Genomic DNA, 56,964 nt, shown 5'->3' with positions numbered 1-56,964 from the left:
GGGACCCGCGCGTGAGCGTACGGCCCGGCGGGACGACGTCGCCTACCTGCAGTACACCTCGGGCTCGACCGGTTCGCCGCGCGGCATCGAGATCACGCACGGCAACGTGCTCGACGAGGTCGACTACTTCGGTGCCGCGCTCGGCCTCGACTCCGAGTCGGTGCTGGTGACCTGGGTGCCGGTCTTCCACGACCTCGGCCTCGTGCTGGGCACCCTGGTCCCACTGCTGCGGGGTGCCCGCATCGTGACGCTGTCGCCGCAGGCCTTCGTGCGTGACCCGGAGCGCTGGCTGCGGGCGATCTCCGACTTCGGAGGCACCCACGCCGCCGCCCCCGACTTCGCCTACGACCTGTGCCTGCGCAGGATTCCCGAGGCCAGGCGGGCCGGGTTGCGGCTGGACACCTGGCGGGTGGCGATCAACGGCGCCGAGCCGGTGCGGGCCGAGACCGTCGACCGTTTCGCCGAGGCCTTCGCCCCGTACGGCTTCGACCCCGCCGCGATGCGCCCCTCGTACGGCCTGGCCGAGTGCACGCTCGCGGTGACGACTCCCCCGTTGCACGAGATGCCGGGCCGGGTCGTCGCCGACCGGGACGCGCTCGCCGAGAGCGTCGTCAAACTGTCGCCGACCGGGCGGACGCTCCTGTCCTGCGGACGCCCGATCCCCGGCATCAACGTCTCGATCGTCTCCCCGACGACCCGCGAGCAGCTGCCGGAGGACGCCGTCGGCGAGATCCGGGTGACCGGGTGGGGCGTGGCGCGGGGCTTCCACGGGGACCCGGCCAAGATGACCGAGCTTTACACCGGTGACCTGGGCTTCTTCCACGAGGGTGAGCTGTACGTCACCGGCAGGCTCAAGGACGTCATCATCGTCCGGGGCCAGAACTACCACCCGGTGGACCTGGAGCAGGTGGCCGAGCGGGCCGATCCGCAGATCCGTCCCGGCTGCCTGGCGGCCTTCCAGGACGGTGACTCGGTCGGCATGGTCTGCGAGGTTCGCGGCAACCAGTCCGAGGAGGCGCTCGCGGCGACGGCGACCACGATCCAGCGGGCGATCTCCGAGACGTTCCAGCTCAAGCTCGACGTGATCGCCCTGGTCCAGCCGGGCAGCGTGCCGAAGACGTCGAGTGGCAAGGTCCGCAGGAACGAGTGCGGTCGCAGGCTCGCCGCCGGTGAGCTGCGGGTTCGTCACCGCGCGGAGCGGACCGTGGTCTCGGCGCGGGTCAGCGCCGCCGCGGCCAAGCCGATGCTCAGGTTCCTGCTGGGCAGGGTGGTCGGCGTCCCGGTCACCCAGCTCGACGACCACGTTCCCTTCGCCGACTACGGTCTCGACTCCAAGGGTGCCCACGAGCTGGCCGGGGAGCTGGAGCGTCTGCTCGGCACGCCGGTCCCCTCGTCGATGGTCTTCGACTACCCGACCATCTCCGACCTGGCCAAAGCACTGGAATCAGAGTGAAGGAGATCGCCGTCGTCGCGATGGCCTGCCGCTTCCCCGGCGGTGTCACCTCGCCCGAGGAGCTGTGGCGGCTCCTGGTCGACGGGGTGGACGCCGTCGGGGAGGTGCCGCACAGCCGGTGGTCCGTCGAGAGGCTGTACTCGGCGGACCCGGCGGAGGCCGGGAAGATCAGCAGCCGGTGGGCGGGCTGCGTCGACGGGATCGAGGAGTTCGACGCCGCCTTCTTCGGTCTCTCCCCCGCCGAGGCCGAGCAGATGGACCCCCAGCAACGGTTGTTGCTTGAGGTCGCCTACGAGGCGATGGAACGTGCCGGGCTGCCGCCGACCCACGACCTGGTCCGTGACTGCGGGGTCTTCGTCGGCATCAGCGGCAGCGAGTACGGCCGTGCCCTGGGCGGTGACCTGTCGGCCATCGGGCCGTACTTCAGCACCGGTCAGGCCCTGTCCATCGCGGCCAACCGCATCTCCTACGCCTGGGACATGCACGGGCCGAGTGTCGCGGTCGACACCGCCTGTTCCTCGGGGCTGGTGGCGGTGGACATGGCGGTGCAGAGCCTGCGGCGCGGTTCCTGCCCGGTGGCGCTGGCCGGGGCGGTCAATCTCGTGCTGGCGCCGGAGAACTGGGTGTCGCTGTCCAGGTTCGGGATGATGGCCTCGGACGGACGGTGCCGTTCCTTCGGCGCTGACGGCGACGGTTTCGTGCGTTCCGACGGCTGTGCCCTGCTGCTGCTCAAGCCGCTCGACGCGGCCGTGCGCGACGGTGACGAGATCCTGGCCGTCATCCGGGGTTCCGCGGTCAACCAGGACGGCCGGAGCAACGGCCTGACCGCGCCCAACGGTCCCGCCCAGGAGGCGGTGATCCGGGCCGCGCTCGCCGACGCGGACCTGCCCGCCGAGGCGGTCTCCTACGTCGAGGCGCACGGTTCGGGCACCGCGCTGGGTGACCCGATCGAGATGGGCGCGCTGACCCGCACGTACGGCAGGCGGAAGGCGGGCCTGTGTCACGTCGGCTCGGTGAAGTCCAACATCGGGCACGCCGAGGCGGCGGCCGGGATCGCGGGGCTGGTCAAGCTGGTCCTGTGCCTGCGCAACGGCCACCTGCCCGCCTCGCTGCACTCGACCCCGCCCAACCCCAGGCTCAGGCTTGAGGGCACCAGGATGCGGGTGGTCACCGAACCGCTCGCCTGGACCGGCGAGGGACCGCTGGTCGGGGCGGTCAGCTCGTTCGGCTTCGGCGGCACCAACGCGCACGTCGTCGTCTCCGCCGCCCCCACCCGTACGGCCCGCGCCCCCGAACCACCGGACACCGCCCGCGGGACCGAACTCGAAGCCAGGGCCGAAACCGAAACCGAGGCCGGAATCGAGCCCGAAGCCGGAACCGAGGCCGGGGGCGGAACCGAGGCCGGGGGCGGGCCGCTGGTGCTGCCGCTCTCCGCGCGCAGTGCGAAGGCCCTGCGGGTCCTGGCCGGGCGTTACGCCGACTTCGTCGCGGCGCGCGAGGAGGTCTCCCTCACCGACCTGTGCCACAGCGCGGCCGTACGGCGGGCACACCACCGGCACCGGGCCGCCCTGGTCGTGGCGGACGGCGCCGAGGGCAGGGCGCGGCTCCTGGACGAGCTGCGGGACCTGCCGAGGACCTCCGACGACGGGCCGCCCTGGCGGGACCCGGTGCTGGTCTTCTCCGGTCAGGGCGCCCAGTACCCGGGCATGGCCCGTCACCTGATGGACCGGGCCCCCTTCGCCGAGGTCGTGGCGCGTTGCGAGCCGGTCTTCCGCGCCGAGCTGGACGTCTCCGTGCGGGAGCTGCTCACCGGGCAGGAGGCGCTGCCGCCGTACACCGACGTGGCGCAGGCGACGCTGTTCACCTTCCAGGCCGGGCTGTACGAGCTGTGGCGTTCCCTGGGGATCGTCCCGGCGGCCGTCGTCGGGCACAGCGCGGGAGAGACGGCCGCGGCCTACGCGGCGGGGCTGCTGGACCTGGAGTCGGCGGCCCGGCTGACGGCCGCGCGCGGGGCCGCGATGCGGCTGGCCCACGGGAGCGGTCACGTGGTCGCCGTGGGCGGTCCGGTGGCCGACGCGGCGCCGTACCTCGGGGACGAGGTCGTGGTCGCCGCCCACAACGGCCCCGGCGCCTTCGTGGTCTCCGGCCCCGGGCCCGCCCTGACCACCGCGACCGAGGCGCTGAGGAAGGCCGGGTTCACCTGCACGCCGCTGCCCGGCGAGTACGCCTTCCACAGCCCGCTGATGCGGCCCGCCGCCGAGGCGATGCGGCGGGCGCGGGTCGCGCCGACGGCTCCCGGTGGGACCGCGTTGTTCTGCTCGACCTCGCTGGGCGCGATCGTGAACGGCGTGCGGCTCGACGCCGACTACTGGGCGGAGGGCATCACCGGGCCCGTCCGCTTCCAGGAGGCGGTCGAGGCGCTGGTCGAGATGGGGTTCGGCGCCTTCCTTGAGATCGGCCCGAAGCCGACCCTCGCGTCGGGGATCGTCAGGACCGCGCGGCGCAACGGCGGCACCGCCCGTGTCGTGCAGGCGCACCGCGACGGCGGCACCGTCCCCACGCTCGTCGATCTCTATCTAGCGGGGGCCGAACTGGACTGGACGGCCGTCTCCCCCGGCGGCGCGTTCCTGCCCGGCCTCCCCACCTATCCCTGGCAGCGGACCCGTCACTGGGCGCTCACCGAGAACTCGAAGGAAAGCGGCATGAGGGACGACGTCGTCACCACGATCAGGACGCTGCTCGCCGGACACCTCAAGCTGAGTCCCGCCGAGCTCTCCGACCACGCCAGGTTCCTGGACCTGGGCGCAGACAGCCTGGTTCTGCTGAAGGTCGTCTCGCAGATCAACGAGCGGTACGGGACCGCCTTCCAGCCGACGATGCTGTTCGACGAGCACCCGACCGTGCGGGCGCTGGCCTCCGCCGTCGAGGCGCAGGCCGCGCCGGTGACCACGACAGTCGCGGTCACCACGGCGACGACCCAGACGGTGGTCCCGGTCTCGCACCTGCCCCAGAACACGATGCAGAACACGGCCCAGAACCTGGTGTACGGCCTGGCGCAGAACACGACGCCGGGGCCGGTCGACGCGACCGTCGCCCATGTCGTCGCCGAGCAGCTCGCCCTCATGCGGGAGCAGTTGCGGGCGCTCGCCCCCGGTGGGGCCCCCGCGCCTTCCGTTCTCCCCGCCCCCGCCCCCGTGGCCGACGGCGTCGCCCCGCAACTTCCGCAGGCCCCCGAGCCTCCCGTGGCGAGGCCCGCCGCCGCTCCGCCGGTCACGGCCCCCGCGTCCCGTCCCGCCGGCAGGCTCACCGACGACCAGCAGCGTTACGTGGACGAGCTGGCCTCGCGGATGGACGCGCGGGACGCGGCGTCGAAGAAGCTGGCGGGCGCCTACCGGCCTCGTCTGGCCGAGAGCCGCCCGTGGGCGAACTTCAGGCCCGAGGTGAAGGAGCTGCTCGTCCCCATCGTGGCCGACCGGGTCCAGGGCGCCAGGATCTGGGACGAGTCGGGCAACCCCTACACGGACTACTGCATGGGGTTCGGCGTCCAGCTCTTCGGCCACACCCCCGAGTTCGTCTCCGAGGCCGTACGACGTCAGCTCGACCGGGCCTTCTCCCTCGGCTACCAGCTACGGCAGAGCTACGAGCTGGCCGAGCAGTTCTGCCGGATCACCGGCCACGACCGGGTGACGTTCTGCAACACCGGCTCCGAGGCCGTGATGGGCGCGATCCGGCTGGCCAGGCTCGCCACCGGCCGTCACAAGATCGCCTACTTCGAGAAGTCCTACCACGGGCTGGTGGACGCGGTCCTGGCCCGGGGCGGCCTTGAGCCCGGCCAGTCCATGCCGATCGCCCCCGGCCTGTCCCCCGGCGCGATCGGCGAGGCGGTCGTGCTTCCGTACGGCGAGGCCGAATCGCTGGCCCACCTGCGGAGTGTGGCCGGTGAGCTGGCCGCGATCGTCGTCGAGCCCGTGCAGAACCGCAACCCGTCCGTGCAGCCCGCGGAGTTCCTGGCCGAGCTGCGGCGTTTCACCGCCGAGAACGGCATCGTGCTGATCTTCGACGAGATGATCACCGGGTTCCGGATCGGCATCCGGGGCGCGGCCGGATACTTCGGCATCACGCCCGACATGGCGACCTACGGCAAGATCCTCGGTGGCGGCCTGCCGATCGCGGCCATCGCGGGCCGCGCCGACCTGATGGACGGCATGGACGGCGGCAGCTGGGGCTACGGCGACGACAGCGCGCCGACGGCGGCGACGACCCTGTTCGGCGGGACCTTCCAGAAGCATCCGCTGGCGGTCAGCGCGGCCCGTGCCGTACTCGACCATCTGGAGAGCCGGGGACCGGCGCTCTACGAGGATCTGAACGGCCGGGCCAAGCGGATCACCGACGCGCTCTCCGAGATCATCCGGGCCGAGGAGCTGCCGTACACCATCGCCTCGTTCGGCTCGCTGTGGCGGTTCGAGTACCGGGGCGCGTCCAACTTCTACCAGCCGTTGCAGCTGGAGATGCTGTACCAGAGCCTGCTGTCCGACGGGCTCTACGTCTGGGAGGGCCGGACGTTCTTCCTGTCGACCGCCCACGACGACCGGGACGCCGACGAGCTGGTCGAGGCGGTCCAGCGGGGGGTGCACCGGCTGCGTTCCGCCGGTTTCCTGCCCGCGAGGAAGCCCCTCGAATGGCCCGCGACCCCGCAGCAGCGGCGGCTGGCACGCCTCCAGAACGAGCACGGCCCCGAGTGGAGCGCCTACCACGAGACCGTGCTGCTGCACCTGCGCGGCGACCTCGACAGGGACGCCCTGGTCGCGGCGGTCAGGGCGGTCTGGCGCCGTCACCCGGCGCTGCGGGCCGTACTCTCCGGGGACGGGACGCTGCTGCGGTGTGACCCTGAGGCCACGCTCGACGTGCCCCTCCTTGAGGGCACGGCGGTGGAGGTGATCCGGGAGCTGACCGACAGGCCGTTCCCGCTGGACCGGGGGCCGCTGTTCCGCGCCGCGCTGCTCGACCGCGGTCCCGGCCTGCACACGCTCGTGCTGTGCGCGCACCACGTCGTCATGGACGGGGTGTCCGCCGCGCTCCTGCTGTCCGACCTCACCGAGGCCTACGCCCAGGCGAAGAAGGGCCTTCCGCTGACCCCGGTCGTCACGTCCGTCCCCGCCCGCACGGGGGACGCGGGGCCGGTCGGGGCCGTGGCGCCGGTCGCCGAGGAGGACTTCGCCCCGGCGGCCCGGCACACCTCCCGCCTGCCCCAGGGGCTGTGGGCGGCGGTCGCCGAACGCGCCAGGAGCCTGGGGTGCACGCCGTTCACGCTCGCCTTCTGCGCGTTCGGCCACGCGCTGCACGAGGTGACCGGCAGGGCCGAGCTGTCCGTCGGCGTCCACGTGGACCGCAGGACGACCGAACGGGAGCACGCCTTCGCCGGGCACTTCCTCGACGTGGTGGCCGTCCCCAGCACCGCGGCCGGTTCCTTCGAGGACTACCGCGCCGGGCTCCAGGGACGGCTCGGCGCCCTGCTGGGCGCGCCCGGCGACCAGGGGACACCGGTCGAGGTCGTCTTCGACCTCAACCCGGCGGTGCCCGAGCTGTCGTGGCCCGGCCTCGACGTCGAGATCGAGGCGCCGAAGGCGGGACACGCCAAGTACGGGCTGTTCTTCGACGTCATCCCGGTCGCCGACGAGGGCCTGGTCGAGGTGACCTACCGGGCCCCGTTCGACCGCGACCTGGTCGAACGGCTGCACGCCCGCTGGACGGCCCTGCTGTCCGAGGCGTGACCCGTCAGGACCGTCCCGAGCGGCGGGCGGTGTTCCTCCGCCGCTCGGACGGGTCCCGTCCCGGCTCACCGAGTTCCCGCATGACGTCGTCGAGGAGCTCACGGGGGATCCCCTGTCCGAGCAGCGTCAGGAACACCTCCCTCATGAGGAGGGGGCGGACGTCCCACGCGCACGTGAGGGCCAGCGCGGCGAGCAACGGCGCCGGAGGAAGCCCGACGGAGAGCACCTCCCGCAGTGCCTCCTCTCCGGGTTCCTGGCCGTAGGCGGCGGTCAGCAGGTCGCGGTGCCGCCGGATCTGGCCTTCCTGGTCGCCCGGGTGGAGTCGCTGGACCACCTCGACGAGCTGCCCGCGTCGCCGCAGCGCGGCGCGGACGGCCGCCCGCCCGGTCTCGTCGGTGCCCCGCCGTACCAGCTCGTCGCAGGCGGTCCTGGCGGCCGGCGGATCGACGGGTTCCCTGGCCGCCGCGTCGGCCAGGTCGTCCGGCGACAGCGAGGCGAGGAGCGCGGCGCGTTCGGCCGCGCCGAGGTAGCGGGTGAGCCGTACCGTGACGGCCGGCTCGGCGGCCGTCATCCGGCGCAGGGCGGCCACCAGCGGCGGTGGGATCCGGCGTCCCGCGTCACGGACGATCCGGTCGAGGCCGTCGACGGTGAGCCGGGGCCCGTAGGCCAGGCTCAGCAGCGCGTCGTAGAGGCGTTCCTGGATCGTCTGGTCCAGCGTGGGGTCCGGCACCAGCAGTCTGCGGCTGCCGATGATCTGCCGGTGGCGTTCCTGTTCGCCTCCCTCACGCGCCCGCGCCGCCAGGATGTTGAGCTGGACCAGGTGTTGCGGGAGCATGTCGAGCCTCCCCTGCCCGAGGGCGTCGGCGCACGAGGTCAGCACCTCGTCTCCCCCGGTCGCCAACCACTCCTCAAAATCCGATATATCGGATATGTCAGGCAACTCGAAGAGGAGGCCGAGTTCACCGAGCACCGGCAGGACCGTGGCGAGGTTCTCCGCGCTCATGGACCTCGGCCGGGTGTCCCGGGCGAACCGCGCCGTCAGCTCCACGAGCCGGTCGCCGCCCAGGAGCGCGTTGTGGTAGACACGCGCGACGTCCTGATCCTTGGGGATCTCCGCCCCGCGCCCCCAGGAGACCGGATGCGCCCCCGCGGGGGCGTGCCTGGCGAACGACAGCCTGATCCGGTGCCGCGAGGCGCTGTCCGTCCAGGTCGAGGCGGTCATCTTCGCCCTGAAGCCGTACGGCAGCAGCGCCGTCACCGCGTCGAAGAACAGCAGGCGGTCGAGCAGCGGCACGTCCTCCCCGTTCACGACGCAGACCGGCTGCCCGGTCAGCAGCAGCGCCGCCGCGCCCACCACGGTCTCGTCGGCGGCCCGCGCGGTCACCTGCGGGTCCAGCGTCGGCACGTCCACCAGGAGCGGCCCCGTGACGGGCAGCGCGCGTTCGGCGAACGCCCGGTAGAGCCCCTCGAAGGACACCGGCCCCTCGGCGGCCCGCTCGTAGGGCACGCAGAAGTACCGGGTGATCGCGATGTCCCTGCCGAGCCCGTCCCGCTCGTCGGACCACTCCTGTACGGCCAGCCCCAGGTGCGCGCTGTCCCTGCCGCCGAACCAGCTCATCGTCACCTGGGGCAGCTCGGTGGAGGTGCCCGGCGCGTAGCGGGTGATGATCTTGCTGAAGTCGCCGCCGCCCACCTTCCCGTCGCTGCAGGCGAGCACCTTCTCCCCGTCCCGCGTCCTCGGTTCCTTGCCCCACAGCGCCCACTCGGCGGTCAGTCGTATGGTCAACGCTTCCTCACCGATACATGATCAAATAGGGGATGGCAGCCCCGATGAAGCCGAAGAGCAGGAGAAAGAGCACGAAGAGAACCGGCCGGGGAATGAGCGGCTCGGAGCTCCGGCGCTCCGGAGCCGGCCGGAACCGGGAGAGGAAGCCTTCTCGCGGACGCGAACGCTGGTGCTGGTGCGAGGGGGACGACGAGGCGGGGCTCAGTCCTTCCAGCGGCCTGACAGCCGGGAGGTGGGCGACCGGGGGCTTGACCGGCTGGGGGCTGACGGGCTGGGGATTCGGTTCGGGTGGCGGCAGCAGTTGGCCGACCACGCGGTTGAGGGTCTTGGTGGAGAGCCGGGCCCGCTCAAGGAACTCGCAGAAGGCGCTCATCACGACGTTCCGCGCGCCCGGCCCGTACAGGTCGACTGCGGCGGCGACGAGCCCCGCCGACTCCGGCGGGAGGGGAAACCTGAGCACCTCCTCAAGCTCGGCGCGCCCGAACGACCGGCCGTAGGCCGCGACCAGCAGGCTCTTGAACCAGGCGAACCGGATCTCCCCGTCGTCCGGATGGACGGCCCCGATCGCGGCGGCGAGATAGCCGTGCTCCCGCAGCGCCGGGGCGATCGCCGGGTCCTCGGCGGCGTCGCCGCCCCTCATGACGAGCTCCCGGTAGACCAGCTGCACGATCGGCGGGTCGAACGGTTCCGCGGCAGCGGCCCTGACCAGGTCCCCGGTCTGCAGTTTCCGCAGTACGTCCGCCTTGCGCTCGTTGTCGGAACACAGCGGCAGCAGTCTCACCACGGCGCCGGGCTCGGTGGGCATGCGCAGCATGGCGTTGACCAGCGTTTTGCTCAGCCCGCCCAGTTCCTCCTGGATCCTCCCCACGCCTTCGACGGTGAGCTCGGGGCCGTACCCGACGGCCAGGACGGTGTCGTAGAGGAAGGTCTCCAGGCGTTTGGGCAGCTTCGGGTACTCCCACAGCAGCCGCTTCACCCTGATGGTCTCCCGGTGGAGGCGCCGGTCCCCGTCGAGGAGACCGGCGGCGGCGTTGAGCCTTCCCAGGCGAGCCTCAAGCTCGTCGTACCGTTCCTGCTCAAGGAGGTCGGCGCAGGCCTTCAACGCCTCACCGACCTGCGCGGACGACCACCTGACGGGCATCAGCGCCGTCGCGTGGCTCGCCTCGTCGAGCAGGGTGAGGACCCGCTGCTGGGCGTCCTTGAACGACAGCGGCTCGGTCTGCCTCGCGAGCCTGGTCACGGCCTCCTCCGGGGAGAACTCGTCGAGCAGCTCCACGTACCGGCCCGCGATGTCACGGCGGGCGGCGACGGCGTCGTCGGCCCCCCAGGTGACGGAGTACGCCCCCTCCCTGGTGTGCTTGGCGAACGAGAGCTTGATCCGGTGCTCGGCGGAGCTGTCGGTCCACGTCGAGACCGTCAGCCGTGCCCGCAGGCCGTACGGCAGGAGCGCGGCGACCGTGTCGAGGAAGCGCAGCCGTTCGCGCATCGAGACGGCCTCGCCCCGCAGCACGCAGACCTGCTCGTCCGTCAGCAGCAGCGCCGCGGCGTTCATCGCCGTCCTGTCGACCCGGTCCGCGATCACCCTCGGGTCGAGGACGGGGACGTTCACGTTGAGGGGGCCGTCGACCGGCAGCGTGCGGCCGACGAGGGCGTCGTAGAGCCCCTCGTAGGAGACCGGGCCGTCGGCGACCTGACCGTAGGGCACGCAGAAGTAGCGGGTGTCGGCGATCGGCCTGCCCAGCCGGTCCCTGCGGTCCGACCACTCCTGGATGGCCAGGCCGATGTAGGGGGTGTCGATGCCCCCGACCCAGCTGACCGTCACCTGGGGCAGGTCCGTGGGGGTCCCCGGCGCGTAGCGGGTGACGATCTTGACGAAGTCGTCGTGACCCAGCCGCCCCCTGCTGCACGCCAGGACGTTGTAGTCGTCCCTGGTGTCGGAGAGCTTGCCCCACAGAGCCCATTCCGCCGCGAGCCGCACCTCCCCCCTGGTCATCGGACTCCCTTCGCGTCCCCGTTCGACGACAGCTGCTGCCCGAGCCAGAGCATCGGCTCGACCACGTTGATCGGGTGCGCCTGCCCGCGGATCTGGTAGCCGCTTCCCGGCGGGGTGTGCGGGTCCCGTACGCCGCCCGCGCCTCCGAGCGCCTCGGGGATCAGGTTCTGGAAGTCGTCGGGGTCGAAGGTCCCCCTCATCGGGTTCAGGTAGAAGCCGATCGACGAGGTCACGAAGAACTTGATCCGGTCGGGGTGGAAGAACTGTTTGAGGGTGGGCAGCACCATGTTCGCGTTTCCGCTGGCCGAGACGGTGGACAGGGCCTGGAACAGCTCCTCGGCGTCCTCCTCTCCGACCCGGGGGAAGCAGTGGGGGTCGGCGGGGTCGGGGCTCAGCAGGCTCAGGCTCTGCGCGGTCTTCAGAACCCGCAGTTCGTCGAACTTGGTGACGCAGACGGCGAGGTGGTGCGGCAGCATGCCGTCGGCGAACTCGTCCGTGGCGAGCATCCGCTGGGCGAGGTCGGCCAGCACGCCGTGCAGGTAGGCGAAGGCGTCCCCGTCCTCGAACTCCCGGATCGGGTCGAAGAGGAAGACGATGCCCCTGCTTGAGGCGAGGTTGTCGAGCAGGTCCTCCCGGTCGGTCCCGCGCCCGCGCTTGGAGTGGTACGAACGGCCCGGCGCGTCCAGCACGTCGATCCCGATCTTCCAGGCGCGCTCCTCCTTGCGCCTGCGCCCCCATCGTCTGGGCTGCGGCTCCGGCTTCTTGCTCAGGAACCAGCGGTAGTGGCCCAGTGCCCCGGTCGCCGGGGGGAAGCGCTGGTCGTGGGAGAGCGCCGTGGTCATCTCGATGAGGAAGTCGGTCGAGGGACCGTCTGCCCCGATGACCCGCCACGGCCCCTTCTTGAGGATGAGAGCGATGTCGAGGGCGGCGAGGAACGTGGTCTTCCCGCTGCCCGGCGCCCCCCATATGGCGATGTTGTGATCGGAACGTGCCGGTTGTCCCAGGTCAGGGTGCACGGTGAGCCTCATTCCATCTGTTCGCTGACATCTCACTCACGGCGTCTCGATCAGGGGGAAGGGGATCCGCTGGGTCCGCGACGCCATCAGGCCGAGCCCGGCGCCGAGTTCCCGGACGTCCACCGCGTCGTCGAGCCGGACCAGCCCGTCCCGGCCCAGGCGGGACCAGGCGGAGCCCTCCCGCCCCGGAGGCCGGTCGCAGATCGCCCCGAACACCAGGCCGGGGTACTGCTCAAGCCTGCGCACCTGCTGTTCCCAGTCGATCCTGCGCGGGCAGGGCAGGACCTCCGAGTGGTGCGCCCTGGGCGGGTGCGGCGGCCCGTCGCCGACCGTGAGCAGCGCCGTACGCCCCTGGAAGGCCGGGGGAAGACGGCTCGTCACCTCGGCCAGCATGTCCTCGACCATCGCCGCGCCGGTGTAACCCCGGTAGACGGCCTCGCGTTCCCTGACGCGTTCCTCCAGGAGCTCCAGGGACCGCCGGGCGCGTTCTGCGGGCACCTGCCAGTCCGCGACGTCGACCGGATCGTCGAGAACCTTCCGCTGGAAGGAGTGCGCGCCGTAGGCGACCAGCGACACCTGGAGTCGGTCGTCCAGTTCGCCGGATATCGTGGTGATCATCTGGCTGACGCGCCGCAGCCTCTCGTGCACCCGCTCGGCCGCCCCGCTGACCTCGACGGCGCAGATCAGATGCGCGGGCCCGACCGACGGTTCGAGCCGGTACGGCACCGCGGCCACCAGTTCGGTCCAGCTCCGGCCGCCTCTGGTGAGACCGGGCAGACCGGAGAAGCGGACCCGGCCGGGCCGTTCCAGCTCGGCGGTGATCTCGTAGCGTCCCGGCGGGACCTTCGCCGTGTGGACGGACAGCGGCGTGGGCCGCCGGTCCTGCCACGCCACGACCACGAACGCCGTGCCCTGCTCGTCGCTCGGCTCGCAGCGGACGGTGACGGCGGAGGAGCTGCCGCGCTGGGTGTCGATCGCGAACAGCGGCGCGCAGGTGAGTTCGAGCCGGTTGGTCGCCGGGTGGCGTCTCAGGACGACGAGCTCGTAGGACCGGCACAGGGGTTCGTCGGCGACGACCTCACGGAGCAGCGCCTCGACCCGCACCCCGGAGCGGGTGAAGGAGAAGGCCCGTGGATGGGCCGCCCTCAACCACTCCATCGCCTCCTCGGCCCGGGGGTCGCCCGGAGCCGAGCCGACCAGCACCACCGTGGTTTCGGCGGAGGCCCGCACGGCGTCGAGAACCGCCTGTCTGTCCCCGGGACCTCCTGGGGTGTCCTCCGAGTCGGTCCAGCGGACCACCTCTCTCCCCTGGCCACGGGGTGTTCCCGCCTCGTCACGGTGCAGGTCGAAGACGGTGACGCCCTGAGCCGCGACCTCCGCCACGCACAGGCGCCTGGTGCCGCCCAGCTCGGCGACCGCTTCGGTGAAGGTCTTGCGGAGCAAGCTCGATTCGGTCAACTAAGACTCCCGTTGCCACATCTCCCCAAAGCCGGTCTTGTTCCCCGAATAGTCACCTATGCCGTCAAACCGAAAAAACGACACAAGTCAGAAATTTTGCTATATTTCGCCGTCATTCACCGTGCTCATATTTGGCAATATGCATAGCCTATCCTGGCCCTGTACTGGTAGATCTGATACGAGGCAATCATGGTGCTCACGATCCGAGCAGGGGAGCCATTCCCGAGAGGAAACATGTGAGAAAGTTTCTGATCACCCTGTCCGGGGCCCAGCCCGACATCGTCAGGAGCTGCCCGACCGAGCACGGCAAGTTCGAGGGTATCGGCGGCGCGGTCCTCACCACCGGTGTGCTGGCCATTGTCTCGATGACGTTCGCCCTGTACAGCGCGCTCGGCGTCAGCATCTTCCTCGCCGTACCCGCCAGCGTCCTGTGGGGCCTGGCCATCATGAGCCTCGACCGGTGGCTGGTCGGTTCCATCCAGACGGACGGGCCACGCCGCTGGCGACTGGTCATACCGAGAATCCTCATGGCCGTGCTGCTCGGCGCGGTCATCTCGACCCCCCTCGTTCTGCAGATCTTCAAATCCGAGATCGACGCCCAGATCGTCCAGATCAGACAAGATCGCGCCAATAGCTTCACCCGCGAGCAGAAGAAAGGCGACATCGGCCAGGACGTCACCGCCCTGCGCCAGTCCGTCGCCGATCTGCGGAAGGTGATCGCCTCCCAGGGGGACGTGCCGCAGGACCCGGCGAAAGACCCGAAAATCAAGGCGCTGACCGCCGAACGCGACGCGCAGAAGAAACAGGCGGACGAGTACTACGACAAGTGGCAGTGCCAGCTGTACGGCGGGCCGACCTGCCCCCGCAAGGGCGACGGCGTGGTGGCCAAGGCGAGCAAGGCGGCCTACGACAAGGCGAACTCCCGGCTCGACACCCTCAACAAGCAGGTCGAGAAGCGCAAGCGGGAGCTGACCGCCAACGACGAGACCACCAAGCAGATCCGGTTCGAGGCGGCCAAGGCCGAACTGCCGAAGGTCCAGGAGCAGCTCGACGCCGCCGTACGACGGCAGAGCGACCTCCAGGAGTCCTTCGACGCGGAGAACAGGTCGGCCAACGGACTGCTGATCAGGCTGCGGGCGCTCAACGAGGTCTCCGGCAGGGACCTCACCCTCAACGCGGCCCGTCTCCTGCTGTTCCTGCTGTTCCTGCTGATCGAGTGCCTGCCGGTGACCGTCAAGATGATGCAGAAACCCGGCAACTACGAGAAGATCCTCGACCTGGCGGCACGACACGAGTTCCGTTCCGTCAAGGACAGCTTCGTCCCGGGCGTCCGGACCGAGGGAGCCGGGGCTTCCCCGGTCATGGGGGAGATCTGGCGCCGGGACGCCGCCCCCTCCCCGAAGCCCGACACCCCGGGCACCGTCCCGATGCCGCCTCCCCGGTCCGACGCGCGGGACGGCTCCACCACCTTCGAGACCCGGCCGGACACCCTCGACCCTGACGACGGGCACGTCTCCCTGGAGGACGAGGCGCTGCGTCAGATGCCGGACACGTGGGTGACCCGCACCACCGTCTCCGGCCAGGGCGCGGAGCGATCCGGCGGATTCGAGCTGTTCCCCGACGACGAGTGAGCCGTCATTTGATCAGAAGCCGTTATCGCCTGCTGTCCACGCTCGCCCAGGGAGGCATGGGCGCCATCTGGCTGGCCAGGGACGTGGTGCTCGACCGCCATGTGGCGCTCAAGGAGGTCGTGCTGACGCCGTACGGGGAGGACCTGTCCGTACGCACCGAGCGGGCGCTGCGTGAGGCGCGCGCCGCGGCGAGCGTCGGCCACCCCGGCATCGTCAAGATCTACGACGTGTTCCTCGAAGAGGGCAGGCCCTGGATCGTCATGGACTACATCAAGGGCCGCTCGCTCCTGAACCTGATCGAGGACGGCGGGCTCGGCGAGCGCGAACTGGCCAGGATCGGCGTCCGTGTGCTCGACGCGCTGAGCGCCGCGCACCGCGCCGGTGTCGTGCACCGCGACGTCAAGCCCGCCAACATCGTGATCAGCGAGGAGGGCGAGGTGTTCCTGGTGGACTTCGGCATCGCCCAGATCAACGGTCTGAGCGGCCTCACCACCCACAACGCCCTGGCGGGCACCCCGGACTTCATGGCGCCGGAACGCGTCAACGGCGGACGGACCGGCCCGCCCGCCGACCTGTGGTCCCTGGGGGTCACCCTCTTCCACGCCCTGGAGGGATACTCCCCCTTCCGCCGCGACAACGCCGCCGCGACCATGGGCGCCGTCCTCACCCAGCCACCGCCGCCGCTCTCCCGCGGGGGGCGGCTGTCCGAGGCGGTCGTACGACTGCTGGAGAAGGACCCGGCCAGGCGGATGGGCGCCGACGAACTCGCCCGCGTCCTGAGGTCGGTCGTCGCGGGCCCGATCCCCCCGCCGCCGCCTCGGGAACGACAGGAACGCCGGGAACCCCCGGAGCGCCAGAACCGTCAGGTCACGGAGCGGCGCGCCGTCGACCCGCAGAAGGCCGCGCGCCGCCTGGGCGCCATGGCGGCCGGACCCGCCGCGAGACTCCTGGAGACGCTGCCCAAGGAGACCGCCCAGCAGGTGGTGTCCCTGCTTGAGCCGCGGACCGCCGGAGGAATCCTGCTGGAGCTCCCCGAGAGCCAGGCCGCCGCCGTCCTCGTGGGGCTACAGGTGAGGGACGTCGGCGGTCTGCTGGAACGAATGGCCGTCGTCCCCGCGCGGGCCGCCTCGGTGCTGCAGATGATGTCCGCCGCCAGGGCGGGCCGCGTGGTGGACTACATCCGCCTTGAGGAGGCCTCCGCGATCGTCGGCGCGCTGCCCTCCGGTGAGGCGGCGCGGATCCTCGCCCACGCCCACGTCCGCACCGCCGCCGGGATCGTCAGGGAACTCTCCGGAACCCCGGCCGCCGTCCGGCTCGTCGAGGCCATGCCGCTACGCCGGGCCTGCGACGTCCTCTGCTACGTGCCGCCCGCGGTCGTCGCCACGGCGCTGCGGAACCTCCCCGCCGGGCTCGCCGAACGGCTGCTCGACGGCCTGGACGACAGGACCCGCGGCCTCGTCCTGCACCACCTGAAACGCCCCTGAGCCGTGGAACGGACCCGCGAGGGGCGACGGTCTCGATACGATCAATGGAAATGTCCCGGTCAGTGGTAGTCCGCCGCGAATGCCGACCCAAGGGGGAAACAAGAGGATGAGCGGCTCGCCGGCCCGCCGCACCCCGCGTGGCGCCGCGGGTGGGTTACCCCGCGTCGGCAACGGCTCCCTGGCCGAACGGACCACCCGCGCCCTCCTTGAGGCCATCATGGAGCGCCGCTTCCCCGGCGACCGCCTGCCCAACGAACCCGACCTCGCCGCCCAGCTCGGCGTCAGCCGCACCACCATCCGTACGGCGCTGCAGACGCTCGGACGGCTCGGCGTCGTCAGCAGGGCGCCGGCCAGGGGCACCCAGATCCGCCCCCACGTCGGGCGTGAGAGCATCCTGCTGCACCGCCTGGTCGGCTTCCGCGGACTGCTTGAGGCCAACCACGACGAGGTGCGCGTCGAACAGCGCTTCGAGGTGCGCGAACACCCGACCCCCGCGGGCATGACGGCCCTGGGCATCGGCGAGGACACCCCGATGGTGGCGCACGACAAGGTCATCTTCGCCGACGGGCGCCCGGCGGTGCACCTGTCACAGGAGGTGCCGCTCGGCTTCGTCGCCGAGGAGGTACGGCGCAGGCTCGTCGCGGGGCACCGCTTCGACCCCCCGGACACCATCTTCGAGTTCAGCCGGTCATGGCCGGGCCGGGAGATCGACCACTCCCTCGTCGAACTGGTTCCCGCCGTGGTGCCGCAGGCCGCCGGGTTCCGCCTCGACATGGCGCCGGGCACGCCGTACATCGCGATGCGGGAGGTCCACTACGCGGCGAGCAACGAGGCCGTCGCCTACTCGGAGGAGACCGTCGACGACTCCCTCATCCGGTTCAGGATGGTCCGTACCCGCTGATCCGGTATGAAGGAGACCGTCCTTCGGGGAGGAAACCATGAGCGTTCGCCGTGTCGTGCCGGACATCCATACGGAGTCCATGGAACAGAGCCGTGACTTCTACGGCCTGCTCGGCCTCGTCGAGGTCATGGACCTGGGGTGGGTCGTGACGATGGCCTCACCGGCCAACCCGACGGCGCAGGTCATCCTGATGGGACCGGAGGCGAGCGCCACGGTGCACCCCGACGTCAGCGTCGAGGTGGACGACGTGGACGCGGTCCACGAGGCGCTGGTCGCGCGGGGCGCGAAGATCGTGCACTCCCTGCGGGACGAACCGTGGGGGGTGCGCCGGTTCTTCGTGCTCGACCCGAACGGCAAGGTCGTCAACGTCGTCAGCCACCGGTGACCGGCTGGGCCAGCAGCAGGCCCGCGCAGCGGGCGACGAGGTCCTCGGCGTGGGCGGGGATCGCGCCGCCCGCCTGGTGGTGACGGCGCACCGTGGCGTAGGGGAGATCGACGGTCGCCAGCACCAGCCGCTCGACCTCCGGCGGCGTGCCCGGCCCGAGGCGCCTGGCCAGGGCGACGAGGGCCTCCTCGATCCGGCGGTTGCCGGTCCTCAGCCGTTCACGGGCGTCCCGCGGCCAGTCGGACTCGCCGAAGTCCGCGGGGCCGTACAACAGGACACGGGCCTGGAGCGGGTTGGCCCGGCTCCACGCGACGACGTGACCGGCCGCCGCCATGACGGCCCGCTCCGGCGGCTCCTCGTGCGTCGCGGCCAGGAAACCCTCCTGGAAACGGTCGACGGTGCGCAGCCACAGCGCGGCGAGCAGAGCCGCCCTGCTGGGGAAGCGGTGGTAGACCGAACCGCTCGGCGCGCCCGCCTCACGGGCGACCGCCGCCATGGTGACGCTCCCCGGCCCCGACCGCGCCGCCAGCCGCACCGCGGCGTCGAGGAGCCGGTCGACATCGTGCTGTGACGGTCTTCCCACGGCCCAAGAATACGGGTGGGGAAACACGACCCCCACGGTGCGTGGCAGTGCGTGGCGGAAGAGTCACTGGCCCCTTACCGGAAGCCCAAGAATCGGCTCGCTATCTGTACTTTCCGTATTACATTAGTCACTCTCTGTATAGACGTCGTGCACGGCACGCCCTAGGAAAGGAAAGCCGATGTCGACCGGACCACGCTCCGTCTCCTTCTGGAGCGGCCCCCGGGGACGGCACTGACGTGTTGCGCCGGCTCATTCACCGATTCGACCGCCGGGTCGGCTTCCGCGGATCGGTGTTGCTGTTCCTGGCACTGTGGAGCGCCAGCCAGGCGATCCGGCTCGCCTGGCCCGACCCCCTTGTCACCAGGACCCCCACCTACGTCTACCTCGCCAGCGTCGCCCCACTCGGGATGCTGGCCGTTCCCTGGGCCGCCTGCGCGATCATGTGCGGCATCCAGGCCTTCACCATGACCGACTGGGTGGCCTTCGCCCTCGCCGCAGGCGTCCTGGTCGCCTGGGCCGTGATCCACCTGGTGGGCGGCGTCAGGGGAGCGATCCCCCAGGCGTACTGGGCCTGCGTCGTGCAGGTGGCGGTCGCGAGCCTCATCCTGCGCCTGTCGCGCTGGCCCGAGCCAACAGAACGGGGGCACTGAATGGACCCTGGCGTCATCGTCGGCGCTGCGGGCGCGCTGGCCGGCCTGCTTTCCACCGTCTACACCGCCCGACAGGCCAGAAGAGCCGCGGAGGACCAGGAGGCCGCCGCCGAACGCGCGGCGCTCCGCCAGGTCGAACAAGGCGCCTACCAACGGGCGAGCGCCTTCGACGTGGACACCCAGATGCGCATGCAGGCCGAGATCGCACGCCAGGCGGAGCAGATCCGCACCCTGCAACGGCAGGTCGCCAGACTGACCCGGCAACTCACCCATGTGGGCCTGGTCCCCGACATCGACGACGAGGAAGAACACGCGTGACCCTGCCCACCACCGCGTACGGCCTGCCCGGCTCGTACGGCGCCGCGGGCCTGTTCGGGGCGCCACCTCGGAGCAGGGCCGTGACCTGGAGCGACACCGCGAACCTGTGCGGAATGACACCTCAGGACGACACTGCGAGCTCGTTCGGGGCCTCGCCCCAGGACCAGACCGCGATCCGGAGCAACACCGTGAGTCCGAACACCGACAGAGGAGATGCCCATGAGCATGCTCAGCCGCCGTGACTGGGGGGCCAGGCCCCCCAAGGACGCCTACACCACGCTCACCCACACCAAGGGTGTCAAGATCCACTACACCGGCGACCACGTCGATCCCGCCCTGGCCAGGGAGCACGCCAGGTGCGTGGCCACGGTCAAGGCGATCCAGGACCACCACATGGACGGCAACGGCTGGATCGACATCGGCTACTCGCTGGTGGTCTGCCCGCACCGCACGATCTTCCAGGGCCGGGGCGCCGGGCACCTGCCCGCCGCCAACGGCGCCGGGCTCAACTCCGACCACTACGCCGTCCTGGGGCTCGTCGGCACCTCCGGCCTGACCCAGCCGCCCGACGACATGCTGCTGGGCATCCTCGACGCGATCGACTACCTCCGCGAACACGGCGGCGCGGGCAACGAGGTCAAGGGCCACCGTGACGGCTACTCGACCGACTGCCCCGGCGAAGCCCTCTACAACTGGCTCAAAGCCGGCGCCCCCCGCCCCAAGACCGACGAGTCCCACTGACCGACGTGCTCCCCGCACGTGCGGGGAGCACGCCCCGGGGCCCCGGGCCCGCGCTGGTCGAGCCGCGACGGCTCACACCGGACGGCCCACCACCGAGACAGGCCGGGCCCGGTGGGCGCTGATGGTCATGGTCGTCCCGGTTCGGACGGCGGGCGGGAACACACGTCGTTCGATCCGTGAAGTCGGGACTCCTCACCTGGGCTGGAATTCCCGGGAACTTTCGTCCGGGCCGAAATTTCCGAGGTTCTTCATTCGGACCGTGAGTCCCGGGTTTCGGAGCGACCGTGAGCCTTCACATAAGCCCGCACAAGGCCGTGTAGGAGCCGGAGTTCGGAGAGGCCGGGCATTTCGCGGAGGACGGGTCCCCGACGCACGGAAGCCGCCCGCGGTGGCGTGCCCGAGCCGCACGTCAGGAGGTACGGCGGGGCGACGGGTGGGATGACGTTCCGGCCTCAGGAGGGGCGCCCGAAGCTCAGGGGGCGAGGGTGAGGGTGGTGGGGATGCCTTGGCGGGTCATTTTGGTGTAGGGGCACAGGGCGGCTGCCTGGGTGAGGAGGGGGTTGGCCCTGTCGGGGGTGGCTCCGGGCCAGTTGACGACGAGGTCGGCGCGGAGCTGGTACCCGCCGTCCGCCGGGTCGCGGCCGAAGGCGACGGTCGCCTCGACCGTGATCGCGGCGGGGTCGAGGTGGTGCTGACGGGCCAGCAGGCTGAGGGCGCCGTGGAAGCAGGCGGCGTAGCCCGCGGCGAAGAGCTGCTCGGGGTTCGGCCCCGTGGCGTCGCCACCCAGTTCCTCGGGCATCCGCAGCTCCAGGTCAAGGGCGCCGTCCGCGGAGCGGGCCCGGCCGGTGGCCCGGCCGTGGGCGGAGCTGCCGCCGCTCACCTCGACACTCGTGACGTAGAGCGGTTTGAACGCCGAGCCGTCGTAGTCGTGGTCCGTGGACAGGATCGGGTCGTTCACCGGTACGCCTTCCGTGGCAGCGGACGATGCCACGGCCGCAGTTTGTCGGGGTTCAGCACGATCCACACGGCGGTGACCAGGGCTCCGGCGACGCTCATGCCGACCACCGCCACGGCCTGGCCCGCCTGGCGCAGCACCAGGCCCGTCCGGCCGTTCACCGACTCGGCGGTCACCTCGGTGCCGGACTGGCCGGTCAGCAGAGCGACGACGAAACAGGCGACCGCGTCCGCCCCGTGAACGGGATGTACGGCGGCGCGTAGTTTGCCGCCTCCGTCGCTCACGGCTGTCGCGTTCCCGGCCAGGATCTCCCGCAGCGCCGTCACGTCCCCCAGGCCCCAGACCCGGGCGAACCGCCGTACGACACGGTCGTGCTCGGCGAGGGCCCGCGGGTGTGCCGAGCCGACAGCGAGGGCCCGTGGGCGCGCGGGTTCGGCGGTGAGGGCGGGCGGACGCGCGGGGCCGACGGGTTCTGGCCGGTGCTCCGGGGCGGCGACGCCGGGGGCGGGAGCCGGGGCCGGGGCGGCGAGGAGTTCGAGGCAGATCCCTCCGGCCACCTTCGTCAGCCAGGCGCGGGGCACCGTGATGGCGCCGCGTTCCGCCTCGTCGAGGCTGTACCAGCGACGGTAGGTCTCCTGGACGATCCGGTCGGCCAGGGGTTCCGAGCCCAGCATCCACAGGGCGATCTCGATCAGGTGCCGACGTTCGTTGAGCATCTCCGTCAGCGTCCCGGCGCTCACCTCAGCCATGTCCCACCGCCCCGACCGTGCGAGGCCGTGAGCGTTCGAACGCGTCGAGTTTGGCCGGGTTGACGACCCACATGACGTGGTGGATGCCCTGTGGGGAGGCGTCGATGGTGAGAAAGGTGGTGCCGTGGTTGCGGGGGACGATCACCCCGGCCCTGCCGTTCGCCTCGACCCAGGTGATGTCGGCGCCCGGCCAGAACCGCGGCGCGTAGGTGGCGACGAACTTCGCCACCCGGGAACCGCCCGTGATGGGGAAGCGCGCCGCCCCTCTGATGCCGTTTCCGTCGGAGGAGCTGACGACGTCCGCCGCGAAGAGATCTTCGAGGGCGGCGACGTTCCCCGTCTCGGCGGCGGCGAGGAAGACCTTCAGCAGGCGCCGGTGCTCCGTCTTGTCGATGGGCTCGCGGCGCTCGGCGGTCAGGCGTTTACGGGCGCGGCTCACGAGCTGGCGGACGTTGACCTGGCTGAGCTGGAGGATCTCCGCGATCTGCGGATAGGGGTAGACGAAGGCCTCACGGAGCACGTAGGCGGCCCGTTCCGTCGGGGTGAGCCGCTCCAGCAACAGCAGGAAGGCGAATTCGAGTGCCTCCCCGCGTTCGGCGCCCAGGGTGGGGTCGAGGCTGGTGTCGACGGGTTCGGGGAGCCAGGGCCCTATGTAGGCCTCACGGCGTGAGCGGGCGGACTGGATGACGTTGATGGACAGGCGGGTGGTGATCAACGCCAGGAAGGCCGAGGGGTTCTCGACGGTCGCGCGGTCGGTGTTCTGCCAGCGCATCCAGACCTCCTGGAGGATGTCCTCGGCCTCCGTCACGCTGCCGAGCATCCGGTAGGCGATGCCGAACAGGCGCGGACGCAGCTCGACGAACGCGGAGGCGACCTGTTCCAGGGATTCCGTACGCATGTTCACCCGTGCCTTCGCTGCATCGGCGACAACCTGTCCACATTGATTCCCCGGCCGGCCGGTGATCCGTCACACGACCGGCCAAAACGGCCTACGCTCCGCCGTCGCACAGCGGCCCCGGCTCCTCCCGGAAGTCGATCCTCCGGTGGGTGCCGTCGCACAGCGGTTTGTTGCCGGAGTGGCCGCAGCGGCACAGCGTCATCCTGTTGCGGGTCTCCAGCGGCTGTCCGTCGGAGCGGGTGACCGGCACCCCTCCGGTGACCCACAGCGCGCTGGCCAGGCCGTTCTCCTCCTCCAGGACCGAGACGGCCTGCGGGAGGTCGGGTTCGACCGTCTCGCCGCCACGGCTCAGGGCGTAGCTGTAGGAGCCGGAGGGACAGTGGTCGATGCGGCCCATGATGTCGGAGCGCACGTCGCTGTCGTCGGTGTCGGCGAGCATCTCGGCGATCGGCCTGGTCCGCCCGACGCAGAAGGCCGCGTGGACGCACAGCTCCCCCACCCGCTGGGCCGAGATGCCCACCCCGTCGTGCACGTGCTGCGTCTCCCTGTACGGCGGGGCGACGGCGGCCTCCGTGCCGTCGAACCCGACCGCCGCGTGGGTCCCGTCACAGAACGGCTTCGACGAGGAGTGCCCGCAGCGGCACAGCGCGTAGGTGTCCTCGGTCTCCAGGTGTTCGTGGGTCTGCCAGGTCAGCGCGTCGTTCCCGGCGGAGACGATCTTCCGCTTGCGTCTGAGGGGCACGCCGCCGTACACCACGTAGGGGCCGTCGCGCAGGACGACGATCCGCCGCCGGTCGCCGACGCTCCACCGGCGCAGTTCGGGCGCCACGTACTCGAAGGTGGGACCGGCGTCGGGCGTCTCCATCAGGGCTTGGGCCTGCGCCTTGAGCGCGTACATGGTGCCGGTGGCGACCGAGAGCATCCTCGGGCTGCCGTTGAACGCCTGTTCCAGCAGGTGCAGAAGGGCGCAGTAGGTGTGGTTGAACTCCTCCTGCGCGGCGCGGGCGGGGCTGCCGGGCGGCGCGGGCCTGGGGTCGCGCCGCATCGGACGCACCCCGGCCAGGTCGACGGAGACGGCCTCACCGGTCGGCCCTGACTGCGGGGTGTCGCCACGTCGGTAGCGGCGGCCCGCCTTCAGCTCCTGGAACCGGTAGTAGTGCGCGACCTCGTCCCGTTCCGGGTGGAAGACGTCCCGGTCGCCGTCCCAGACCTCGCCGTGGTCCAGGCCCTCGCCCTGTTCGACGATCTCCGCCAGCGCCGTCAGCGCGGACTTCAGGCCGTCGACGACGACCAGCCGCCCGGCGGTGTGCCGGAAGTGGGCCGCGTGCACCTGGCGTGCGGGGTCGCCGCTGAAGACCTCCTGTTCACCGAGCCGGTCACACAGCAGCCGCAGTCCCTGTTCGACGGCGGCGTAGAACTGCCCGATCGTCTCGTAGCCGTCGCTCTGCGCCACGGCACCGGCGGGCGCGGGCCGTTCGATCCGCAGGAACATCTCCAGTGCCTCCGGCCCGAAGGGGACCAGGGACAGTTCGATGTCGCTGTGGGGCAGCCGCCGGGGATGCGGTGGCAGCATCTCCGGGGTGTCGAGGCGTGGCCTGCCGCCGACGGCGTTGAGCAGGTTCGCGGCCAGCGTCAGGTGCAGCATCTCCTCGGCGAAGACGCTGCCCACCACCTCGACGGCCTCCCGGTTGCGCTCCGGGTCCAGCGAGTACAGCGCGCACAGGTACGGCGGCAGCGTCGCGTGTTCCAGCTCGATCGCCCACTGCAGGTGTTCCCTGAGGCTGTCGAGCGTGTCGATCCCCCCGTTGACGCCCCCGTTGACGCCCCGGCCGTCCCGGACCGGGTGTTCAGGCACCGTGACCGCCGGGCCGGGAGTCGTCCTCCAGCACCTCGACCGCTTCGAGCAGACCCCGCAGGCCGATCTCCTCGCGCTCGGCGTCGGTGGGGTCGAACAGCCAGTCGGTGACCGGCAGCCCGGCCACCTCCTCGGGGTGGCTCGCCTCGACCTGGGTCAGTTCGATCTCGACCTCGGCCTGGAGTTCGTACAGGAACTCGTTCTCGGCGTTCGGGGTGCTCATCTTTCCTCCGCGTGTGGTTCGAGCGCTCCGCCGTACGGCGTGCGGGCGGTGTGGGCCGGGGTCAGGCGGGGCGCGGGGCGCGACGGTCCCCGCGCTGGGCGAGTTCGTCCTCGTCCACGAGGGTGAGCATCGGTCTGCCCGGCTCGCACAGCATCGTGACGGTGAACCGCAGCGGGACGTCGTCGCGGTTGTTGCCGTCCTGGTAGTGGATGACGTCGCCGCCCGGCTCCCAGAAGGCCTCCCCGGCGCGGACGACACGCTCGGGCTCGCCCTCGATCTCGAACAGCATCTCGCCCTCCAGGACGTAGCCGAACGCCGGTCCCGAGTGGCGGTGCGGCGGGGTGCCCGGGTCACCGGGCGGGAACTCGATCACCACGGTCATCGCGTGCGCGCCCTGCGGGATGAACGGCGGTTCCGCCTCCTGCAGCATGGTCAGCGCCGTCTGCCATGCGTTCGATCCTGGTCTCCGCGTGCCCTCGGACATGGGTCACCTGCCCTGGGCCTGCGCCGTACGGCCTGGCCAGTCGCGGTAGCGGATCCGGCCGAGGGTGGCGCCCTCCTCCGGCACCAGGGTCCGCTCCTCCAGCTCGCTGCCGAAGTAGCGCGCGTGCGGGTCGGTGACCACCTCGCGGGGGTCGCCCCATTCGGCCAGTACGTCGCGGAAGAACTCGTCCATCTGGAACCGTTCCGGACCGGCGATCTCGATCCTGCCGTTGATCGGCGAGCCGACCGCGACCTTGCCGACCTCCTGCGCGACCTCGTCGCCCGCCATGGGCTGGAAGCGCACGGGCGCCACCCGCACCTTGTCGCCGTCCGTGGCCTCGTCGGCGATGTGCCGGACGAACTCGAAGAACTGGGTCGCGTGGACGAGGGAGAACGGGATCGACGACTTCTCGATCAGCTGTTCCTGGGCGATCTTCGCCCGGAAGTAACCGTTCTCTGGCAGCCGTTCCGTGCCGACCACCGAGACCGCGACGTGGTGACCGACGCCCGCCGCCGCCTCCGCGGCCAGCAGGTTGCCCGTGGAGGTCGTGAAGAACTCCATCACCGCGGTGGCCTCGAAGGAGGGGGAGTTCGACACGTCGACCACGACCTGGGCGCCCTCCAACACCTCCGCAAGCCCTTCACCGGTGAGGGTGTTGACCCCGGTGCTCGGCGCCGCCGCCACCGCCTGGTGACCGTGTTCGTTCAGTTTCGCCACAAGCTTCGACCCGATCAGGCCGGTTCCACCGACCACGACGATCTTCATGGCAGACCCTTTCCGCTTGTCCTCTGTCCGCCGGGGCACCCGTGTGCCAACCGGTCGCCAGCTAAGACAGGGCAGCCCCCGAGCCTGTGACAGCCGTCGCGAAAATCTTTTTTGACGGCTACGCCGCCTCCTGCCGGGACGCCCTCCCCGCGGTGATGATCGTCACCGCGACCAGCAGGACGCAGACGGCCGTGATCGCCCCGACCACGGCGGCCACCCCGATCGCGGGCGCCGCGAGGGGCAGCGCCAGGACGGCGACGACACCGCCCAGTGCCGGGACGGGACGGATGACGGGCTCCGCCGTGATGAGTCTGTGCAGGGCCCAGAGCATGGCGAGATACACCGCGGTCGGGATGGCGACGGCGTAGCCGAGGGCCGACGGCGACGCCGCCACCGCGTGCCCGCTCTGTTCGACCGCCACTTCGAGCCCGGCGCCGAGGGCCGCCAGGGCCGCGAAGATGACGTAGTGGCCGTACCCCCACAGATAGGACCGATGGCGGCGGTCGTTGAGGCCCTCCCCCGCCTCGGTGAGGAAGTAGAGCCACCACAGGGCGAACAGCAGGACGAGGGCGCAGACGGCGATGACCACGAAGGACGGCCTGATCTCCGCCGCTTCGAGTGCCCCGGCGACTCCCCGGCTCGCGGCCAGCACGCTCTCCCCGAGCAGGATGATCGTGAACAGGCCGTAGCGTTCGGCGATGTGGTGCGGGTGCCAGTTGGTGGACCTGACCCGTTCCGCCCACCTCGGCACCGCGAGTTCCAGGACGACCAGGCAGACGAAGGCCGGCAGCCAGGCGGACTCCGGCAGGACACCCGTGTCCGCGAGGACGAGCCGCAGCACCCATCCCACCTGCAGGACGGTGATGCCGGCGGCGTAGCGCAGCGCGGTGCGACGACCGGCCGGATCTTCGAGACCGGCCCGCACCCACTGGGCGACGAGCCCGATCCTCATGATGATGTAGCCCAGCGTGACGATGCCGTAGTCGGAGTGGTCGGCCGCGGCGGGCACCCCGGCGGCCAGCGTCAGCACCCCGCCCATCTGGACCATGGTCAGCAGCCGGTAGAGAACGTCGTCGGTGTCGTAGGACGAGGCGAACCACGTGAAGTTCATCCACGCCCACCAGATCGCGAAGAACACCTGCAGGAACGGCACCAGCCCGGTGAGGCCGTGACCGGCGGCGACGGCGTGCGCGAGCTGGGCGGTGACGGCCGCGACCGCGACCACGAAGGTGAGGTCGAACAGCAGCTCCAGCTGGCTGGAGACGCGGTGCGGCTCGTCGATGGCACGAGCGGTCATCCGGACCCGGATCCGGACGGACGTGCTGGCTGGTGGCACGGTCTTGCTCCTGTCGTTCGCACCTGACTGGTTCGCCATAGTCTGACCTGCCTGAAAGACAGGGCGGCGTCCCGGTCTGTGACACCTCACCGTCTCCGGTTACGGTGACGGCCCATGAGAATCTGCATCGTAGGCGCCAGCGGCTTTCTCGGCGGCGAACTCCTACGGCGGGCCGCCACCGGCCATGTCGTCGCCGCGACCTATCTGAACCGCCCGGGAACGACGGCGGGGGCCGACTGGCTGCCGCTCGACGTCCGTGACCGTACGGCCGTGGCCGACCTGGTCAGGTCCTTCGCCCCCGACGTCGTCGTCAACGCGGCCTACGACCAGGCCGACTGGACGACCACGGCGCTCGGCGCCGCCCATGTGGCCGTCGCGACCCGGGAGAACGGCGGGCGCCTGGTGCACGTGTCCAGCGACGCCGTGTTCTCCGGCAGGGCGATCACCTACACCGAGGACGACGTCCCCGACCCGATCACCCCGTACGGAGCGGCGAAGGCGGCAGCAGAGGTGGCCGTGCAGGTGATCGACCCCTCGGCCCTGATCGCCAGGACGTCCCTGATCGTCGGGGACGGCGGCTCCTCCCACGAGGCCATGGTCCACTCCCTGGCCGCGGGCCGTACGCCCGGAGCGCTGTTCACCGACGAGGTGCGCTGCCCCGTGCACGTCTCCGACCTGGCCTCGGCCCTGCTGGAGCTCGCCGCCTCCGGCCGTTCGGGGGTCCACCATGTGGCCGGGGCCGACGCGGTGAGCCGCTACGACCTCGGCCTCCTGATCGCGGAACGCGACGGCCTGGACCCGGCCCGCCTGCCCTCCGGCCGCAGCGCCGACCTCCCCTCGCCCCGCCCCCTCGACGTCCGCCTGGACTGCTCCCTGACCCGGCGACACCTGCGAACGGGACTCCGCGGCGCACGGGAGTTCCTGCGGAACGGGGCCTGACCTGGTACGCCGTACCCTCTGACGTCGGCCGAGCCGTGAGAAGTGTAGTTATGATAACCGCACTTCTCTTAGCCTCTAAGGGATCTGGGCGCGAACCCCCGAGCCCCGGGTTGCTGGTCGAGCAGGGCGTCCTGGCGTGGTGGCGCGCCTGACCGTGAAGAACGTCCACAGAAAGGGACACCGGACATGACGGAGTCAGGCGTGAAGACGGACCTTCACCGTTACCTTCAGCGCGCCCGTGACGCCATGGTGTGGAAACTCGACGGGCTGTCGGAGTACGACGCCCGCCGGCCGCTCACCCCGACGGGCACCAACCTGCTCGGCCTGGTGAAGCATCTGGCCGGGGTCGAGGCCGCCTACTTCGGCGACACCTTCGGGAGGCCGTACGGCGAGGCGCTGCCGTGGATGTCCGAGGAGGCCGAACCCAACGCGGACATGTGGGCCGACGAGAGCGAGACCCGCGAGGGGATCGTCGCGCTCTACCGCCGCGCGTGCGCGCACGCGGACACCACGATCGGCACGCTCGCCCTGGACTCCGTCGGACGGGTGGCGTGGTGGCCGCCGGAGCGCAGCGAGGTCACGCTGCACCTGATCCTGATCCACATGATCGCCGAGACCAACCGGCACGCCGGGCACGCCGACATCGTCCGGGAGCTGATCGACGGGGCCGTCGGCCTGCGGGCGGACATGGACAACATGGCGCCGGGCGACGAGGCCTGGTGGGCCCGCTACCGCGACCGGCTCGAAAAGGTGGCCCGTGAGGCCGGCCGGTCCTGACCGCGACCGGCGTTCGAGTCCGCCGGACTCGCGGCCGTGGGAAACCCCTGTGGTCTGCCGCGCTTCCGCGAGGCGGTCGTCAGGCGAGCAGCTGGTTGTGGGCGAGTTCGCGGTAGAGGGGGGAGATCCTCAGGAGTTCCTCGTGCCTGCCCTGGGCCACGACCCGGCCGTTCTCCATGACGATGATCGAGTCGGCCGCGACCACGGTCGAGAGCCGGTGCGCGATCACGATGATCGACTGGGTGCCGTCCTTGGCGCGCAGGACGTCCTGGACGACCTTCTCGTTGTTGCTGTCCAGGTTCGAGGTGACCTCGTCCAGCAGCAGGATCGGCGCGTCGGCGAGGAACGCCCGCGCGATCGCCAGCCGCTGCCGTTCGCCGCCGCTGAGCAGCACCCCGACCTCACCGACCTGGGCGTCGAGGAAGTCGTCCGTCGCGGGCAGGTTGACCCGGCGCAGGGCCTCAAGGCACCGTTCCCGGCTCGCGGTGTGCGCGCCGAGCAACAGGTTGTCCCGTACGGTGCCGGACAGCGCGGGCGCGTCCTGCTCGACGTAGGAGATCTGCCCGCGCAGCTCGTCGCGTGACAGCCGCCGCACGTCCTCGCCGAGGAAGCCGATCTCCCCCTCGGTGACGTCGTGGAACCGTTCGAGCAGGGCGAAGAGCGTCGACTTGCCCGCGCCGGACGGGCCGACCACGGCCGTCGTCCTGCCGCCGGGGAAGTCCAGGGTGACGTTCCGCAGGGCCCAGGCCTCGTCGTCGGAGCCGTTCTCCGTACGCCTCGGGTAGCGGAAGGAGACGTCCCTGAGCGTGAAGACCGGCTCGCCGGGGGTCGTCCGTGCGGGCAGGGCCGTCAGCGGGGTGTCGGTCTCCGGCTCCATCGCCTGGATCTCCATGATCCGGGTGAGCGAGCCGAAGGCCTCGCCGAGCAGGGAGACCAGGCCGCCGAACACCGTGATCGGGGTGGCCATGAGCAGCAGATACATGATGAAGGCGCTGAGCTGGCCGATGGTGAGCGAGCCCGCGGCGACCCGGATCGCCCCGGCGGCGACGACCGCGACGAGCAGCAGCTGTACGGCGACGCCGGAGAAGGTCTGCACGACGGCCCGCAGCCGGGCGACGGCGAAGCCCGCGTCGAGGGCCTCGCGGGCCCGTTCCACGGCGGAGTCGGCCTCGCGGGTGGTCGAGACGGTGGCACGGATGGTCCGTATCGCGCCGAGTGCCCGGGTGACGACGGTGGCCAGGTCGCCGACGGCGTTCTGCGCGCGCAACCCGGCCGGGCGGGTACGCCGTCCGATCAGGTAGACCGCCACGATGACCACGAAGATGGCCAGTGCCGCGAGCGCCAGCAACACCCAGTCGATCAGCGCCATCATGACAATGGAGACCAGCACCGTGATCAGGCTGGTGGCCAGCTCGACCAGTCCCGAACTGAGGATGGACCGGGTCTGGGAAACGTCGGTGGTGATCCTGGAGACGAGGTCGCCGCGCTCACGCCGTTCGAGCACGCCGATCGGCAGCCGGTAGACGTGCCTGATCAGCCGTTTCCTGGTGTCGAAGGCGAAGCGTTCGCCCGAGCGCTGCAGGACGTACTGTTCGAGCCCGTTGAGGGTGGCGCTGGCCACCAGCAGCGCGAACATGAGCCCCAGCGCCCCATACGGCACGCCCCCGGCGAACCCGTCGACCGTCGAGGAGACCAGCAGCGGCTGCAGCGCCGCGAGCACGGTCGAGGCGGCGCCGAACGCGAACGCCACGACCATGCTCGGGCGGTACGGCCTCAGCAGGGCCAGCGCCTGCCGGAACCCGGCGACCTGGGGTGCCGCCTGTCCGGACCCGGGGGTGGCGTCCGGTGCCACGGTCTCCTGCGCGACTACGGTGGTCACGGTATACGACCTCGTTTCCGGAAATTTCAGGAAATTGTGGGGGTCAGCGGTGGGGGACCGACATGACGGCGTGGAAGTGCGCCACCACCTCGGGCTCTCCGATCGGCACTCCGTCCACCTCGACCCAGGCGTGCGCGACGAAGGGGTCGGGCCGGAAGCCGGTCTTCCACGCGGGCGGCGCGCCGTACAGGCGGCCGAGCAGCATGACCGCGACCGAGCGTTGCAGGCAGCCCTCGCCCGCGCAGCGGCGGCTGACGCTGTTGACCGCGTCACGCCAGGCGAGCACGTCCGCCGCCACAGGTGGCCGGGTGCCCCTGGCCAGCAGGTTCAGCACGCGGCGCAGCAGGTGCGGGGAGAGCCTGGACAGCGGCAGGGCGAGCGCGGCGGCGGTCCTGGCGGCGACGGCGGGCCTGCGGCGCAGCCGTACCCGGCGCTGCGGCATGATCGGCGCGCTCACAGCGACCACCCCGCCGGCAGGCCGCTCATCCTGAGCGAACCCGTCAGGAAGCCGTTCGTCGCGAGCGATCCCGCCGACAGGCCTTCCATGGCGGGCGATCCCGTCGGCGGGCTCGTGAAGAGCTCCTTCGGCAGGCCGTTCACGACAGCTTCCCCTCGATGAGCTTGGCGCGGCGCAGTTCGTCGAACAGGGCCAGGTGGTCGGAGCGGACCCGCTCGGCGTCGGCCCCGGTCTCCCTGGCGATCTGGCCGACCAGGTCGTCGAGGGCGCGGCCCCGGCCGAGTTCCTCGACCATCGTGATCGCCGTCTGGTTGAGGTGCCAGTAGACGCCGCGTCTGGTGTCGAGGATGACCTTGCCGTCCTCGACCTCGACGATCGACAGGCCCTGCCTGAGGTGAACCACGGTCGTCACTCCCCCTGTCCCACGGAGCGCAGCCAGCGCTCGGCGATCACGATGTTGTCCAGGTCGGTGTAGGCGGTCCCGCTCGTGGTGTACCGCTCGGCCAGGCGCAGGACGCGTTCGGCGGAGACCAGGCCCAGGTCCTCAAGGGCGGAGCCGTCGGCGAAGAGCCTTCGCAGCACCGGTTTGACCGCCTGGTGCTGGGCGAACACCTCGGCGGTGTAGTCGCCCTTGTCCGGCCTGGTGAAGTAGTCGAGCGCCATCGCCGGGGGCCTGGCCGCCGCGAGCAGCGGTTTGGCCGGGTACTGGTGGCTGCGCGCGCCGACGCCGAGCGCCAGGGCGGCCTCGACGACGCGCCGGTCGAGATACGGGCTGTCGAAGGTGATCCCGCCCGGGGTCGCGGCCTGGTTCATCCGCCGTACGACGTTGCCGTGCACCACGAGGTAGTCGAGGATCTGGTTGACCGTACGGTCCTCGGAGAAGGCTCCCCGTTCCCCGAGCACCGCGTCGGCGGCCAGTCGTCGCAGGTGTTCACGGGCGGTCTCGGTCAGCGCCGGGTGCACCTTCGGCAGCGGCACCCAGCGGGAGTAGGCGGCCACCCCCTCGTCACGGACGCCGAAGTCGTGCCGGGCGATCCTGCGCAGGTCGTCCAGGTAGGAGCCCCGCTCGGCGAGCATCCGGACGGTCTGGCCGAGCGGGTGCCGGTTGAGCACCCGGAACCGCCACGTACGGCGGTAGCGCCCCTTCTCCCGCGAGTGGAACAGCGACCAGAGCATCGTGGAGACCGAGCCGAACAGGGCGTCGCCCGCGTGACCGTTGAGGTGCAGCGTGGTCCCGGTCTCCTTCATGACCTCCTCGATCATGGAGACCGAGGCCAGCGCGGCGTTGGCGATGCCCGGCCCCTCCGGCGCCGTGGCCACCGTGCCCGTCCGCTCGTCCAGCAGGTGCGGGATGACCGAGCCGTACGGCACGCTGTGGTGGTCGACGCCCAGTTCCGCGGCGGCGCGGCCCGCCCATCGGTGGTCGTTGTTGGCGACGTTGGCCGAGGCGAGGAAGAGCGTGTGCGGCTTGAGGCCGAGGTCGGCGAGGAAGAAGCAGAGCGTCGTGGAGTCGAGGCCGCCGGACAGGTCGGCGCTGATCTCCTGGTGTCCCGCCGTTCTGAGGCGTAGCGCCTCGGTGACGGCCCCGCGCAACTCCTCCGCGAGGTCGTCGACGGAGCGGCCGGGGTGGGGCGGTCGCCACCACACCGTGCGGGCGGGGGCGCGGTCGTTCCAGGAGTCGAGCCACTCGCCGGGGCCGGTGACGTGCACGCCCTCCCAGACGCTCCTGAGTCCGTAGGCGTGTGTGATCTCCGCGTCGGTGAGCCTGCTCGCCAGGACGGCCGGGTCGGGGCGCAGCCGGGCCAGGGTCCTGAGCGTGTGCTGGTCGTCGGAGATCAGGGGCACCCCGTCGACCATGGCCCAGCACAGGGCGCGGGTGAGCAGGAGCGGGCCCTGCGAGCGCATGCGCGTGTTCTCTCTGGCGAAGAGCAGGAGGTCGCCCTCGACGAGCCGCTCGGCGACCGAATCGAGTTCCCTGACCGTTTTCCTGTCGCCGACGAGCCGGGCAAGATCGCTTTCTGTGAATGCCGTTCCGCTGTTTCCCAGGAGAATGACGTCGATATCCCTGTTTCCCGCCCGCACGATCCCACGGCCGTCGCCGCCGATGATCCACGGGAATCCCGATGGATGTCGGAACAGGATCTCTCCCGCGTGCTCGACGATCTCGTTCACGAGTGCGGGACGCAAAGGGATGTCTGGCAGGACTACCACAGGCATGGCGAAATTCCCGGCCTTTTCATCGTGTTCCGCGTCGATGGGAATTGGGTAGGGTTGGACGGGCACGGAGCAGGTGTCTGCTGCTCCGTGCCCGCGCTCAGCCGTCCCTCGCGGGTTACGCCGGCGGGTGGATCACGATCAGCGCGCGGAAGCCGAGGATGTCGTGCTCACGGGCGCTGCCGAGGCTCTTGGTGACGTCCTCGAACGATCCGATCCGGGTCAGCGTGGGCGCGGTGTAGTCACTCACGGTGTACTCCTCTCTCATGTGGGTCGTTGGTGCGTCGGCACCGGCCGGTGCCCACACAGAAAGCTAAGCCGCCCGTCCGCCCGGGGTAATCTCGGCGATCCGAGAAGTCGTCCGGTTGCCGTTGGGGAAAAACATTGATACACGCGCGCGTACCGACCGATTAGTGATCTGGTTCACTGTCGCACGTGACCGCAATGACTCTCCGTAGTCAATGCGAACGGATATGGAGTTCTCCCAGCTTCCGGCGCGTCCGAGAACACCCATTAACAGTGCGTCCCGATCAGCCGCTTCACCCCTGCGGCCACCCTTGTAGCCATGAGCGCACATGTCTTACATTAAGGGTGATTTTCGGCTGCCTGATGGTGAATTCTCCGGCCGTTCGCCCGTTTTCAGGCTGGCATAAAACTACAAAAAGGACGCTGTGACCTGTCCAGACCGGACGACATCATCGGGAGGTGACGATTCTCGCTTCGCACAGCAGCCGACCGGTCGGCGTCGCCACCGCGGCGGCTCCTCCGTAGGCCTGCCCGAGGACACCGACGAGACGATCCGAGGAGCGACGTACGGCCACACCCCAGAGTTTCTTGATCAGCACGGGGAGCCATGAAGAACAACGGGGAAGCGATGAACAAGAAGATCACGATCCAGGGCCCCGCCGAGATCGGTGAGACGGCCACCCAGATCAGCCTGACCGCCGGGCAGTCCGCCACGATCGGAGCCTGTCGCTGCGGACACTGCAGGGTCGACCTGCGCATCGACACCGACGAACTGCCACCGGCGATCGGCCGCGTCACCGCCCACACCGGATTCTGGTCGCTGAGCAACCTGTCCGGCGAGGCACCAATGACCGTGACGAACATGGACGACTGGTACCAGTACCTTGTGGTCGAACCCGGACGCCGCGACGTGCCCGTCCCGTTCGAACTGGCGCAGATCGAACTGGCCCCCTCACCCAACGCCCCCAAAGTGGCCGTCTTCGGCTACGAGCCGCAGTACACCTCCCAGGACCGCCTGGTGATGTGCCAGTCGCCGCCACCGCGTCCGCTGCTCGACCGCCGTTCAACCTATTTCTCCGTCCTGTCCGAACTCTGTCGCGACAGGCTGAACGGCACCATGGACGCGAGCCTGCCCACCTCCGTGGAGATCGCCGACAAGCTGCGCACCCGCTACCGGTCCATCAGCCCGCGTGCCGTCGACGCCCACATCAAGTACGTCAGCGAGAAGCTGCGACTCCCCAAGGGAGCGGGCCGGGACGCGCTCGTCGCCGTGGTCATCCGGGCGAACCTGCTGCACCAGTCGTGACGCCCCTCAGCTGTCCCGCCGTACGGTGACCACCCAGGCGGCGCCGACGAACACCGCGGCCCAGGCCAGGAGCACCCCGAAACCGGCGGGACGGCTGAGCGCCAGCACCGGGCTCGTGGGGGTGCCGAGGAAGCTCAGCGTCGCCTCGTGCGGCAGCAGCCGTACGAGGCCGGGCAGCAGGCCCGCGAGCATCGGGGAGACCAGGATCGGCAGGATGAACAGTACGGCCAGCGGGGTGACGACCGTCCTGGCCAGAACCGCGAAACCACACCCGAGAAGGCCGAGCAGCAGATAGGCCGTCACCTCGGCGGGCAGGCCGTCCACCGCCTGCCGTACGAGAAGACCGGGGAGCAGCACGGCCGTCGCCGCCACGACGGCCGTCCCCGCGCCGGCCAGGAGCTTGGCCAGGAAGAACCGGTTGCGGTCGGGCGTCGCGATGAGGCTGACCCGCAGCTGCCCGCCGTACTCCCTGCCCGCGGCGAAGACCGGGACGGCGACGAAGGCGTAGACCGGGGCCAGCATCACGGTGCCGAGCTGGGCGATGGCGACCGGTCCGCCCTGGGAGGCGACGCGCACGGTGTCGGAGGCCGCGAGCAGGCCCAGCAGCGTGTTGGCCACCAGGGTGACGGCCAGCGCGATCCAGGTCGCGGGCAGGGTGCGGATCTTGGTGAACTCGGCGCGCGTCAGGTCGGCCAGCCCGATCGCCTCCCACCGTTCGGAGAGGCCGGTCATCGCGCGTTCTCCTCGTCACGGGGGAGCCGCGTTTCCTCTCCGGCGCGCGGGAGTCGCGCGGGGACGTCGCCCCGTGGGGGTCGCCCGTTCCCCTCGCCGCGTGGGAGTCGCGTGTGCTCCCCGTCGCGTGGCAGGTTCGTCATCGCGCGTCCCTCCTGGCGAGCAGGAAGGCGGCCACGACCGTGGTCACCAAAGGCCAGGCGACCAGCACCACCATGGCGTGTCCCGGCCCCGCGGAGAGCGTGTTCTCCACCGGGTTGAGCAGCAGGTTGCGGCCCGCGCTGAGCGGGAACAGCGCGTCGAGGGCCGGGGAGAACACGGCCAGGAGCTGCGTCATGGTGACCGCGATCAGCCCGACGGTGACCGCGACACCCGTGAGGGTGCTGCGGGCGATCACCGTGATCGCGAAGCTGATCAGGCCGGTCAGCACCGCGAAGGCGACGAACTTCCCCTGCCCGATCCAGGCTCCCGGGCTCACCAGCAGGCCCGGATTCCAGTCCCTGACCGCGGCGTACATGAACGCCGTGCTGACCCCGGCGACGACCACGGCCACGAACAGCAGGTAGACGGTGGCCGCGACGGTCTTGGCGACGATCAGCCGCCCCCGGCGCGGCACCGCGAGCAGCGTCTGCCCGAGCTGCGGGGTACGGAACTCCTGTCCGGCGATGACCGCCCCGAGGCCGGGCAGGAACAGCCCCATCTGGAACGACGACGCCACCAGGAAGTCGACGATCGCCCGGTTGGCGGGCTGCGGATCATCGGCGAACAGCTCGATCATGCCGTCCGGGGTGATGGCGCGCACCGCCTCGATGTTGATCCCCACGTTCGCGTAGGAGACCAGCAGGTGCAGGGCGAGGATCACACCGGTGACGATCCACACCGTGCGCAGGGTGACGATCTTCGTCAGTTCGGCCCTGGTCGCTGCGAACACGGCGCTCACCACCCCACCTGGCCGCCGGTGAGCGCGAAGAAGGCCGTCTCCAGCGACGCGTGCCCCTCGGTGATCTCCTCGATCGAGCCGCGCGCGACGATCCTTCCCTGGGCGATGACGACCGCCTCGTCCGCCGTCTCGGCCATCTCCGCCATCAGGTGGCTGGACAACAGCACGGTACGGCCGGAGGCCGCGAACTCCCGCAGGAAGGTGCGCACCCAGCGGATGCCGTCTGGGTCGAGCCCGTTGACCGGTTCGTCGAGCACCAGGATCTCCGGGTCGCCGAGCAGCGCCGCGGCGATGCCGAGGCGCTGCCCCATGCCGAGGGAGTACTTCTTGACCCGCTGCTTGGCCGCGTCGCCGAGGCCGACCAGGTCGAGCACCTCCCGTACCCGGCTCCGGGGGATGCGGTTGCTCTGCGCGATCCACGTGAGATGGTCGATCGCGCGACGCTCGGGCACCGGCCCCGCCCCGTCGAGCAGCGCCCCGACCTTGCGCAACGGATGGCTCAGGTCGCGGTACGGCCTGCCGTCGATCAGCGCGGTGCCGCTCGTCGGGTGGTCGAGACCGAGCAGCACCCGCAACGTGGTGGACTTGCCCGCGCCGTTCGGGCCGAGGAAGCCGGTCACCGTACCCGGCCGTACGGTGAAGCTGACGTCGTCGACCGCCGTCTTCGCGCCGTAGCGCTTGCTGAGCCGTGAAACCTCGATCATCGCCCGCCTCGTGTCACCTGGGATCCGGACGTCCAGCGTGCTCCCGGTCGCCCCGGCCCCGCGTCACCCGAAAGTGGACAACCACCGACCACCCTGGACCCGTGGTGTTCGAGAGCGGACGGTTACCGGGGTTCGCGCAGCAGTCCCGCCTCGTGGGCGAGCACCGCCAGGTGCGTACGGTCGTTGACCCCCAGCTTGGCGAACATCCGGCGAAGGTAGGTGCGGACCGTCTCCAGACTCAGGAACAGCTCGTCGGCGATCTGCTGGTTGGAACGGCCCCTGGCGACCAGCCGGATGACCTGCAGTTCCCGTTCGGACAGGACGTGCTCGGCGAAGGGGTGCCGTTCGACGGGCCGCTCGGGCGCGAACCGGTCGAGCAACCGCGCCGTCACCTCGGGGGCGAGCATGGCGTTGCCCTCGTGGACCGTACGGACGGCCCGCAGGATCTCCGCCGGGGAGGCGTTCTTCAGCAGGAAGCCCGAGGCCCCGACCGTGAGGGCCCGGTGCACGTACTCGTCCAGGTCGAAGGTGGTCAGCATGACGACCCTGGTGGTCGTGTCGGCCACGATGCGTCGCGCGGCCTCGATCCCGTCGGTTCCCGGCATCTGCACGTCGAGCAGCGCCACATCCGGTCGCAGCGCGGTGACCAGTCTGGCCGCCTCAAGCCCGTCGGCCGCCTCCCCGGCGAACCGGAAGCCCGCCGTACGCTCGAACAGCTTCCGGTAGGCCCCACGCATGCCCGCGTCGTCGTCGGCCAGAAAGACCGACACCACCTCAGCGGACATCATCACCTCCCTCGAAACCCCGCCCCTGAACACCGGCCTGGCTTTGCCTCTGAACGCCGTCCTCGTCTCGCCCTCGAACCGCGGCCTGACTTCTCCCCTGGGCCGAGACCCGGTCTTGTTCCTGAGCCGTGGCCTGGCTTTGCCCCGGAGCACCGGTCCGGCTTTGGCCCTGAACGTCGGCCTCGCCTCGCTCCTGAACACCGTTCTGGCTTTGTCCCTGAACGCCGGCCTGGTTTCTCCTCTGAGTCGTGGCCTGGCCCTGGTCGTTGAGGGGCAGTCTGGCCTCGACCGCGAATCCGCCCTCCGGCCGGGCGCCCCAGGTCACCGTCCCACCGGCCAGGCGGACCCGTTCACGCATACCCCGCAGGCCGACCCCCGCGCCGGCGGACCGGACCGCGTCCCGGCCTGCGAGCGCCCCGCCGTCGGCGACCCTGACCACCAGGGCGTCGCGCTCCCGGTGCAGGTCAACGACGCATGTCGCGCCGGGGGCATGCCGTACCACGTTGCCCAGCGCCTCCTGAACAACCCTGAACGCCACCGCCCCCACCACGTCCCCGACCTTCCCGGTCGTCTCCGGACCGATTCCCGGACCGAGCCCCGCGTCGCCCTCCGTACCGCCCTCCCGGGTGGGCCCCCGGTTGGGCCCCGCGCCGATCCCCGGGCCGAGTTCCCGGCTGATCCGTGTCTCGACGTCGATTCCGGCGGCGCGGGTCGCGGTGATGACCGCCGCGATGCCGTCGAGGCCCGGCCCCGGGCCGCCGTCCGGGTCGCGGAGCGTCCGCACCAGCGCCTGCACGTCCTCAAGCGCCCGGCGCGTGTGGGTCTCCACCTCCGCCAGGGTCTCGCGCAGCTCGGCCTCCCCGACGTCGGGGAGGCTCAGGACCACCCCGGACTGCGCCAGCGTCACCCCCAGCGCGTGCCCGACCACGTCGTGGACGTCACGTGCCACCTCAAGCTGCACGCGCATCCGCTCCGTCTCCCGCGCGGACTCGATCTGCCTGCCGGTGGTCGTGCCGAACAGCCACGACGCACTGAGCGCGGCCACCGCGATGACCACCCGTTCCCCGAGGCCGCGAGCGGCCCCCTCGGGAACGGCGACGACCAGCGCCAGCGCCGCGAACATGGCCGCCAGCATCACGACCGCCACCCGCGTACGGCGCGCCCGCTCGACCGCGAGCGGATACAGGCACCAGGCCGCGGCCAGCATCGGGTCCTGGCAGACCCCCAGGGCACCGCCAACGACGGTCGCGGCCCCCGCGGTGACCGTCGCGGCGAACGGCAGCCGCCCACGCAGGACCATCGCCCCCGCGGTCACCACCGCCAGCACCGCTCCCACGGCGACGTACGGCCAGGCGACTGCCTGAGCCGTCGGCAACGCCCAGAACATCCCGACAACGGCGACCGCCGCGACGACGTCCGCCCCAACCCCCCGCCCCCAACTCCGCACCCCAGCACCGTAGGCGACGGACTCCCGGGACGGCCACTACGCTGAAGATCACTAAGCCCGTCGACGCCGAGAGGACGTACCGATGCCGGAACTCGCGGTGGCATCGCGCCTCTACGCCGTCCTGGCCGTCTCGGGGCCGGTGGTCCTGACGGCCTTCGGTATCGGCGGAGGCGACCTCCCCTGGTTCTGCTCCTCGGAGAGCCCCTACCTGCCGGAGGGTCCGTACGCGCTGGGGAGCGTCCCCGCGGAGGCGCTGTTCCTCGGGGTCCTGCTGCTGCCGGTCGTCGTCGCCGGCCTCGTCTCGTACGGCTCGCGCAGGGCCGTGCTCTCCGCCGCCCTCGTGACCGGCGCCGTCCTCGTTCTCGGCCTTCTCGTCTCCGGCCCCGACCCGTGCACCGGCCAGATCCGTACGGCCTCCTCCCCCTGGCCTCTGCTCATCTGTTACCCGCTGGCCGTCGGGGCCCTGCTCCTGGCGGCCCGGCATCCCCTGCCCACCAGGCGGTACGGCTTCGCCCCGTGGGCGGCCGTCCTCCCCGCCGCGTGGGGCGCGTTGTGCGACCGGCCCGTCTCCGCGTTCGACGAACGTTCGTTCACCGTCTTCTTCGACGTGGCGCCGGGGTCTTCAGGAGACGTTCCCCAGTGGCTCTGCGCCGCTCTCCAGTGGTTCACCCAGGCCGACAGGATCGGCCTGCCGGTCACCCTCGTCGCCCTGGCCGCGATCGCGCACGCCACCGGCCTGTCACGGTGGATCGGCGCCACGGTCGCGGCGGTCCTTCTCCTCTTCCCGGTCCTCGACGTCTTCCTGCTCGACGAACTCCTCCTCGTACGGTCGCACCTGCCGCTCGCCGCCCTCCTCGTCGTCTGGACCGCCCGGCCCGCCCGGTTGGAGGTCGGGCCCGGGTCCCTCGCCAGGATGCGGACCGTCGCCGTGACGGCCGTGGTCGTCCTCTGCGCCCTCTGGCTGGTCGTCTCCTCCTACGGTCCGTCCCGATGACCTCGAAGGATCAGCCGGGGAGGGTCTCGCCGCCGACCGGGGCCAGGATCTCGCCCGTGTAGTAGGACGACAGGCGGTCGGAGGCGAAGAAGACGTAGGACGGGGCGATCTCGTCGGGGTCGGCGGCCCGTTCCATGGGCGCCTGCTCGCCGAACTTGCCCACCTTCTCCGGTGGCATGGTGGCCGGGATGAGCGGTGTCCACACCGGCCCCGGGGCCACGGCGTTGACCCGGATGCGGCGTTCGAGCAGGTTCTGCGCCATCGAGTAGGTGAAGGCGTTGATCGCGCCCTTGGTCGTGGCGTAGTCGATCAGGGTCTTGTTGCCGCGCAGGCCGTTGATCGAGGAGGTGTTGACGATGGCCGACCCCTCGCCCATGTGCCGCAGCGCCGCCCTGGTGACCCGGAAGTAGCTGTGGATGTTGACGGCGAAGGTGTACTCCCACTGTTCGTCGTCCAGCTCGTCGAGCGAGTCGACCGGTTGCTGGTAGGCGACGTTGTTGACGAGCACGTCGAGCCCGCCGAGTTCGCTCACCGTACGGTCCACCACGTCGGCGCAGTGGGCGGCCTGGGAGAGGTCTCCCGGCAGCAGTACGCACCGCCGTCCGGCCTCCTCGACCAGCTTGCGGGTGTGCTCGGCGTCCTCGTGCTCGGACAGGTAGGCGATCGCGACGTCCGCTCCCTCCTTCGCGAACGCCACGGCGACGGCCCTGCCGATTCCCGAGTCACCCCCGGTGATCAGTGTCCGCCGGTCCCTGAGCAGGCCACGGCCCTCGTAGTCGCGCATCTCGTCCCGGGGAGCGGGGGTCATGTCGCCGCTGCTGCCCGGGTACGGCTGCTGCTGTTCTGGTGGTGTCTGGCGTGGTTCATCAGGCATTTCCCCCACGTGCCCCACCCCCTGATCGGCTAACAGGACATAACTGTTGATTTCACAATTGAATGATGTTTCGGGATGGATTGAGGGGTATGGCCCGGATGAGGCCAACATCCGACCCGGAGAAGAGGTGACGATCATGCCCGTCCGTCAGGAACTACCCGAGACACTCAAACGCTCTCCCAAGAAGGCCCAGGAGACGTGGATCAAGGCCCACGACTCCGCGGTCAAGGAGTACGGCGAGGGGGAACGCGCCCACCGGACGGCCAACGCCGCCCTCAAGCACTCCTTCGAGAAGATCGGCGACCACTGGGAGCCCAAGAGCAGGAAAGGCCCCTCCGACAGGCAGGCGGCCCGGCACACTCCCAAGCGCGGGAAGACCGCCGAAGGCGTCGACGCCAACTCCTCCAAGCAGCATCTGTACGACGTGGCCAGGCGGCTGGACGTGCCGGGAAGGTCGTCCATGACCAAGACCGAACTCGTCGACGCGATCAAGAAGGCCAACCGCAGGGCGTCCGCCAAGGCGCGCTCCTGACACACGGGGCGACGGGAGGGGCGACCGGCCTTCCACGAGGGACGACCCGACCGCGAGGGGCGCCTCCGGGAGGACCCGGCCGCCGCGACGACCGGCTCCAGGAGAGCCCGGATCGCCCGCGAAGGCCGGCTCCCGCGAGAACCGAGTCCCGTGAGGGTCGGCTCCCACGGGGTCGGCACCCGTGAGGATCGGCTCCCGTGAGGGTCAGCTCACCCCTCCCACGACCGCCCCGCCCTCCCGTGCCGCCGCCGTGTAGAACGGGCCGAGGCCCGCGAACCCGTCCTGCCCGGCGGCGGCGAAACCCCACCCCTCACCGGCCAGGCCCCGCGCGACCTCCGCCACCCGCTCCGGATCGAGGGCGAACGGCGGACCGTACCCGAACGTGTGGCCTTGCAGGTCGTGTTCGCCGTCCGCGCCGGTCGCCGCCGCGAGCCAGGGGTAGTGCCGTCCCCATCGCGCGTCCCCGTGCTCGGCCTCGGCCCTGCCCTCCGCGATGTCGCCGAGGGCCAGGTAGTCGTCCGTGAACACGTCCTCCTCCCGGGAGTGCCCGGAGAGGATCTCCCCCGCCAGCTCGGGCCTCGCCCGTACGGCCCACAGCACCTCGGGGTCGATCCTCACCAGCGTCAACCGCATGGACACCGCGTCCGCCTTCCGCCGTACCGAGCCGGACGACCATGATCGCAGGCCCGATTTCTCACGTGTCCGTCCTTTAAGGTGCCGGGTATGACCGGCTGCTCCCATCTGGAGGGCCTGGTGGTCACGGGTCCGGCGCGAGGCCGGATGTGGGCCAACGGCATCATGAGCGACGAGGGGTTCCAGCCGTTGTTCGACGACGACGGCGCGCCCCTCGGGTTCGCCCGCTGGTATCTCCGCTGGCTTGAGGAGGCCGAGGCCCAGGTGCTGCCCAGTGCCCGCTGATACACCGATATTTCTGGATATATGGATTACCTGATCGATCCGAAAGGAGGCGGTGTGCGCTAATCGCCGATGTGATCGGCCGTCACCGGTGTACGGTCCTGCTGACCGCTCTCGTTGAAGGGCGCAAGCCCTGTCCTTCAGGGCGGGGTAAGCCCGGAACCGCCCCGCTCGTCCTGCCGTTCGGCCCATCACGTGTAGGGGACGAGGACGGCTTGGTCTCCACGATGGTGTGCTCCCCGGCCAGGTGCGCCGCTCCGACGCGATGGCCGAGGTTGTCTCGGAGTTCCCGAACGTTCATACGCTCAATCATGATCTCGCAGAGTGTCATTGGATGGCTTGGATGTTCCGCGGAGGAAGGTGTTTCATGCTGTCCGGCCGCAGGTATCGGATCGAGTTCACCCCGGCACAGACCGCGTTCGCCGAACAGATCGGCGGTATCTGCCGGTCGGTGTGGAACACCGGTCTGCAGCAGCGCCGGGAGTATCGGCGGCGCGGCGCGTTCATCGGGTACGCCGAGCAGTGCAGGCAACTCGCCGACGCCAAACGGGATTTCGGCTGGATGTCGGATGCGCCGTCCCACGTGCTCCAGCAGACGCTCAAGGATCTGGACCAGGCGGTCAAAACCCACGGGGCCTGGAAGGTCCGGTGGCGGTCGCATCGCAGGTGGTCGCCGTCGTTCCGGTTCCCCGACGCCAAGCAGATCGTCGTGGAACGGATCGGCCGCCGGTGGAGCCGGGTGAAACTGCCGAAGTTCGGCTGGGTCCGATTCCGCTGGTCGCGTCCACTCGGCGGTGTCCTGCGCTCCGCCACGATCACCCGAGACGGCGGGAACTGGTTCGTGTCGTTCCTCGTCGAGGACGGCAAGACCACCCCTGAGACGCATCCCGGCCCGGCTGTGGGGATCGACCGGGGAGTGGTGGTCGCCGTGACCACGAGCGACGGGACGTTCCACGACCGGCCGTTCATCACCAGCGGCGAGACGCAACGGTACCGCCGCCTCCAGCAGCAGCTCGCCCGCACCCGTAAGGGCGGTAATCGGCGTAAGCGCGTGGTGGCCGAACTGGGCGCGGTCATGCGGCGGGTCCGGTCCCGCCGCGCGGACTTCAACGCCCAGCTCGCCGCGACGCTCACCGTCCGGTACGGCACCCTCGTGCTGGAAGACCTCAACACGAGGAACATGACGGCCAGCGCGAAGGGCACCGTCGAACGACCCGGTTCGCGGGTCGCTCAGAAGTCCGGCCTCAACAAGGCGATCTTGGATAAAGGCTGGTACGGGCTGGAATTCGCGGTTAACAACGCGGTCCGGCACACCGGCAGCAAGGTAATCAAGGTCCCGGCGGCGTACACGTCTCAAACGTGCTCGGCTTGCGGGGTGGTGGATGCGGCATCGCGTGAGAGCCAAGCGCGGTTCGCCTGCACCTCCTGCGGTCATGTCGAGCATGCCGACGTGAACGCCGCCAAGAACATCAAGGCCGCCGGGCAGGCGGTCTCAGGACGTGGAGACCTCGCCATCAGGCGGTCTGTGAAGCGTCAACCGCCCCGGCGACGAGCGCGGCGGCATGCCGTGTCAGCGGCACGGGGAATCCCGGTCCTTTAGGACCGGGAGGAAGTCAATCCACATGCGCGTACCCCTACCGTTACGGCGAGGAGATCAGGTGAGCGGCACGCGAATGCGACTGGCCGACGTCGCACAGCTCGACCCCGACATCACTCCCGAGGGGTTACGGGACCAGTACGGCGACGACCCCGACACCATCAGCCTCCTGGCGGTGGCCGAGGCCACCCTCAACCGGGTTCCCTCCGGGTTGAGCCGCTGGCTGTCCTCCGCCGAGACCTGCGAGGTCTGGGAGGACGTGCTGATCCGGCAGGAGGGGCTCCACCAGCTGTCGTGGTGGAACAACGTGCGCGGCTCCGGTTTCGACGATCCGGTGACCCGACGCGCCGAACGGCGGCTGGCCCGCATCCGCCAGCGCGGCGTCGAGGCGCGTCTCACCGTCGAGGCGCACGCCGGGCTGACGACCGACCGGGCGGCGGCGTCGGCGGTCGCGGCGCTCGTCGCGGCCCATCGGGAGGAAGCCGACTCGCTGCTCCGTCCGGGCGGGGCCGGCGACGGCCTGCCTCCGGAGGTGGCCAGGATGCTGGCGATGGGCACGACCGCCTTCCGTGAGCTGGTCGGCAACGACATCAAGGACAGCGGGGTGTGCCACCCGCTCCGCCATCCGGCGCTGCTGTCCCGCTGGTACGAGGCCCTGGTGGCGATCGGCACGATGGCGTTCACCGAGATCGGTCTTGAGGTGACGCCCGTGCGGGTGCGCAACCTCTTCGCCGTCCCGGACCCGCACCTCATCCAGGCCCGTCACGACGCGTCCCGCGAGAAGTGGGCGTCCAAGCTCACCTTCCTCACCCATGTCCGGGCCGCGCTGGTCGAGCAGGACCGGCGAAGCCGCCGGGCCGAGGCGCCGGTCCACCGCCACCTCGTCGAGCGGTATCCCGTCCAGTACGCCGAACTCGTCCAGCAGGCGCGGCAGGACCCGCGCAACCACCGCCCCGCGCACCGGCCTCCCCACCCGACCGTGTTCGACGACCACGCCGACATCCTGCGGGAACACGGCTGGGACGTGCGCTGGATCTTCGACGGGCACCGTGTGTGGCTCGACGCCTGGCCGATCGGCGAACGGACCGGGAGACCGTCGCTGCCCGCCTGGCGGACCGGGGGACGGCTGATCGCCACCGCCGTCCGCAACCGCAACACCGGCAGGTCGGCCTGGCGCTGGAGCACCCCGACCTACGTCTTCTACGGCCGGGGCCAGGGTCGTTACACGCTGCTGACCGGGGCCGACGCCCTGTGCCATCTCGCCGAGACCAACCCGCGCGCCACGCCACGACGCTTCTTCAAGGCCATGGTGCCGCCGGTGCGCGAGCATCTTGAGGCGCACGTGCCGCCGGACGGGCACCGCTGGCGGCGGCCGTTCCCCGAGTGCTTCCCGGCGCTCCACTACCGCTGAACACCGCGCACCACCACTGGGTTCCGCACACCACCGCCGGGTACCGCGCGACGCGCCTTCTCCTCGCGCCGCGCGGCCGTACCCGAACCGCCCTGTCCTACCAGTTGCGGCTGCAGCCGTTGCGGGTGCACCAGACCTCGTGGACGATGTCGCCGTCCACGATCAGGTCGGCGTAGATGCGCTGCACACCACCGGCGACGGTTATCCGAAGCAGCTCGTTGGACCAGGAGTACGTGCCGTTGGTGGAATATTTGCAGACTTTGCCGGTCTTCTCGGACCCGTTCTGGCCCCAGAAGCACACCTCGCGGTAGCCGCTCACCGCCTTGATGTGGCCGGAGACATAGGCGGAATATCCGGATGTCCAGTCGATGGTGGACTGGGTGACGGTCGCACCCCACTCCATGGACCACCCGGTGGCGGCCTGTGCCGGGACGGCGGTGAACACGGCCATGACGACGGCGGCGACGATCGACAGGGACTTGAGCACGCGCATGCAAACCTCCTGTAGTTCGTGCGGAACGTTCGTTTCAGCAAGAAAGCCTGACAAGGCCGGTTTAACAACACGCAACCAGACGGTGTACGGATAAATCCGCATGTAATGCCCGGATGAATTGGCAACCGTACAAAGTGGGGTTCGACCCGGCCGGAAAACGAGGCCTCGGGGTCATCCCGTCATGCGCGACGGCAGCGGGCCAGTTCCGCGCGCAGGTCACGGCGCAGCGCCCGGTCGAGGCCCGGCTGGGTGAGGGCGTCGGCGAAGTCCCGCGCGGCCTCCTCAAGTCTGCCGAGCCGTACCAGCGCCTTCCCTCGGTTGTAGCGGGGCACCGGTGCCGCCGACAGCGCGACCGCCCGGTCCAGGTCGGTCACCGCGGCGGCCACGTCACCGCGTTCGAACCGTACGGCGGCCCGGTTCGTCCACGCCTCGACGAGTTCGGAGTCCCCGGCCAGGGCCCGGGTGAGGAGGTCGTCCGCCTCGGTGAGGTCGCCGCGCTCCGAGCGGATCAGCCCGAGGGTGCACAGCAGCGCGGGGTCCTCCGGGGCCGGTTCGAGCCCGGCCCGCGCCTCGGCCTCGGCCTCGTCGAGCGCGCCGCGCTCCACCAGCAGGTTGACCAGGGCGATCCTGGCGTCCAGATGCCCCGGCTCGATGGCGAGCACGCGTTCCAGGTCGGCGCGGGCCCGTGCCGTACGGCCCCGCTCCTGCTGGAGCACGGCCCGGTTGTAGTACGCCTCGGGCAGGTGCGGCCCCAGGCGGATCGCGGTGCCGTAGTCCTCGATCGCGGCCCTGGACCGTCCCGCCGCGCGGTACAGGGCGGCCCGGTCCACGTAGTACTCGCAGTTGTCCGGGTCGTGGGCGATCACGGTGTCGAGGTCGGCCAGGGCCCGGTCCCGGTCTCCCATGGCCAGGTGCACCTGGGCCCGGTTGTGGCGCAGCCTGGCCAGGTCCTGCGGACGCTCTCCCGGCCTGAGCACCGCCGCCAGCCGGGCCAGACCGTCGTCGATCAGCCGCAGCGCGCGGGCGTGCTCGCCGTCCCTGGCGTCCAGCAGGGCGAGTCCCTGCTCGTAGAAGACGGTGGACAGTGTCCGCTGACGTGGGTCGTCCAACTTGGTGGCGAGGTCGAGTGCCCGTCCCAGCCAGTGTCTGGCCCGCCCCAGGTCCTGCTCGGCCGTGGGCAGGTGCCTGGCGTACAGCATGGCGGTGGAGTAGGCGGCCGATGTGGTGATCTTCGGGTCGTCGGTGACGGCGCGCGCCTCGTGGTAGAGGTCGAGTGCCTCCTCGGCCTGCTCAAGCGCGGCCAGGGCGGTGGCCAGGCCGGTGGTGAACGCCCACCAGTGCCGCAGGTCGCCGTCCGGGGTAACCGTCGCGCGCCCGCGCCGGGCGGTCCTGGCCGCGTGGTGGTAGAAACCGCGGGCCAGGCTGTCGCCGAGGGCCCTGCGCATCTCCTCGGGGGTCGGCTCAGCCGCCGCCCGCCGGGGGGCGCCGCCGTCCCGCAGGTCCAGGCACAGCGTGGACGGCTCCGCGCGGACCAGCGCGTCCAGCAGTTCGCGGGTGGTCTCGTCGGCGTCGCCGACGTGGTCGAACCGTACGGTGACCGGGTTCCTGAGCGTGTCCGCCCAGGCCGTGACGAACTCCGCCGCGCCGTAGGCCAGGCAGGCGGTGCGCCGGGCGGGGTGGAAGCGGATCGGCTCCTCCTCGGCGGCGGGACGCGCCGTACGATCGAGCCAGGGGGCGATCGCGTGCAGCTCGACCCGGTGGCGGGCCGCCAGGCGGGGCCGTTCCGCGGCGACCTGGGTGAGGAAGGAGGCGACCCCGGCGTACGGCCCGCCGTCGCGGTGGCAGTCGTAGCCGTCCTCGTGGGTCTCAGAGGGGCCGGTCACAGTCGGGCCGGTCACAACCGGGCCGGTCGCCGCAGGGGCGGGCACCCGGGGGCGCCCGCCGTACCGGCAACTACCAGCACCACTCGAACCAGAGACGGCGAGCGCCGGACAGCAGGCGCAGCGCGCCCTTGCGACGGACGGTCATCTTCCTCATGGACACCTCCGGAGATCCACTTCGAACTGCCCAGAGCATAATCCGGTCCAACCGAAATATGTGGACCCCTCATGATTGGTCGCTTATCGTCAGATCTGGGCGTTATATGACAATTGGCACTACCGCAGACTGAGGGCGAGGCCGTCGAAGCCGGCGATGGCGACCGAGGCCCTGGTGATGATCTCGTAGTCGAGAAGGCGCTCACGGGCACGCTGCGGCTCCGAGACGCGTGCCCAGATCGCCGATGGCGAATCCATGTGACCGTCCGGCCTGTCGATCCGTCCGGAGACCGCGGACGCGTTCATCCCGGTGATCTTTCCGATCTCGGCGCTGTCCAACGGTTTCGTGCCCACCGACGGCATGCCCGGGTGGCTACGGCTCGTCGCGGAGTGGAACCCGGTCAGCGCGCTCGTCGCCGCCTGTCGCGACCTGTTCGGTGATCCGGGCGCCGCCGTACCGCAGGACGCCTGGCCCCTACAGCATCCGATCGCGGCCGTCCTGTTGTGGTCGGTCGCGATCCTTGTCGTCTTCGTCCCCCTGGCGACCCGCCGGTATCAGCGGATCGGGAGGTAGGCGCCAACGGCTCCGGGGTTCGCCGCTCGGTGACGGCGAACCCCCGAAGAGCCACGGCGACGGTCTTCTTAGACGGTCTTCCCAGGCGGTTTTCTTAGACGTGGGCCGCCTGGTGCTCCGTCGTGGTGGCGGCCCTGGCCGGCAGCATCAGGGCGGTGATGACCACGATCACGGACAGCGCCGCGCTGACGATGAAGGCCGTGCGCATGCCGCCGAGGTTGGCGAGCGCGTCGCTGGCGCCCGTCGCCTTCAGGGCCTCGGCCCGCACGCTCATCAGGGTGACCACGAGCGCGGTGCCGATGGCGGCCGAGACCTGCTGCAGCGTGCTCAGGATCGAGCTGCCGTGGGAGTAGAGCGAGGCCGGAACCGACCCGAGCCCGAGGGTGAACACCGGGGTGAAGGTCGCGGCCAGGCTCACCATCAGCAGCGCGTGCAGGCCGAGCAGCAGCCAGAACGGCATGGTCATCGTGACCTGGGTGAACCCGACGAGCGCGACCGCGATGCCGATCGCACCGGGGACGATCAGCACCCGGGCGCCGAAGCGGTCGAACAGCCGGCCCACGGTCGGGCCGAGCAGCCCCATCGCGAGACCACCCGGCATCACGAGAAGCCCGGTCTGCAGGGCGGTGAGCCCACGGACGTTCTGCAGGTACAGCGGGAGCAGGATCATCGAGCCGATCATCGCCAGGAAGGCCACCGCCATCATGATCAACGCGATCGTGTAGGTGCGGTGGCGCAGGGTGCGCAGGTCCATCAGCGGCGTGCCGCGCTTCTGCAGGCGCAGCTGGCGCCAGACGAAGACGGAGATGGCCACCAGGCCGGCCACCACGAACCCGACGGCGGTACGGGTGTCGCCGCTCTCGAACCCGCTGAGCCCGTAGACCAGGCTGCCGAAGCCCGCCGCGGCGGTCAGCACGCTCAGCCAGTCGACGGTGCTGAACTTGGGCTCGCCGACGTTCTGGAGCTGCCTCAGCCCACCCCACATGATCAGCGCGGCGATGGGGAACACCACGGCGAACAGCAGCCGCCAGGAGCCGAACTGGAGGATCACCCCCGAGACCGTGGGACCCATCGCGGGCGCGACCGAGATGGCCAGGGTGACGTTGCCCATCACCCGGCCCCGGTTGCCCTCGGGCACGACCTGCATCAGCGTGGTCATCAGCAGCGGCATCATCACCGCCGTACCGGACGCCTGGATGATGCGGGCACCCAGCAGCACCTCGAAGGTCGGTGCGACGGTGGCCAGGGCCGTACCGATCAGGAACAGGCCCATCGCGGCGGTGTAGGCCGTGCGGGTGGACACCCGCTGCAGGAACCAACCGGTGATCGGGATGACGGCGGCCATGGTCAACATGAAGGCCGTCGAGAGCCACTGCGCGGTCTGCGCGGTGATGTTCATCGCGCTCATCAGCCGCGGGATCGCGTTGATCATGATCGTCTCGTTGAGGATGACCACGAACGTGGCGAGCACCAACAGCCGGATCACGGCAGGGGTGCGCACCTTGGTGACGGTCACGGGCTTGACTGGTGAGTCGAGCTGTGTGCTGGGCACGGAACCTCAATCGGGTTGTCGGACAGGACGTCGTTGCTGGCGTTCCAGCCGTGAGACACACGAAAGTGTGTTCGTACAAAGACTGACGGGTGCCACCGACAAAACTCATCGCTCACGCTCAACATTCCGCCATCTGACGCGAAATGTCACCCGATTTTCACCACCGATGGGGGCTCCCAGAGCCCTGCACAGCTCCCCGAAACCACCTACGAGCTGGGCGAATGCCACTCAGTGACCAAGTTCGGACATCACAGGCCGGAACATCCTTCTATCCCCCGAATGACACTTCCCCAAACGGCGCCTCCCCCGAGTGGTCGTCAGGTGTCAGGACACGCCACCTCGGTACGGCGAAGCCGGAGGCCCTTCGACAGAGGCCCCCACGTGCCCCGGCATGGCCGAACTCGTGGAGGCGGTGGGACCGAGGCCCCCACGTGTCTCCGCGTGCCCCGACGTGGCCGAACTCGTGAAAGGCGGTGACGACGGCCCCGCGTTCCTCCGTGTACCCGGCGTGTTCCCGCGTGTCCGTGACCGGCTCCACGGCGGGAACCGGAGGCCACGGCACCCGGTCCGGCCGGGTCACGCCGCCGCGGCCCTTTCAGGGTCACCTTCCGGTACTGGTTCGTCCCTCGGCGTCAACGACGACGGACGGGGAGATCGTCCGGTGACCGTCTCAGGGGGTGACGAACCTGGTGGCGATCCGGGTGGTGAGGCGTTCGAGGAGGGGACCCGCCTCGGTCATGCATCGTCGTACATCGGGTTCGATGTCGGTCAGCGCGTAGGCGGCCTCGATACCGGCCGCCCGCAGCTCCGCTTCGCTCACCGAACGCCGGCCGCAGACCGCCACGACCGGCACGCCGTGCCTGGCGGCCGCCGCCGCGACGCCCACGGGGGCCTTGCCGCGCAGGGTCTGCTCGTCGATCGAGCCCTCACCGGTGATCACCAGCCGGGCGCCCCTCACGTGCCGGTCGAAGTCCACCAGGTCAAGCAGGTAGCCGATGCCGGGCCGGATCTCCGCGTCGAGGAAGGCCAGCGCGCCGAACCCCACCCCACCCGCCGCCCCCGCCCCGGGCCTGCTCGCCACACCCGTCACGCGTACGGCCCCGCCGGGGGTGGCCGTGTCCGGCGCGTGTACGGCGCCGCCGGGAACAGCCACGCCTGTCGTGTGTACGGCACTGCCGGGGGTGGCCGTGTCCGGCGCGTGTACGGCGCCGCCTGACCCGGCCGTGTCCGGCACGGACGCGACGCCGCCGGGGACAGCCACACCTGGCGTGTGCGCGGTGTCGCCCGAGCCGGGCGCGTCCGGCGTGAACGCGACGCCGCCGGACTCGGTGACGGCTACCAGCCTGGTCAGGCCGGCCTCAAGGACGGCCACGTCCTCGGGGGTTGCGCCCTTCTGCGGGCCGTACACGGTCGCGGCGCCGTACGGTCCGAGCAGTGGGTTGTCCACGTCGCTCGCCACAACGACCTCGAAGCCGCGCAGTCTGCCCGAGGCGTCGATCGTGCGCAGGTCGCGCAGCGCGGCGCCGCCCGGCGGCAGGTCGTTCCCTGCCGCGTCCAGCAGCCGCACGCCGAGCGCCTGGAGCATGCCCGCGCCGCCGTCGGTGCAGGCGCTGCCGCCGAGGCCGAGCACGATCCGCCGCGCGCCGTGCCGTACGGCGTGGGCGATGAGTTCGCCGGCGCCCCGGCTCGTGGCGGTCAGCGGCGCCGGGTCACCGGGTAGTTTCCGCAGGCCGGAGGCCTCGGCCAGCTCGACGACCGCGACCCGGCCGTCCCGTTCGTCGCGTACGGCGTAGGCCGCCGGGATCCGCGCGCCGACCGGTCCGGTCACCTCCGTCTCGACCCGGGTGAACCCGCTCGCGACCACCGCCTCCACGGTGCCGTCACCGCCGTCGGCGACCGGGAGCCGGACCACGGCCACCCGCCCCTGAGCGGCGGCGCGCAGTCCGGCGGCCACGTGGGCGGCCACCTCGGGAGAGGTCAGCGACCCACGGAACTTGTCCGGCGCGACGATGATCCGTCCCGCCGTGAGTCCCGCTGTGAGCCCTGTCATGCCGTGTCCCTCCCCGATGTACCTCCCGCTGCTCCGTCCCGACCCGCCCGACTCCAGCGAGCCGACGACGGACCGATGGCGAACCGACCGGCCCGGTTCCGGCGCACCGGCGATGGGTCGGCCGTCCCGACTCCGGCGAACCGATGACGGACCAACCAGCCCAACTTCGGCGAACCGACGACGGGTCGACCGGCCCGGCTCTGGTGAACCGGTCAAGGTCGGCCGTCCCGACTCCGGCGAACCGACGACGGACCGACCAGCCCGACTCCGGCAAACCGGTGACAGGCCGGCCGCCCTTCCTGGAGGACTTCCCTGGAGGGCGGCCGGGCGGTCATCTCATATGACGCGTACCCGGTTGACGACCTCGCCGACGCCCTCCACGGTCACCGTCACCACGTCGCCGTCCCCCACCACCAGCGGGGGCGTGCGCGCGAAACCCACACCCGGCGGGGTACCCGTCAGGATCAGGTCCCCCGGTTCGAGCGTCAGGTAGCGGGAGGCGTAGGAGACGATCTCCGCGACAGAGAAGATCATCTTCTCCGTCGAGCCGTCCTGGACGACCTGGTCGTTGAGCCGGGTGACGATGCGCAGCGCCTGGGGGTCCTCGACGTCCTCGGCGAGCGTCACGACCGGCCCGACCGGGCAGAACCCGTCGGCGGACTTGCCGCGCAGCCACTGGCCGTCGGAGAACTGGGCGTCCCTGGCCGACAGGTCGTTGGCCGCGACGTAGCCGAGGACGTGGTCGAGCGCCTCGTCCAGGGCGACGTCCCTGGCCCGGCGCCCGATCACGATGCCCAGTTCGCCCTCGTAGTCGAGTTGGCCGGACAGGTCCTCCGGCACCTCGACGACGGCGCCGGAGGCCCGCAGCGCGTTGGGGAACTTCGCGAACAGCAACGGCCTGGCCGGAGGCTCGACGCCCGACTCCTCCGCGTGGTCACGGTAGTTGAGCCCGACGCACACGATCTTCGAGGGGTTCACGACCGGGGCGAGGAGTTCGAGGTCACCGGCCGCGACCGGCTCGCCGTCGGCGCGCCACGCACCGGTGTGCAGCGCCTCCCTCAGCACGTCGGCCGCCGGGTGGTCGGACTCGGTCGCGAGGACCGTCGCCTTCTCCGACTCGATCCTGACGAGCACGACCCGGCCGTCGCCGAGCCGGGCACGCGCCAGACCCCGTACGGCACGCACCGGATCCGGTGCGGTACCACCGCGCACCGGGTCCTGTGCCGTACCGCTTTGCACCGGGTCCTGTGCCGTACCGCCGCGCACCGGGTCCTGTGCGGTACCGCTTTGCACCGGGTCCTGTGCGGTACCGCCACTCATCAGGCCGGTCACCTGCTCACCCCGGCGATGCGCCTGGCCTCTTCGACGTTCGCGATCGGGCGGCCGATCTGCTGGGCCATGGTGACCGCGACCTCGACCAGTTCGGCGTTGCTGCGCGAGGCCTCACCGTTGGGCAGGTAGGGGTTGTCCTCCCAGCCGACGCGGACGTGGCCGCCCAGCGCGATGGCCAGCGGCAGCAGCTGCCACTGCGCGACCGGGTCCATGACGCTGATGTTCCAGTTCGTGTTCGGGGGGAGGTGGTTGACCATGTACATGAGCGCGTCCGGGGTCGGCGGCGTCCACGCGCCACCCTGCCAGCCGAAGAACAGGGTCGCCCAGGCCTTCTCCTTCAGCAGGCCCTGCCGCCGGACGTACTCCAGGTTCCAGAACGCGCCGGTGTAGAAGCACTCGATCTCCGGCTTCACGCCGTTGGCCTCGGCCGCGGTGACGAACTCGACGAGCTCGTCCCTCGGGTGCAGGGAGTACATCTCGTTGGCGGGGTAGGCCGGGTCGGGCTGGAAGTACTCGTCGTGCACGTTGAACGCGTAGGACATCATGTCGGGCTTGAGCGACATGAGTTCCACCTTCTCGGGCAGCCGGGCGCTGGCGATGCCGAACTGCATGATCGGATCGGTGCCCACGGTCCGGATCTTCTCGGTGAGATCCCGCCAACCGTCGAAGTCGATCTTGGAAAGCTTCTTGCCGTCTTCCTGGATGGCGTCCTCCAGGTAGTGGACACCATGGTGGTGGCACAGTGTCGCGCCCGCGTTCACCGAGTCGATGTACTCCTGGCCGACCTTGTCGGTGTCCTCGATGGCCGGCATGCCCTTGTAGCCGGGATAGGACATCGTGCTGTCGACCGTGACGGTGATGACGAGCGGGTCCATGGGGGTTTCTCCTCTGTCTGTGGAACGGGGTGACAAATCTCAGAGCGAGACGGGACGGCCGGTGGCCACCGACTCGTAGGCGAGTTCGATGATCCGCACCGCGTAGGCGCCGTCCTCGGGGGCGACGGCGGTCGGCTCGTCCTTCGCGATCGAACGGGCGAAGCTCTCGATCCCGGCCGCGATCGAGGTGTACTTCCAGGTGGTGGGCTCGTAGGCCGTACCGGGCAGGGGCGACCCCTCGTGGTCGCGCTTGCCGTGGAAGATCATGGCCGGGGGGTTCTGGTGCTGGTCGACGACGATGAGGCCCTTGGTGCCGTGCACTTCGAGGCGCTCGTTCCACGGTCCTCCCGAGGTGAAGGTGGACTCGACGGAGAAGAGCGCGCCGGAGCGCGTCCGGCCGCACACCAGCGACCAGTCCTCGACCTGGCTGACGTCCACGAGCCGGTCGGACATGGCCCGCAGTGAGGCGACCTCGCCGAACATCCACTTCAGCAGGTAGAAGGAGTGGGCACCGGCGTCGATGATGGTGCCGCCGCCCGAGCCGTCCTGGCGGCCCTTCCACAGCTTCGGGTTGCCGAGCCGTTCGAACTCGTTGCCGCTGATCAGGGTGCGGACGAGGGTCACGTCCCCGATCTCGTCGCCGTTGATGGCGTCGAGGGCGGCCTGGTAGGCGGGGATGAACCGGGTGTTCTCGTTGACGGTGAACTTGAGGCCCTTGCTCGCGGCGAGGGCGACGAGTTCACGCGCGTGCCCGGCGTCCACGGTCATGGGCTTCTCGATCAGGACGTGTTTGCCCGCTTCGAGGAACTCCCGTGCGATCTCGTAGTGCACGTTGTGCGGAAGCACGAGATCGACGGCGTCGATCCGGTCGTCGTCGAGCAGTTCGCGGTAGTCGGTGGACGCCCGCGCCCCGAGCGACCGCGCCGTCCGCTCGGCGACGGCCGGGTCCAGGTCGCAGACGACCGCGGCCTCCAGGCCGTCGGCCCGCTGGTAGGCGAGGTGGTGGGCGAGCTGGTAGATCTCTCCGAGGCCGACGACGCCGAAGCGTATCGATCCGGTCACTGGGCAACGCTCCCTTCGAGACGTTCGCGAATGATGCGAAGGTTGTGGGTGAGGGAATCCATCACCCGTGACTCGTGCCGGAAGACGGCCACCGACAGGACGCCGTCGAAGGCGACCTCACGCAGGGCGTCGAACACCTCGTCCCAGTCGATGTCGCCGTGCCCGATGTCGAGGTGCTGGTGGTTGCGCACCCCGGGGCTTCCCGGGTTGAGGAAGGTACGGCCGGGCAGCAGGGTGTCGGCCAGGTGGACGTGGTCCATGGTCTCGCCGGCGTAGGTGATGATGTCGCGGTTGACGTTCTTGAGGTGGCCGCGTTCGTCCTCGACACCGGTGAGGTAGAAGGTGTGCGGCACGCAGTGCAGGTAGGTGACGTGGTCGCTCTGCAGGCCCCTGATGAAGTCGACGGCCCCGATGCCGGACTCAAGCCAGTCGCCGGGGTGCGGTTCGAGCGCGATCGTGATGCCCTCGGACTCCGCCAGCGGCAGCACCTCCTCCAGGGAGCGGCGCATCGCGGCCTCACCGGCCTGCGGGGCGCTCGGCCGTCCGGTGAACTCGGAGTTGATGCGGTCGCAGCCCAGGTCGACGGCCAGCTGGACGGTCTGCTTCCAGTAGCCGACCGCCGCCTGGCGGATGTCCTCCTCCGAGCTTCCCCAGGCCTGCTCGATGAAGATGGACGCGATCCCGACGCCGTGGGTCTTCGACGCCGTCGCGATCTCGGCGATCTTCGCCTTGGACGCGCGCCTGCCGCCGTAGCTCGGCATCACGTCGGGCCGGGGCGAGAGCTCCAGGTGTTCGAAGCCCGCCTG

At 70.6% G+C, this 56,964-nt stretch carries 54 protein-coding genes (2 of these 54 cut by a window edge); 19 read left to right on the top strand and 35 right to left on the bottom strand.

Going from position 1 to position 56,964, the window contains the following annotated elements:
* Together ABT340_RS23600 and ABT340_RS23595 are read left to right on the top strand one after the other, a co-directional pair.
* A protein-coding gene (locus ABT340_RS23600; RefSeq protein WP_352012966.1) for an AMP-binding protein crosses the window boundary here: on the top strand, positions 1–1,453 show its 3' portion. It extends 443 nt beyond the left edge of the window; only the last 1,453 of its 1,896 coding nucleotides appear in the window; the start codon falls outside the window, past its left edge; the stop codon is at positions 1,451–1,453.
* Positions 1,450–7,224 (top strand): aminotransferase class III-fold pyridoxal phosphate-dependent enzyme, encoded by a 5,775-nt coding sequence (locus ABT340_RS23595; protein WP_352012965.1) that lies wholly within the window; start codon positions 1,450–1,452, stop codon positions 7,222–7,224. The genes ABT340_RS23600 and ABT340_RS23595 overlap by 4 nt, the downstream gene beginning before the upstream one ends.
* Before the next feature lie 4 nt (positions 7,225–7,228).
* On the opposite strand, the gene ABT340_RS23590 is transcribed toward ABT340_RS23595, so the two are convergent.
* From ABT340_RS23590 to ABT340_RS23575, 4 genes are read right to left on the bottom strand one after another with little or no spacing between them, the layout of a single operon-like run.
* Positions 7,229–9,010 (bottom strand): hypothetical protein, encoded by a 1,782-nt coding sequence (locus tag ABT340_RS23590; protein ID WP_352012964.1) that lies wholly within the window; start codon positions 9,008–9,010, stop codon positions 7,229–7,231.
* Positions 9,011–9,017: 7 nt separating this feature from the next.
* Complete coding sequence (locus ABT340_RS23585; RefSeq protein WP_352012963.1) at positions 9,018–11,003, bottom strand: hypothetical protein; 1,986 nt, start codon at positions 11,001–11,003, stop codon at positions 9,018–9,020.
* A complete protein-coding gene (locus ABT340_RS23580; RefSeq protein WP_352012962.1) occupies positions 11,000–12,019 on the bottom strand; it encodes a hypothetical protein in 1,020 nt (339 codons plus the stop codon). The genes ABT340_RS23585 and ABT340_RS23580 overlap by 4 nt, the downstream gene beginning before the upstream one ends.
* Positions 12,020–12,055: 36 nt before the next feature.
* Positions 12,056–13,477, bottom strand: a complete 1,422-nt coding sequence (locus ABT340_RS23575) for a hypothetical protein (protein ID WP_352012961.1) — start codon at positions 13,475–13,477, stop codon at positions 12,056–12,058.
* A 236-nt stretch (positions 13,478–13,713) separates the two neighbouring features.
* Between ABT340_RS23575 and ABT340_RS23570 the strand changes: the two genes are divergently transcribed.
* From ABT340_RS23570 to ABT340_RS23555, 4 genes are all read left to right on the top strand, one after another.
* Entirely contained in the window at positions 13,714–15,108 is a 1,395-nt protein-coding gene (locus tag ABT340_RS23570) for a DUF4407 domain-containing protein (protein WP_352012960.1), read from the top strand.
* An 8-nt stretch (positions 15,109–15,116) separates the two neighbouring features.
* Positions 15,117–16,592, top strand: a complete 1,476-nt coding sequence (locus ABT340_RS23565) for a protein kinase domain-containing protein (RefSeq protein ID WP_352012959.1) — start codon at positions 15,117–15,119, stop codon at positions 16,590–16,592.
* Positions 16,593–16,698: 106 nt separating this feature from the next.
* Entirely contained in the window at positions 16,699–17,493 is a 795-nt protein-coding gene (locus tag ABT340_RS23560) for a GntR family transcriptional regulator (protein WP_352012958.1), read from the top strand.
* A gap of 37 nt (positions 17,494–17,530) precedes the next feature.
* Positions 17,531–17,878, top strand: a complete 348-nt coding sequence (locus ABT340_RS23555; protein ID WP_352012957.1) for a VOC family protein — start codon at positions 17,531–17,533, stop codon at positions 17,876–17,878.
* Here the strand turns inward: ABT340_RS23555 and ABT340_RS23550 are convergent.
* Complete coding sequence (locus ABT340_RS23550) at positions 17,865–18,461, bottom strand: TetR/AcrR family transcriptional regulator (RefSeq protein WP_352012956.1); 597 nt, start codon at positions 18,459–18,461, stop codon at positions 17,865–17,867. The genes ABT340_RS23555 and ABT340_RS23550 overlap by 14 nt on opposite strands.
* Positions 18,462–18,700: 239 nt before the next feature.
* Between ABT340_RS23550 and ABT340_RS23545 the strand changes: the two genes are divergently transcribed.
* Genes ABT340_RS23545 through ABT340_RS23530 form a run of 4 tightly spaced genes read left to right on the top strand, consistent with a single transcriptional unit; the run spans position 18,701 to position 20,170 of the window.
* Positions 18,701–19,111 (top strand): hypothetical protein, encoded by a 411-nt coding sequence (locus ABT340_RS23545; RefSeq protein ID WP_352012955.1) that lies wholly within the window; start codon positions 18,701–18,703, stop codon positions 19,109–19,111.
* Positions 19,112–19,429, top strand: a complete 318-nt coding sequence (locus ABT340_RS23540) for a hypothetical protein (protein WP_352012954.1) — start codon at positions 19,112–19,114, stop codon at positions 19,427–19,429.
* Entirely contained in the window at positions 19,426–19,671 is a 246-nt protein-coding gene (locus ABT340_RS23535; protein WP_352012953.1) for a hypothetical protein, read from the top strand. Before ABT340_RS23540 ends, ABT340_RS23535 begins: the two co-directional genes overlap by 4 nt.
* Entirely contained in the window at positions 19,649–20,170 is a 522-nt protein-coding gene (locus tag ABT340_RS23530; RefSeq protein ID WP_352012952.1) for a peptidoglycan recognition protein family protein, read from the top strand. The genes ABT340_RS23535 and ABT340_RS23530 overlap by 23 nt, the downstream gene beginning before the upstream one ends.
* A 472-nt stretch (positions 20,171–20,642) precedes the next feature.
* On the opposite strand, the gene ABT340_RS23525 is transcribed toward ABT340_RS23530, so the two are convergent.
* The 8 genes from ABT340_RS23525 to ABT340_RS23490 all read right to left on the bottom strand — a co-directional run bounded on the left by ABT340_RS23525 (position 20,643) and on the right by ABT340_RS23490 (position 27,396).
* Positions 20,643–21,128, bottom strand: a complete 486-nt coding sequence (locus ABT340_RS23525; protein ID WP_352012951.1) for an Ohr family peroxiredoxin — start codon at positions 21,126–21,128, stop codon at positions 20,643–20,645.
* A complete protein-coding gene (locus tag ABT340_RS23520) occupies positions 21,125–21,874 on the bottom strand; it encodes a sigma-70 family RNA polymerase sigma factor family protein (protein ID WP_352012950.1) in 750 nt (249 codons plus the stop codon). The genes ABT340_RS23525 and ABT340_RS23520 overlap by 4 nt, the downstream gene beginning before the upstream one ends.
* Positions 21,867–22,772: an RNA polymerase sigma-70 factor gene (locus ABT340_RS23515; RefSeq protein WP_352012949.1), complete on the bottom strand. Its 906-nt coding sequence runs from the start codon at positions 22,770–22,772 to the stop codon at positions 21,867–21,869. Before ABT340_RS23515 ends, ABT340_RS23520 begins: the two co-directional genes overlap by 8 nt.
* A gap of 91 nt (positions 22,773–22,863) precedes the next feature.
* On the bottom strand, positions 22,864–24,627 hold the full coding sequence (locus ABT340_RS23510) for a ferritin-like domain-containing protein (RefSeq protein ID WP_352012948.1): 1,764 nt from the start codon (positions 24,625–24,627) through the stop codon (positions 22,864–22,866).
* Positions 24,620–24,850, bottom strand: a complete 231-nt coding sequence (locus tag ABT340_RS23505) for a hypothetical protein (RefSeq protein WP_352012947.1) — start codon at positions 24,848–24,850, stop codon at positions 24,620–24,622. Before ABT340_RS23505 ends, ABT340_RS23510 begins: the two co-directional genes overlap by 8 nt.
* 61 nt (positions 24,851–24,911) lie before the next feature.
* The gene (locus ABT340_RS23500) at positions 24,912–25,334 is read right to left on the bottom strand and encodes a cupin domain-containing protein (RefSeq protein ID WP_352012946.1); all 423 of its coding nucleotides are present in this window, start codon (positions 25,332–25,334) and stop codon (positions 24,912–24,914) included.
* A gap of 3 nt (positions 25,335–25,337) precedes the next feature.
* Entirely contained in the window at positions 25,338–26,099 is a 762-nt protein-coding gene (locus ABT340_RS23495; protein ID WP_352012945.1) for an SDR family oxidoreductase, read from the bottom strand.
* A 118-nt stretch (positions 26,100–26,217) separates the two neighbouring features.
* The gene (locus ABT340_RS23490) at positions 26,218–27,396 is read right to left on the bottom strand and encodes a low temperature requirement protein A (protein WP_352012944.1); all 1,179 of its coding nucleotides are present in this window, start codon (positions 27,394–27,396) and stop codon (positions 26,218–26,220) included.
* Positions 27,397–27,549: 153 nt separating this feature from the next.
* Between ABT340_RS23490 and ABT340_RS23485 the strand changes: the two genes are divergently transcribed.
* Complete coding sequence (locus ABT340_RS23485; RefSeq protein ID WP_352012943.1) at positions 27,550–28,374, top strand: SDR family oxidoreductase; 825 nt, start codon at positions 27,550–27,552, stop codon at positions 28,372–28,374.
* A gap of 201 nt (positions 28,375–28,575) precedes the next feature.
* Positions 28,576–29,151 (top strand): DinB family protein, encoded by a 576-nt coding sequence (locus tag ABT340_RS23480; RefSeq protein WP_352012942.1) that lies wholly within the window; start codon positions 28,576–28,578, stop codon positions 29,149–29,151.
* A 79-nt stretch (positions 29,152–29,230) separates the two neighbouring features.
* Here ABT340_RS23480 and ABT340_RS23475 read toward each other — a convergent pair whose 3' ends face one another.
* The 6 genes from ABT340_RS23475 to ABT340_RS23450 all read right to left on the bottom strand — a co-directional run bounded on the left by ABT340_RS23475 (position 29,231) and on the right by ABT340_RS23450 (position 33,951).
* On the bottom strand, positions 29,231–31,030 hold the full coding sequence (locus ABT340_RS23475; protein WP_352012941.1) for an ABC transporter ATP-binding protein: 1,800 nt from the start codon (positions 31,028–31,030) through the stop codon (positions 29,231–29,233).
* Between the two features lie 43 nt (positions 31,031–31,073).
* Positions 31,074–31,487, bottom strand: a complete 414-nt coding sequence (locus tag ABT340_RS23470; protein ID WP_352012940.1) for a lasso peptide biosynthesis B2 protein — start codon at positions 31,485–31,487, stop codon at positions 31,074–31,076.
* Complete coding sequence (locus ABT340_RS23465) at positions 31,484–31,630, bottom strand: hypothetical protein (RefSeq protein WP_352012939.1); 147 nt, start codon at positions 31,628–31,630, stop codon at positions 31,484–31,486. The genes ABT340_RS23470 and ABT340_RS23465 overlap by 4 nt, the downstream gene beginning before the upstream one ends.
* Positions 31,627–31,899: a PqqD family peptide modification chaperone gene (locus tag ABT340_RS23460; RefSeq protein WP_352012938.1), complete on the bottom strand. Its 273-nt coding sequence runs from the start codon at positions 31,897–31,899 to the stop codon at positions 31,627–31,629. The genes ABT340_RS23465 and ABT340_RS23460 overlap by 4 nt, the downstream gene beginning before the upstream one ends.
* Positions 31,896–33,704, bottom strand: a complete 1,809-nt coding sequence (locus ABT340_RS23455; protein WP_352012937.1) for an asparagine synthase-related protein — start codon at positions 33,702–33,704, stop codon at positions 31,896–31,898. The genes ABT340_RS23460 and ABT340_RS23455 overlap by 4 nt, the downstream gene beginning before the upstream one ends.
* A gap of 115 nt (positions 33,705–33,819) precedes the next feature.
* Positions 33,820–33,951, bottom strand: coding sequence for a lasso RiPP family leader peptide-containing protein (locus ABT340_RS23450; RefSeq protein WP_352012936.1), 132 nt, complete (start codon positions 33,949–33,951; stop codon positions 33,820–33,822).
* A 624-nt stretch (positions 33,952–34,575) separates the two neighbouring features.
* Here ABT340_RS23450 and ABT340_RS23445 point away from each other — a divergent pair.
* The gene (locus tag ABT340_RS23445) at positions 34,576–35,253 is read left to right on the top strand and encodes a hypothetical protein (RefSeq protein WP_352012935.1); all 678 of its coding nucleotides are present in this window, start codon (positions 34,576–34,578) and stop codon (positions 35,251–35,253) included.
* Positions 35,254–35,259: 6 nt separating this feature from the next.
* On the opposite strand, the gene ABT340_RS23440 is transcribed toward ABT340_RS23445, so the two are convergent.
* The 5 genes from ABT340_RS23440 to ABT340_RS23420 form a co-directional block, all read right to left on the bottom strand.
* Positions 35,260–35,985, bottom strand: coding sequence for a hypothetical protein (locus ABT340_RS23440; protein WP_352012934.1), 726 nt, complete (start codon positions 35,983–35,985; stop codon positions 35,260–35,262).
* Between the two features lie 139 nt (positions 35,986–36,124).
* On the bottom strand, positions 36,125–36,925 hold the full coding sequence (locus ABT340_RS23435) for an ABC transporter permease (RefSeq protein WP_352012933.1): 801 nt from the start codon (positions 36,923–36,925) through the stop codon (positions 36,125–36,127).
* On the bottom strand, positions 36,922–37,629 hold the full coding sequence (locus ABT340_RS23430; protein WP_352012932.1) for an ABC transporter ATP-binding protein: 708 nt from the start codon (positions 37,627–37,629) through the stop codon (positions 36,922–36,924). Before ABT340_RS23430 ends, ABT340_RS23435 begins: the two co-directional genes overlap by 4 nt.
* Positions 37,630–37,751: 122 nt before the next feature.
* Positions 37,752–38,414: a response regulator gene (locus ABT340_RS23425; protein ID WP_352012931.1), complete on the bottom strand. Its 663-nt coding sequence runs from the start codon at positions 38,412–38,414 to the stop codon at positions 37,752–37,754.
* Positions 38,404–39,861, bottom strand: a complete 1,458-nt coding sequence (locus ABT340_RS23420) for a histidine kinase (protein WP_352012930.1) — start codon at positions 39,859–39,861, stop codon at positions 38,404–38,406. The genes ABT340_RS23425 and ABT340_RS23420 overlap by 11 nt, the downstream gene beginning before the upstream one ends.
* An 82-nt stretch (positions 39,862–39,943) precedes the next feature.
* Here ABT340_RS23420 and ABT340_RS23415 point away from each other — a divergent pair, with 82 nt between their 5' ends.
* Positions 39,944–40,855 carry a hypothetical protein gene (locus ABT340_RS23415; RefSeq protein ID WP_352012929.1) on the top strand — a complete coding sequence of 304 codons (912 nt, stop codon included), beginning with the start codon at positions 39,944–39,946 and terminating at the stop codon, positions 40,853–40,855.
* A 10-nt stretch (positions 40,856–40,865) separates the two neighbouring features.
* Here the strand turns inward: ABT340_RS23415 and ABT340_RS23410 are convergent, their stop codons facing one another.
* A complete protein-coding gene (locus tag ABT340_RS23410; protein ID WP_352012928.1) occupies positions 40,866–41,729 on the bottom strand; it encodes an SDR family oxidoreductase in 864 nt (287 codons plus the stop codon).
* A gap of 136 nt (positions 41,730–41,865) precedes the next feature.
* On the opposite strand from ABT340_RS23410, the gene ABT340_RS23405 reads away from it, so the two are divergent.
* Positions 41,866–42,261 (top strand): ChaB family protein, encoded by a 396-nt coding sequence (locus ABT340_RS23405; RefSeq protein ID WP_352012927.1) that lies wholly within the window; start codon positions 41,866–41,868, stop codon positions 42,259–42,261.
* A gap of 204 nt (positions 42,262–42,465) precedes the next feature.
* Here ABT340_RS23405 and ABT340_RS23400 read toward each other — a convergent pair whose 3' ends face one another.
* The gene (locus ABT340_RS23400; protein WP_352012926.1) at positions 42,466–42,900 is read right to left on the bottom strand and encodes a hypothetical protein; all 435 of its coding nucleotides are present in this window, start codon (positions 42,898–42,900) and stop codon (positions 42,466–42,468) included.
* 84 nt (positions 42,901–42,984) lie between these two features.
* On the opposite strand from ABT340_RS23400, the gene ABT340_RS23395 reads away from it, so the two are divergent.
* The 3 genes from ABT340_RS23395 to ABT340_RS23385 all read left to right on the top strand — a co-directional run bounded on the left by ABT340_RS23395 (position 42,985) and on the right by ABT340_RS23385 (position 46,184).
* Positions 42,985–43,179 (top strand): hypothetical protein, encoded by a 195-nt coding sequence (locus tag ABT340_RS23395; RefSeq protein WP_352012925.1) that lies wholly within the window; start codon positions 42,985–42,987, stop codon positions 43,177–43,179.
* A gap of 364 nt (positions 43,180–43,543) precedes the next feature.
* On the top strand, positions 43,544–44,776 hold the full coding sequence (locus ABT340_RS23390; RefSeq protein ID WP_352012924.1) for an RNA-guided endonuclease InsQ/TnpB family protein: 1,233 nt from the start codon (positions 43,544–43,546) through the stop codon (positions 44,774–44,776).
* Between the two features lie 58 nt (positions 44,777–44,834).
* Positions 44,835–46,184, top strand: a complete 1,350-nt coding sequence (locus tag ABT340_RS23385) for a hypothetical protein (protein WP_352012923.1) — start codon at positions 44,835–44,837, stop codon at positions 46,182–46,184.
* Positions 46,185–46,281: 97 nt separating this feature from the next.
* Here the strand turns inward: ABT340_RS23385 and ABT340_RS23380 are convergent, their stop codons facing one another.
* From ABT340_RS23380 to ABT340_RS23370, 3 genes are all read right to left on the bottom strand, one after another.
* The gene (locus ABT340_RS23380; RefSeq protein ID WP_352012922.1) at positions 46,282–46,677 is read right to left on the bottom strand and encodes a hypothetical protein; all 396 of its coding nucleotides are present in this window, start codon (positions 46,675–46,677) and stop codon (positions 46,282–46,284) included.
* Positions 46,678–46,856: 179 nt separating this feature from the next.
* Positions 46,857–48,560, bottom strand: a complete 1,704-nt coding sequence (locus ABT340_RS23375; protein ID WP_352012921.1) for a tetratricopeptide repeat protein — start codon at positions 48,558–48,560, stop codon at positions 46,857–46,859.
* Positions 48,561–48,833: 273 nt separating this feature from the next.
* Positions 48,834–48,971, bottom strand: a complete 138-nt coding sequence (locus ABT340_RS23370) for a hypothetical protein (protein ID WP_352012920.1) — start codon at positions 48,969–48,971, stop codon at positions 48,834–48,836.
* 52 nt (positions 48,972–49,023) lie between these two features.
* Here ABT340_RS23370 and ABT340_RS23365 point away from each other — a divergent pair, with 52 nt between their 5' ends.
* On the top strand, positions 49,024–49,287 hold the full coding sequence (locus tag ABT340_RS23365; protein WP_352012919.1) for an ABC transporter permease: 264 nt from the start codon (positions 49,024–49,026) through the stop codon (positions 49,285–49,287).
* 94 nt (positions 49,288–49,381) lie between these two features.
* Here ABT340_RS23365 and ABT340_RS23360 read toward each other — a convergent pair whose 3' ends face one another.
* The 6 genes from ABT340_RS23360 to ABT340_RS23335 all read right to left on the bottom strand — a co-directional run.
* On the bottom strand, positions 49,382–50,839 hold the full coding sequence (locus ABT340_RS23360; protein ID WP_352012918.1) for an MDR family MFS transporter: 1,458 nt from the start codon (positions 50,837–50,839) through the stop codon (positions 49,382–49,384).
* A gap of 670 nt (positions 50,840–51,509) precedes the next feature.
* Entirely contained in the window at positions 51,510–52,889 is a 1,380-nt protein-coding gene (locus ABT340_RS23355; RefSeq protein WP_352012917.1) for a glycerate kinase, read from the bottom strand.
* A 336-nt stretch (positions 52,890–53,225) separates the two neighbouring features.
* Positions 53,226–54,209, bottom strand: a complete 984-nt coding sequence (locus ABT340_RS23350) for a fumarylacetoacetate hydrolase family protein (protein ID WP_352012916.1) — start codon at positions 54,207–54,209, stop codon at positions 53,226–53,228.
* Positions 54,210–54,217: 8 nt separating this feature from the next.
* Positions 54,218–55,096 carry a beta-keto acid cleavage family enzyme gene (locus tag ABT340_RS23345; protein WP_352012915.1) on the bottom strand — a complete coding sequence of 293 codons (879 nt, stop codon included), beginning with the start codon at positions 55,094–55,096 and terminating at the stop codon, positions 54,218–54,220.
* A 39-nt stretch (positions 55,097–55,135) separates the two neighbouring features.
* Entirely contained in the window at positions 55,136–56,158 is a 1,023-nt protein-coding gene (locus tag ABT340_RS23340) for a Gfo/Idh/MocA family protein (RefSeq protein ID WP_352012914.1), read from the bottom strand.
* On the bottom strand, positions 56,155–56,964 hold the 3' portion of the coding sequence (locus ABT340_RS23335; protein WP_352012913.1) for a sugar phosphate isomerase/epimerase family protein. It continues 69 nt past the right edge of the window; the window shows 810 of its 879 coding nt (coding positions 70–879); its start codon lies beyond the right edge, outside the window; it ends in the stop codon at positions 56,155–56,157. Before ABT340_RS23335 ends, ABT340_RS23340 begins: the two co-directional genes overlap by 4 nt.

The sequence above is a fragment of the Streptosporangium sp. NPDC000239 genome (genome assembly GCF_040300765.1).
Taxonomy (GTDB): domain Bacteria; phylum Actinomycetota; class Actinomycetes; order Streptosporangiales; family Streptosporangiaceae; genus Streptosporangium.
Note: the sequence above shows the minus strand (reverse complement) of the source record. Positions and strands in the feature narration are given on the sequence as shown.

Excerpts from the sequence above, each read along its gene's own strand:
- ABT340_RS23585 (WP_352012963.1), bottom strand. The coding sequence starts at position 11,003 with ATGACCAGGGGGGAGGTGCGGCTCGCGGCGGAATGGGCTCTGTGGGGC.
- ABT340_RS23560 (WP_352012958.1), top strand. The coding sequence starts at position 16,699 with ATGAGCGGCTCGCCGGCCCGCCGCACCCCGCGTGGCGCCGCGGGTGGG.
- ABT340_RS23555 (WP_352012957.1), top strand. The coding sequence starts at position 17,531 with ATGAGCGTTCGCCGTGTCGTGCCGGACATCCATACGGAGTCCATGGAA.
- ABT340_RS23540 (WP_352012954.1), top strand. The coding sequence starts at position 19,112 with ATGGACCCTGGCGTCATCGTCGGCGCTGCGGGCGCGCTGGCCGGCCTG.
- ABT340_RS23530 (WP_352012952.1), top strand. The coding sequence starts at position 19,649 with ATGAGCATGCTCAGCCGCCGTGACTGGGGGGCCAGGCCCCCCAAGGAC.
- ABT340_RS23520 (WP_352012950.1), bottom strand. The coding sequence starts at position 21,874 with ATGGCTGAGGTGAGCGCCGGGACGCTGACGGAGATGCTCAACGAACGT.
- ABT340_RS23515 (WP_352012949.1), bottom strand. The coding sequence starts at position 22,772 with ATGCGTACGGAATCCCTGGAACAGGTCGCCTCCGCGTTCGTCGAGCTG.
- ABT340_RS23505 (WP_352012947.1), bottom strand. The coding sequence starts at position 24,850 with ATGAGCACCCCGAACGCCGAGAACGAGTTCCTGTACGAACTCCAGGCC.
- ABT340_RS23500 (WP_352012946.1), bottom strand. The coding sequence starts at position 25,334 with ATGTCCGAGGGCACGCGGAGACCAGGATCGAACGCATGGCAGACGGCG.
- ABT340_RS23495 (WP_352012945.1), bottom strand. The coding sequence starts at position 26,099 with ATGAAGATCGTCGTGGTCGGTGGAACCGGCCTGATCGGGTCGAAGCTT.
- ABT340_RS23490 (WP_352012944.1), bottom strand. The coding sequence starts at position 27,396 with ATGACCGCTCGTGCCATCGACGAGCCGCACCGCGTCTCCAGCCAGCTG.
- ABT340_RS23485 (WP_352012943.1), top strand. The coding sequence starts at position 27,550 with ATGAGAATCTGCATCGTAGGCGCCAGCGGCTTTCTCGGCGGCGAACTC.
- ABT340_RS23455 (WP_352012937.1), bottom strand. The coding sequence starts at position 33,704 with ATGCCTGTGGTAGTCCTGCCAGACATCCCTTTGCGTCCCGCACTCGTG.
- ABT340_RS23445 (WP_352012935.1), top strand. The coding sequence starts at position 34,576 with ATGAACAAGAAGATCACGATCCAGGGCCCCGCCGAGATCGGTGAGACG.
- ABT340_RS23440 (WP_352012934.1), bottom strand. The coding sequence starts at position 35,985 with ATGACCGGCCTCTCCGAACGGTGGGAGGCGATCGGGCTGGCCGACCTG.
- ABT340_RS23430 (WP_352012932.1), bottom strand. The coding sequence starts at position 37,629 with ATGATCGAGGTTTCACGGCTCAGCAAGCGCTACGGCGCGAAGACGGCG.
- ABT340_RS23425 (WP_352012931.1), bottom strand. The coding sequence starts at position 38,414 with ATGTCCGCTGAGGTGGTGTCGGTCTTTCTGGCCGACGACGACGCGGGC.
- ABT340_RS23415 (WP_352012929.1), top strand. The coding sequence starts at position 39,944 with ATGCCGGAACTCGCGGTGGCATCGCGCCTCTACGCCGTCCTGGCCGTC.
- ABT340_RS23410 (WP_352012928.1), bottom strand. The coding sequence starts at position 41,729 with ATGCCTGATGAACCACGCCAGACACCACCAGAACAGCAGCAGCCGTAC.
- ABT340_RS23405 (WP_352012927.1), top strand. The coding sequence starts at position 41,866 with ATGCCCGTCCGTCAGGAACTACCCGAGACACTCAAACGCTCTCCCAAG.
- ABT340_RS23395 (WP_352012925.1), top strand. The coding sequence starts at position 42,985 with ATGACCGGCTGCTCCCATCTGGAGGGCCTGGTGGTCACGGGTCCGGCG.
- ABT340_RS23390 (WP_352012924.1), top strand. The coding sequence starts at position 43,544 with ATGCTGTCCGGCCGCAGGTATCGGATCGAGTTCACCCCGGCACAGACC.
- ABT340_RS23380 (WP_352012922.1), bottom strand. The coding sequence starts at position 46,677 with ATGCGCGTGCTCAAGTCCCTGTCGATCGTCGCCGCCGTCGTCATGGCC.
- ABT340_RS23370 (WP_352012920.1), bottom strand. The coding sequence starts at position 48,971 with ATGGATTCGCCATCGGCGATCTGGGCACGCGTCTCGGAGCCGCAGCGT.
- ABT340_RS23355 (WP_352012917.1), bottom strand. The coding sequence starts at position 52,889 with ATGACAGGGCTCACAGCGGGACTCACGGCGGGACGGATCATCGTCGCG.
- ABT340_RS23350 (WP_352012916.1), bottom strand. The coding sequence starts at position 54,209 with ATGAGTGGCGGTACCGCACAGGACCCGGTGCAAAGCGGTACCGCACAG.
- ABT340_RS23345 (WP_352012915.1), bottom strand. The coding sequence starts at position 55,096 with ATGGACCCGCTCGTCATCACCGTCACGGTCGACAGCACGATGTCCTAT.